Source organism: Cobetia sp. LC6, from assembly GCF_030264805.1.
In the GTDB taxonomy this organism is placed as follows: Bacteria; Pseudomonadota; Gammaproteobacteria; order Pseudomonadales; family Halomonadaceae; genus Cobetia.
In genome coordinates this window covers 57,145-114,815 of sequence record NZ_JASSPL010000008.1, presented here as the reverse complement: position 1 = coordinate 114,815, position 57,671 = coordinate 57,145, and the positions used below count along the sequence as shown (strand labels likewise).

The window sequence follows — 57,671 nt, the reverse complement described above, 5'->3', positions numbered from 1 at the left end:
TGATCATCATCGCCGGGCTGCCCGCGGCGCTGGTCGGCATCTTCTTCACCGGCTCGCTGCTGATCGAGGTGATCTTCTCCCTCGACGGGCTGGGGCTGCTCGGCTTCGAGGCTGTCCTGCAGCGCGACTACCCGCTGATCTTCGGCACCCTGTATCTCTATACCCTGATCGGTCTGATCCTGAAGCTGGTTTCTGATCTGATGTATGTGTGGATCGACCCGCGCATCGACTTCGCGACACGGGAGGCCTGACATGCGTCACGAGACAACAGTTCACGAAACGTCGGCTCATGAAACGTCGGTTCATGAAACACAGCTTCACGAGACACCCGCTCAAGACGCAAACGACGGCAGTCAGCAGCCACTGCAACGTCCGCGCGCCTCACGCCTGTCGCCCATCACCCGACGGCGCATGGCGGCCTTTCGTGACAACCGTCGCGCCTGGTGGTCTCTGCTGATCTTCGGCGTGCTGTTCGTGCTCTCACTGGGGGCCGAGCTGATCGCCAATGACCGCCCACTGCTGGTCGAGTATCAGGGCGAGACCTACCTGCCGATGCTGCACGAGTATCCGGAGACCACCTTCGGCGGCTTCCTGCCCACCGCCACCGACTATCGCGACCCCTATGTGATCGAGGCCATCGAGGCGCAGGGCTTCATGCTCAACACCCTGATTCCCTACTCCTACGACACCCTGGATCTGAATCTGGGCTCTCCGGCGCCGTCGGCCCCCAATGGCCGTCATTGGCTGGGCACCGATGATCAGGGCCGTGACGTGCTGGCGCGCGTCATCTATGGCTTCCGGCTGTCGGTAATCTTCGCGCTGGTACTGACGGCGGGCTCGCTGGTGCTGGGGGTGGTGATCGGTGGCCTGCAGGGTTACTTCGGCGGCAAGGTCGACCTGATCGGTCAGCGTCTGATCGAGGTATGGTCCGGCCTGCCGGTGCTGTTTCTGTTGATCATTCTCGCCAGCATCGTCGAGCCGAACCTGTGGTGGTTGACCGGTATCATGATGCTGTTCTCGTGGCTGGGCATCGTCGATATCGTGCGCGCCGAATTCCTGCGCGCACGCAATCTGGAATACGTGCGCGCCGCCCGAGCCATGGGCCTGCCTTCCCGCCTGATCATGTGGCGTCATGTGCTGCCCAACGCGATGGTCGCCACCCTGACCTTCATCCCCTTCCTGTTCACGGGGGCCATTACCACCCTGACCGCACTGGATTTCCTCGGCTTCGGCCTGCCGGCCGGTTCCCCCTCGCTGGGCGAGCTGGTCGCCCAGGGCAAGAACAACCTGCAGGCACCGTGGCTTGGCATGACCGCCTTCCTGAGCCTCGGCATCATGCTGACGCTATTGGTCTTCATCGGCGAAGGGCTACGCGATGCCTTCGACCCACGTCATATCAGTGCCCGGGAGCAGAACGCATGAGTCATCCCTCTTCGCCTGCGGACAATATCGGCACCGCTGCCAGCGTGCTGAGACTCGACGACCTCTGCATCCGCTTCGGCCAGACAGCCGTCGTCAAGCATCTCTGCCTTGAGGTCAGACGGGGAGAATGCCTGGCCATCGTCGGCGAGTCCGGATCGGGCAAGTCCGTCAGCCTGTTGGCGAGTCTCGGCCTGCTGCCGGGCCACGCCCATGTCACCGGGCAGCGCGAATTCACGCGGCCGGATGGCAAGACGCTGGATCTGGCCGCCCTGACGCCACGCCAATGGCAGCGGGTGCGTGGTGGTCAGATCGGCTTCGTATTCCAGGAGCCGATGACCTCGCTCAACCCATTGATGCGTGTCGGCGAACAGATCAGTGAAAGCCTGCGCCTCCAGCAGGGACTGCGCGGCAATGCCGCCCGCCAGCGCGTGTTGGAACTGCTCTGCCAGGTACAGCTGCCGCGTCCCGATGAGTTGATCGACGCCTGGCCGCACCAGCTCTCCGGCGGGCAACGCCAGCGCGTGATGATCGCCATGGCGATGGCCAATCAGCCACCGCTGTTGATCGCCGATGAACCGACCACGGCGCTGGATGTCACCGTGCAGCAGGAAATACTCCAGCTGCTGGACCGCCTGCGTCGCGATCAGGGCATGGCGATGGTCCTGATCAGCCATGACCTCAATCTGGTGCGCCGTCACGCTGATCGCGTGATCGTGATGCGCGACGGGGAGTGCATCGAGCAGGGGCGCGTCAACGAGGTATTCGTTTCGCCGCAGGCCGATTACACCCGCCAGCTGCTGGCCGCCGAACCCGAAGGACTCGCCAGCGACTTGAGTGCCGAAGACGCCGCGACACCGGTTCTCACCGCGCGCAAGCTGGAGGTGCGCTTCGCGCGCAGCAGGAAGCTTTTCCAGAAGCGCCCCGTGGACTTCGTCGCCGTTCATCCGCTGGATCTGACGCTGGCGCGCGGCGAGACGCTCGGCGTGGTCGGGGAATCGGGTTCCGGCAAGACCACACTCGCTCTGGCACTCTTGAAGTTGCAGGCCGCCAAGGGCGAGATCCGCCTCGAGAACGAACGCATCGATATGCTGGATCGCAATGCGCTGCGACTGCGTCGCCGTCAGATGCAGATCGTTTTCCAGGATCCATACGGCTCACTGTCGCCACGCATGCCGGTGGCGGACATCATCAGTGAAGGTCTGCGCTTTCATCACCCAACGCTCAGCGAGGACGAGGTTCACCAGCGGGTGGCGCAGGTGCTGGAGGAAGTCGAACTGCCCTCGGCGTGTGCCGATCGCTACCCCCACGAGTTCTCCGGCGGTCAACGTCAGCGGATTGCCCTGGCGCGCGCCCTGATCCTCGAGCCCAGACTGCTGGTGCTCGATGAACCTACCTCGGCACTGGACCGCAGCGTGCAGAAACAGCTGATTGCTCTGCTGCGTGAACTACAGACACGCCGAGGCCTGAGCTATCTGTTCATCAGTCATGACCTGGCAGTGGTTCGCGCGCTATCCCATCGGGTGATGGTGTTGCGTGAAGGACGTCTGGTGGAGACGGGCACGACGGCAGAAGTGCTCGGCAACCCTCGCGAAGACTATACGCGTGCCCTGATACAGGCCGCGGGTCTTGGCTGACACGCTCTGTCATGGCCTGACCAGAGCCGATTGGCCTGGCTGACCTGGGCTGCCCTGCTCTGCCATAGCATGCCGATCGCCCTGCTCGGGCAGCCACAGATGATGAGCTGGGCGTTGGCGTATTGCAGTCAGTGCACCCTTGCGTTGCAAGACGCACGTTTTGTCGATTGCAAATAATAAAGGTTCTCAATATGATCCAGTGAGATGCGGGCCGACCATCGAGAGACCGTGTAATGACTTCCCGCCCTCTCCCGAGCGGCCCCACGCACTGCCGTTCTGCGCGCACTGCATAACAACAGACCGATCAAGGGAACCATATGACTGCCTCTTTTCGTTTTGCCTCACGCAAGCCGTTGGCAGCTGCCATCGCATTGTCAGCCTCCATGTTCACCGGTGCCGCTCTGGCAGAGCATCATGGCGCCGCACATGACAAGGCGCTGACGGCCGAAGCTGTCGTCGCCCAGTACGCCAACGTCGCGCATGCCACCTACAGCGATGCCCTGGCCAGTGCCAATGCCCTGCGCGCCGCCAATGCCGCGCTGATCGAATCTCCGTCCGAAGAGACGCTTGCCGCGGCACGTGCCGCCTGGAAGCAGGCGCGCGTCGCCTACCAGCAGAGTGAAGTCTTCCGCTTCGGCAATGCCATCGTCGATGACTGGGAAGGTCAGCTGAACGCCTGGCCGCTGGATGAAGGGCTGATCGATTACGTCGAAGGCGACGGCTATCAGGCCGAGCTGGGCAACCCGGGTGCCAGCGCCAACATCATCGCCAGCGACAGCGTGCAGATCGGTGCCGACAAGATCGACACCACCGAGATCACCCCGGAGCTGCTGGCGTCCCTCAACGAGCTGGGCGGTTTCGAGGCCAACGTGGCCAGCGGCTACCATGCCATCGAATTCCTGCTCTGGGGTCAGGACATGCACGGCTTTGAGGCCGGTGCCGGCGAGCGCCCGGCGACCGACTTCGCCAAGGGCGATGCCTGCACCGCCGACAACTGTGACCGTCGCGGCGCCTACCTGCTGGCCGCCAACGACCTGCTGATCAGCGACCTGGAATACATGGTCGGCCAGTGGGCACAGGGTGAGAAGGACAACTACCGCGCGGAACTGACCTCGCTGCCGGCCGGTGAAGGCCTCGAGAAGATGCTGTTCGGCATGGGCTCCCTGTCACTGGGTGAGCTGGCTGGTGAGCGCATGAAGGTCGCGCTGGAAGCCAACTCCTATGAAGACGAGCATGACTGCTTCTCCGACAACACTCACTACTCGCACTTCTACAATGCCAAGGGCATCCAGAACGTCTACGAAGGCAAGTACGTGACCCTGGACGGTCGCACCTTCGAAGGCCCGTCACTGCATGCACTCGTCGCCCAGAATGACCCGGAACTGGCCGAGAAGATGCACGAGGCACTGGACACCACCATGGGCCAGCTGCAGGTGATGGTCGACACGGCAGAAGCCGACGCCGGAATGAAGTTTGACCAGATGATCGCCCCGGGCAATGCCGAAGGCGCCGAGATCATCAATGCCAGCATTCAGGATCTGGTCGCCCAGACCCGCCTGATCGAAGAAATTGCCGGCACCGTCGGTATCGATGGCCTGGAAGCCGATACGGCAGACCACGAATTCTGATCAACTGCTCCACATTGCCAAGCGTGAATTGGCTGAAGACCCCAAGCTGCCTCGCCTCGCGCTGATATCCTCGCCCGAACCTCTCTCACGACAGGTTCGGGCGTTGATGGTTCTTGCGCCAGCTTTTCATGCGCGTCTGCCGATAGAGTCCTGAGAGAAAGCTCTTCGAGCAGCCTGACCGCGCAAGCCGAGAAAACCCTGTATGCCAATATTGCACCACGACATGAAGCTGCGTCCCTCCCTGACCCGCTCCCTGCCGCTTGCCATCGCCCTGGCGTGTCTGCCTGCTCAGTCAGCATCGGCAGATCAAGCCAAGCCCACGGCAGATTCCGCGATGACAGTGATGAGCTATCTGTCTTCCCTGCCCTTGCAGGACACCGACAGAAGCGGCGGTGAAGGCAGCGTACGCAAGCACGACACCAACGCCTATTCGCTGCCGGCCAAGAACCTGAGCTTCGATCAGCGCCTGTCCTTCAGTGTCGGCAACAGCTTCTTCAAGAGCCCCTGGGTGATCGCGCCCGCCAGCACCACCGCGCGCGATGGCCTTGGCCCGCTGTTCAACACCAACGCCTGCCAGAACTGCCACGTCAAGGATGGTCGCGGCAGCCTGCCGGCCGAAGGCGATCCCTCGGTGGGCCTTTTCCTGCGTCTGGGGCTGCCGGACAGTCACGAGGACAGCTGGAGCGATGAGGAGCGCGAATTCCGGCGTATCGCCGGGGTGATGCCGCATCCTGTCTATGGCACCCAGCTGCAGAATGCCGCCGTGCCCGGCATCGAGCGCGAAGGCCGCATGCAGGTGGATTACGAGGACGTGACGGTGACCCTGGCGGACGGGGAAGTGATCGCGTTGCGCAAGCCGCGCTATTCCATCGTCGAACCCGGCTTCGGTGACCCGGGCGCCATCGCGCTCTCCCCACGTCTCGCCCCCGGCATGGTGGGGCTGGGGCTGCTCGAGGCGGTCAGCGACGAGACCTTGCTCGAGTGGGCCGACCCGCAGGATGCGGATGGCGACGGCATCAGCGGGCGCGCCAATACTGTCTGGTCACTCGCCGAGCAACGCGAGGTCATGGGGCGTTTCGGCTGGAAGGCCGGCCAGCCCGATGTGCGACAGCAGAGCGCCAAGGCCTTCGCCGGCGACATGGGGCTGACCTCCAATCTGGTCAGCTCCACCGACTGCACCCCGCGTCAGAAGTGCGAGACATTGCCCGATGGGGGGGAGATCGAGGTCGACGACAACGTGATGGACAACGTGGCCTTCTACTCGCGCAATCTGGCCGTGCCCACCCGACGTGATATCGATGACCCGACGGTGCGCCAAGGCGAGCAACTGTTCCGCGAGCTTGAATGCGCCAGCTGCCACCGCCCACGCCTGACCACCCGGTCCGGCGGCGTGGCAGAGCAACTGGCCGAGCAGACGATCTGGCCCTACAGCGACATGCTGCTGCATGACATGGGCGAAGGACTGGCGGATGATCGCCGCGAATTCGAGGCCAGCGGTCAGGAGTGGCGCACACCGCCCCTGTGGGGCATCGGCCTGGCTCAGACGGTCAACCCTGCCACGGGCTTCTTGCATGATGGCCGTGCACGTACCCTGCTCGAGGCCGTGCTCTGGCATGGCGGCGAAGCCCAGCCAAGCCGCGACGCCGTCGTGGCCCTGCCGATTGACCAGCGTGAAGCCCTGTTGCGCTTCCTCGAGACTCTCTGACAAGGAATACCCGTTCATGTCCCGCGACACCTTCACCCATGCCGCAACCCCGATGAAACCTGCCCAGCGCAAGACCTCGCCCCTGGCCCTGATGGCCTGTGGCATGACATTGATGGGCGTCACACTATTCGCGACGAGCACACTGGCGGCGACGGACTCCATTGCCGCCGACACGGACGTCCCCGGCGCAGGCACCAGCGCAGAGGCCGTCAGCCAGTTTGCCGCTGACACGCTGAGCGAGGCACACCAGCAACTTGCCAGCCGCCTGCAACAGCTCGCGCAGCATACTCAGGCGTTCTGCTCCGCCAAGGGCGACACCACCCTCGAGACCCTCAAGCAGGACTGGCGCAGCGCCATGCTGGGGCTGAATCAGGTCAACTGGGTGGAAATGGGCCCGATCCTGCAGAACTCCCGTCAATGGCAGCTGTATTTCTGGCCGGACAAGAAGGATCTGGTCGCGCGCAAGACCCGTGCCCTGCTCGCCGGTGATGCCCCGATCACGGTCGAGAGTCTTGCGGAGCAATCCATCGTCATGCAGGGCCTGGGCAGCGTGGAGTATCAGCTGTTCGATGCCCGCTATGCCAACTCGCCTCTGACTGCCGACTCGCGTCGTTGCGAGTTGATGACAGCCAACACTGCCTACGCCGCCAATACCGGCAAGACGCTGCATGATGAGTGGCAGCAGTTCGCGCCGCAGCTGGCTGAAGGCACTGGTGCCTTCAGCGATCCGCGTGACGCCGTGCTTTCCCTGGTACGCGCGATGACCGTCCAGCTTGAGGCCATCAAGGACCGCAAGCTTCGTCGCCCGATCGGGCTCGACAACGGTGGCACGGCCAATCCCTATGCGGCTGAGTCCTGGCGTGGCGGAATGGGGCTTGCCAACATCGGGGCGACGCTTGCGATGATGGAGACGCTCTGGCTCGGCAATGACGAGGTCGCAGGCATTCATGGCTATCTGAATCAGCAGGTCGATCCGCGCATGGTGGCCTCCACCACCGGCGACTTTGCCGACGCGCGTGACGCCTTCGCGACTCTGCCGACGGATCTGGCCGCCCTGTTGCGCGATGATCCGCGCAATGGCGAACTGCAACAGGCCATGATCCATATCGAGACCCTGCAGGCTGGCTTCGCTGACACGCTCAACCCGGCTCTCGGGCTCTCTCTGGGCTTCAACAGTACCGATGGTGATTGATTCCGGAGTGCAGCACGTGATCAAGACAGGACACAGCATGCTGGATACCCATGCTGCGCAGGCGCGTCAGCGCCGTCGGCTGATCAAGGCGTTGGCCTGCACGCCACTGATGAGCCTGCCCAGCGGCGTGGCCGTGGCGGGCGGCAACAATGCCGCCAGCGCCCAGGGGCGGAAGCCACTCGGGGTAGCCATCTCGGCATGTGATGATGACACGGGGCAGCACTTTGCCAGCTGCACCAGCTATCAGGGAGTGGAGCGCTGGCGCCAGCCGATACGCCAGCGCGCCCACGGTGCCACTCGTCACCCTTACAAGCCGTGGGCATTGATCTTCTCACGGCGTCCAGGGACGGAAATCAACATCTTCCACCTGGATAGCGGTGAGCGGATCGCACGCATAGAGGCCGCACCAGACCGCCACTTCTATGGGCACGGCGTGTTCAGCCCGGACGGTGGTCTGCTCTACACCACCGAGAATGCCATCGCGCCCGGAGAAGGCCGCATCGGCATCTACGACGTGAATCGCGACTTCACGCGAATCGGCGAGTTCGCCAGTGGCGGGATCGGCCCGCACGAGATTCGCCTGCACCCGGATGGTCAGCAGCTGATCATCGCCAATGGCGGAATTCTCACGCGCCCGGAGACCGGTCGCGTGAAGCTCAATCTGGACACGATGCAGCCCAACCTGACGTTGCTGGACCGCGTATCTGGCGAGATTCGCTGGCAAGGCGAACCCTCCCATCACCAGCTGTCATTGCGCCACCTGGACGTCAGCCGCGAGGGCGTAATCGTCGCGGGCTATCAGTACCAGGGCCCCGCGGCGGACCACCACCCGCTGGTGGTGGTGAAGCACCCCAGCAGTGACCTCTTGCAGGAGCTGCCGTTGCCACAGGAATACGTCCCGCAGTTCAAGCAGTACATCGCGAGCATCGCCATCGCCCCTGAGGGCCACCTGGCCGTGGCGACCGCCCCACGCGGCAATCTGATCACGCTTTGGAGCCTCGAGACCGGCGAGCTTGAGACGACACTGGACTTCGCTGACTGTGCCGGGGTGCTGGCGGTGCCGGCGACGCAGGAGACCCCCGCAGGATTCGTGGTCAGCAATGGACGCGGGGAATGGCTGTTGATCGATGAGGATGGCCTGCCGGCACTGGGGCCGGTGCACCTGGCCAATACCCACTGGGACAATCATCTGGCGTTGATGTAGGACGTTACCGGGGACAACAGCACCCCATGGCGGGAAGGAAGGTGATACCCGGCCAGACACGACAACGCCCCGTAGGCTGCTGCCTGCGGGGCGTTGTCGTTCAAAAGGACTGACGCAAGGACGCAAGGAATCAGAAGCGATAGCTCAGACTGCCGATGATGCTGCGGGATTCCCCGTAGTAGCACCAGTAGCTGCAGCTGGCGACATATTCCTTGTCGGCGAGGTTGCTGACATTGATCTGAGCGCTCAGCTCGCGCGTGAAGTCATACCCCACCATCGCATCGAACAGCAGATAGTCCGACACGGTGGTATCCCCATCCACCGATTCACCGACATAACGGGCCCCCGCACCCAGACGCAGCCCATCCAGGGCGCCACTCTCGAAGGCGTAATCCAGCCAGCTGGAAGCCTGGTGGCGCGGTATCAGCGGCGCACGCACATCGTCTTCCAGGCGTGCATCGGTATAGGTATAGGCCGAGGTCAGCTTGAGGTGGTCCGTCAGGTAACCGACCATTTCCAGCTCGAAGCCACGCGACTGACGCTCGCCCTCCTGCACCTGTACACCGCCGGTGGTGACCAGCGTATTGTCTTCGGTGAGGTCAAAGACAGCCGCCGTCACGTAGCCATCCCAGCCGGCGGGCTGATACTTGGCGCCCAGCTCCCACTGGCGACCTTCGCGAGGCTCGTAGAGAGAGCCACCATCATCGGTCGCACTGATCGGCTCGAAGGATTCGGTATAGCTCAGATAGGGATTGAGGCCGAAGTCACTCAGGTACATCACCCCACCTGACCAGCTGATCTCGTCATCATCGGAGCGCTCACGAACCCCTGTTGTCCGATTGACGTTCTCGGTCTCGGCCTGGTCGTAGCGAACCCCGGCCAGCAATACCCACTTGTCGTCGATGCGCAGCTGATCCTGCACATAGAGGCCGATCTGTTCCTTGTCGATATCGCGCCGCGTGATCTGGTCATCGCTCAAGGCGGTGTAATTGCCATATTGCGGGTCAAACAGATCGATTGGATCGCCGAAGGCATAGTCATCCGCTTCCTTGCCCGACAGGCTCAGATTCTGATAATCCACGCCCAGCAACAAGGTGTTCTCGGTGCGCTCGCCATACCACTTGCCGATGGCACGGTTGTCGACGGTATAGCTGTCGATGGTGCCCTCGCGGTACAGAAGCCCGCGCTGGCCTTCTCGCGCCGAGGACTGGTAGAGGATGTAGCTGCTGATCAGGTCGAGATCCAGCTGGCTATAACGGAAATCCTGCTCCAGCGCCCAGGTGTCGTTCAGCTGGTGGCGCAGCTCATAGCCCAGGGAGGTCTGGGTACGCTCATCCTTGTCATACCCCGGCTCGCTGTAGTTGGTCTGCGGGTCCACCTTGCCGAACGGCGTATCGTCCACGGTGCCATAGGCCAGCTTGAAGGCATTGGTGGGCACGCCATCATCCTTCTGGAGGCTGGCGAGCAGCGTCAGCTGGGTGGCATCCGAGATGTCCCAGGTCAGGCTCGGCGCGAAGTAGTAGCGCTCGTTCTCGGTGTGATCGAGATCACCATCACGTTCGCGGTACAACCCAACCAGACGATAGCGAACGTCACCGTCATCACTCAGATACCCACTGGTATCCAGCCCTGTCTGGCGCAGACCGCGATTGCCGACCTGAATCTGAATCTCGCTCTGCGGCTCATCGGTGGGGCGCTTGCTGATGGCGTTGATCAATCCGCCGGGAGGCGCCTCCCCGTAAAGGATGGAAGAAGGCCCCTTGAACAGATCGACGCGCTCCAGCCCCCAGGTCTCCGGCAACCACTGATAGAAGCCTTCACGGTAGATGCGCAGGCCATCCTGATAGGTGGATTGATCAAAGCCTCGCACCTTGAACCAGTCGGTATTGTTGTCCGACCCATAATGGCCAGACAGGACGCCGGCACGGTAACGGAAGGTTTCATCGAGCTGCTGGACGTTGCGCGTGTCGAGCTCTTCGCGATTGACCGTCGAGACCGGACGCGGCGTCTCCACGAGCGGCGCATCGACTTTCAGTGCCGTGCCAACCACGACCATGGTGTCACCGGTCTCGTCGGCCAGCACGCTGGCGGAGTGTGACAGGAGCCCTGCCGCGATGCAGAGCCGTATGGCATGCGACAGAGGGGCGAGTGCCGGCCGGACAGTTATCTGCCGTGATGTTGGATATCTGGACATGTCGTGTTCCCTTGCAACGATTGTTGTGTGGTCAACTCCCGTCTCGTGGCGTCTCTTGCTGGCACGCTGATGTCGAATACGGAATGGAATCAGGATGATTCGTATTTCACCTTCATTGATCATGATGACCCGCCATTGCATGGAGATCCTGCCTGCAAGCTCGAGAATGGCACGTCTGACCGACTGCAACACTCCGAGGAGCGGTTCACTTTGCAGCTGGGCATCATCCCTGACGAATCACATGAGACCGCCTCCGGGGCTCACGTCCTGCCACTGCCTGTCTAGTGATATCGGAGAAATGGGCGGCCTTGGGATCCCGCGGCTGCCCCCACCGCCAGCCCGGACAGGTTGTTTCAGGCTTCATCCAGGCGCGCGACGGCATCCTGACTGATGCGATCACGCTGATCCCCGGACAACTCCTGCAGCTTGCCGGCGCGCATCTCGAACAATCTGTCTGCCTGCTCGAAATAATGATCATCGTGACTGATGGCGAAGACCGTCTTGCCCATCTCGCGCAGACGCGGCAACAGATCACGATAGAAGATACGACGGAACTGCGGGTCCTGGTCCGCCGCCCATTCATCCAGCAGCAGGATGTCACGACACTCGGCCACGGCCATCAACAGCGCCAGTCGCTTGCGCTGCCCTTGAGACAGCTCCGTATTGACGATGCGATTTCCGTCCAGCATCAGCTTCTCTCGCATCTGCAGATAGTCCATCCACTGTGCGATGAGTGCCGGGTCCGCCGGCTCGCCGGTCGGGCCCAGCAGATGATCGAACTGATGAAAATCGGTGAAGACCGCCGAGAACTGCTGACGCCAGCCTTCACGCTCATGCGCCTGAATCGGGTGCCCATCGCGCAGAAGTGAGCCTGAGGTCGGCTGATAGAGACCGGTCAAGAGCTTGGCCAGAGTCGACTTGCCACTGCCGTTACCGCCGATCAGAAACACCAGCTCACCGCGCCTGAGGGTGAGATCCAGCGGACCGACCGAGAAGGCCTGTTGATTGTCCTGCTCTGCGCTCCGCTCGATATCTTCGTGACTGCCATAGCGAAAGCAGACATTGTGCAAACTCAAAGTCTGCCAATCAGAACCGGCCGACGTGCCTGTGGCGGACTCATGACCCTGCGGAAGTGCATCTTGAGGAGACGCGAAATCGGCGTTGACCGGTGCCAATGCCAGCTTGCGCAGCTTGGCGAAGGCCACATCCGCCCCCAGCAGAGTCGGCAATGCGCCTACTGCCTGTATCAAGGGGGTGCGCAGGAAGAGAAGCGTCAGCGAAAAGGTCGCGGCGACCTCACCACTGGCCCATCCCAGGCCATTGGCCAGATAGAAGACGATGCCGATGGCACCCAGCATCATGATGTTGGAGAAGTTGACGGCACTCAGGTGGTAGGTATCGGCGCGCACGACGTGGTGACGATACTCGCGAGCATTGACATTGTAGCGGGTGTCGAAATAGTCACGCGCACGGGGTCGATTGAGCGCCAGCTCCTTGCGTCCATCGATGACAGCCTCGTAGTCGGCGTAAAGACGACTCTCAGCTTCCCGCACCTCGGCCAGGTGGCGATAGACTCGCGTAACCAGCCAGCTGCCCCCCATGATGGTGAAGGTCACCCAGATGGCAGTGACCAGCATCATGCCGGGGGATAGCCAGCCAAGATAGAACACGGCCCCCAGGGTCAGCACGATGCCCTGCACCAGTTCCGGCAGGCGCACGAACCCCAGGGTGATGTTGCGGATGTCACTGGACAGACTCGCCAGCAGATTGGCACTGCCCAGCTGCTCGAGCCGTTCGATATCGGTATCGAGAATCTGCTTGACCAGACGCCCGCGCAGTCCGTGCACGAAATGATGCCCCAGCGTCGTCAACGCCAGCTGCGCCCCCAGCGTGATCGCCAGCAACAGCAGAATCAGCCCAAGAAACTCCGGAAGCACCCCGACATGGGCCGCAAGCTCTTCATCAAGGGGGACGATGGCAGAATGCGCGATGAGTCGCTGGTTGATATAGGCAATGACACCGATACCCAATCCCGCGCTCGCAAGACTGAGAAGCATCACGCCAACAAAGGACCAGCGATAATGGGCAAGAACCACTTTCAGTAACGTCACACCTGCTCCCGGGCACCATGGCGATCAGACCGCCATCACATGACAACTGCGCAGGCCTGATGGCTGCACCGAGAGAGGATCTTACGGCGAACATATATTAATGCAAGAAATAATGAGAAAGATTATCACTACGTAAAAAGTGTCACCACAGCGTCATCTGACGATCCAGCAGGCGATCGAAATCATCCCCCACGAACGGCAGGATACCATCAGCGACGGGCTTGAGCTGGCGACTCAGGTAATGCTCGACATCGATGGACGAGCGCAGATATTCGACGGGTTCCGGGCCGGAGGTGGTCATCACATAGCGAATCCAGCCGCCACGCTGGTAGCGTAACGGCAGGCCCCGCCGTCGGTTCTCGTCATCCGCCAGGCGCGCCGCACGTACATGGGGCGGCACGTTGCGCTGATAATCGTCGAGTTTGCGTCGCAGTCGCTTGCGATAGATCAAGGCCTCGATATCCGTGGTGTCCGCCGCGCCATGGGCATGGCGTTGCAGGTAATCCTGCACGTAGCCTTTCAGATACTCCTGATAGGGACTGCCTTCGAAGATGCGACGATAGAGCCCCTGCTGGAAGGCCTTGGCCAGCGGCGTCCAGTCGGAGCGCACCGACTCCAGTCCCTTGAACACCAGCTCGCCATCCTGCCCTTCCTCGGCCTGTCTGATACCCGCATAACGCTTCTTGCTACCCTCCTCGGCCCCGCGAATGGTCGGCATCACGAAACGCTGATAATGGGTCTCGAACTGAAGTTCCAATGCACTCGCGAGATTCAGCGTCTCCTTGAGATGCTGTCGCCACCAGTCCGTGACATGGGCTGCCAGTTCGCGGCCGATCTCAGCGGCTTTCTCCTCGTCATGCGCCCTGCCAAGCCACACGAAGGTGGAATCGGTGTCGCCATAGATGACGGTGTAGCCGCGCGCCTCGATCAATTCCACCGTCTGCTGGATGATCTGATGGCCACGCCGTGTGATCGAGGACGCCAACCGTGGGTCGAAGAAACGACAGCCGCGTGACCCCAGCACGCCATAGAAGGCATTCATGATGATCTTGAGTGCCTGGGCCAGCGGCGCATCGCCCGCCGCACGTGCAACGTCCCGCGCCTGCCAGATATCCGCGACGATGGCCGGCAGGCAATGCCGGTCCCGCGAGAACTGCGCGCCGAGAAAGCCGGGGACGGAATCTTCAGAGGTCACGTTCGACTCACGCAGACCTTCGATCAGCCCAAGCGGGTCGATCAGAAACGTCCGGATGATGGAGGGGTACAGGCTCTTGAAATCCAGCACCAGCACCGAGTCATAGAGGCCGGGCCGGGAATCCATCACGAAGCCGCCGGGACTGTCCTCCCCCACCACATCTCCCAGATTGGGCGCGACCTTGCCGAGGCGATGCAGGCGCGGCAGGTACAGGTGGGTAAAGGCAGCCACCGAACCACCGCTGCGATCGGCCTCAAGCCCGGTGACACTGGCCCGTGCGAGCAGAAACTCCATCAGTCGCGTCTTCGCGAAGATGCGCGTGACCAGCTCGCAATCCTTGAGGTTGTAGCGCGCCAGAGACGGTTTGTCCTCGGCGAACATGCGCAGTATCTCGTCCAGCCGACCATAGGGGTCCTCGATGGCCTTGCCTTCCTGCAACAGCTCACGCGAGACGTTCTCGAGGCTGAACGACTCGAAATGCCAGAAGGCTGACTTGAGCGCCTCGATTCCGTCCACCACCCAGCGCCCGGCGATCCCGGCAAAGAAGTGCTCGGCCTGGCGAGGATGAGAGCGCCACTGCATCACGCTGGCGTCACGCCCCAGTCGCAGCGGCAGGCCTTCGGCCTCTGACAGCCGCACCAGCATGCGCAGATCGAACTGGATGACGTTCCAGCCGATGATGACATCAGGATCATGCCTTGCGACCCAGTCCAGCAGGCATTGCAGCAACTCACGCCGACTGACGCGGTACTCCAGCGAGAAATAGCGGCTGGCGCTTTCCTCGCCATTGGGGGGGCCCAGCATGTACACCTGACGCTGACCGCAACCCTCGAGTGCGATGGAATACAGATTGCCCCGCGCATCAGTCTCGATATCCAGCGATGCCCATCGCAGTGGTGGCCGATAGCCCTCCAGCGGAGCCAGCCGTGCATTCCTCACGCTGCCATCAGGCTGGCGCTCGCCGCGTGCCGTGACGCCTGCCGTGATGAAACGCTCCATCAGGTAGCGGTCCGTCGGGCGAATATCCGCTTCGTAGACGTCGACGCCAATCGCCTTCAAACGACGCGCCAGCTGACCCAGGGTGCGATATTCACGGCAGTAGAGCCCCACTACCGGGCGATGGTGGAAGTCTTCCAATGCCAGCGGACGCAGCTCGGCGCCGGCCTCAAAATTCACCAGTGTCTGAGCCAGCACCTGCTGTTCGGCGGGCAGGAAAGCGACGACTTCCTGCGGTGCACATTCGACACGTACGGCGCCTTCGTCGCTGCGGATCCAGAAGCTGATCACCACCCCCTCGGGCGTGTCCCGCCAATGACGTGTCAGCACGAAGCCATGAAGTTCAACAGGAGCGTGGCGGGAATCTTCGGATGCGGCCTCTGGCACTGCATTACCTTTACGTTGAATATACGAATGCCGGGCAGGATGAGAGCAAGACGCGCCTGCATCCTCATACGATAATATGAATTCTGTATCGTACAACATCCGGCGTGAAGCCTGAGCTTGACGACGGAAATACCGAGCTTTCCCGGCGACAGGATGGATGTCTGCGGCAAGGAATGCCTCTCCCGAGATAGCGGCACCCATAAGGAGCCTGCGTCATGCAACGCTTTGAGATGATTCAAACCCTGCTGGGCCAGATGCTGGGCCAGATCGACGACATCATCTTGCTTGCAGATGATCAGCGCCACATCACCTACCTGAATGACAGCGCAGTGAAGGCATTCGGCTACCCGCGTGAAGCGTTGATCGGCAAGCAGACACGTGTGCTGTATGCCTCCAGTGATGAATTCGAGCGCCAGGGGCAGAGACGCTTTCGTGTCGATGCCCAGCCCGCCAAGGAAGGCCGGGTCATCCGCTACCGACGCCAGGATGGTACCTACTTCTATGGGGAGACGCTCGGCGGCCCCATCAAGGACCCCACCAGCGACAACATCTTCATGTTCGGGCTGATCCGCGATGTTTCACGCCGTGTGACGGCGGAACACACCCTGCACAGCCTGCACGCCATCACCTCATCACGTGAACTCAACTTCAATGCGCGCATCGATGAGCTGCTGAAACTGGGCTGTGCCCATTTCGGCCTGCCAATCGGTATCTTCAGCCGCATCCAGGGCGGCGAATACGTCGTCCAGCGCGCCTGCCACCCGGAAGACCTGCTGGAACCGGGGCTGAGCTTCTCGCTCAGCGATACCTATTGCGATCACGTCTACAAGGCCGACAGCGTCCAGGCGTTTCACCATGTCGCCAGCAGCGAGATACGCAATCATCCCTGCTACGCCAATTTCAATCTTGAAGCCTATATCGGGGCGCCAGTGATCGTGGATGGCGAGCGTTATGGGACCTTCAATTTCTCGAGCCCGGACCCGGTCGACCCCTTTACCCCACAGGATATCGAACTGGTGCGCCTGATTGCGCTCTGGGCAGGACATGAGGTCGCACGCGCCAATGACTTCACAGCCTTGCAAGAAGCGCATCAGGCACTCGAGAAGATCGCGATCACTGACCCGTTGACCGGCCTCTACAACCGGCGTCATGCCCAGCAGATACTGGATGAGCGCATCGCGGCTCTGGCCACCGCCGAGGTTGATCACCCCCTATGCGTGGCACTGCTGGATTTCGACCATTTCAAGAAGATCAATGACAATCATGGCCATGACGCCGGTGATCTTGCATTGCAGCAATTGAGCGTTCTCGCCGATGAGCTCCTGCTGCCCGGCGATACCCTTGCCAGATGGGGTGGCGAGGAATTCCTGGCGATTCTGCCTGACTCGCTGCTCTGCGACTCAGCCACTCGCATCAACCTCCTTCGACAACGCATGAAGGACAGTGTCGTGGAGTACGAGGGCCAACGTCTGCCCCTGTCGTTGAGCATCGGGATGACCTGCCTGGAACCCGATGACAGCGCCACACGTGAGCAGTTGGTCGCCCGCGCCGATGAAGCCATGTACGCGGCCAAGAAGGCGGGGAGAAACTGCCTCAAGATGCTGTAACTTACCGAATTGACCTTGCATCGTCCGTCCTGTCTGCCCTGATCAGGGTCGCCAAGCAGGACGGACATTCTTGCCGGGGCCCTCGCCTCACGCCATCGCCTCCTCGCGCTCAGTTAGCGAACACGCTAAGGTCAGGCCCAACCCCTTCTGTCGATCCACCCGACACCGTCGTTGCCTATCCTCATGTCTTCACACGATTCCAGCGCTGTCCCACCCGGTGCGTCCTACGCCTTCGGCCTACCGGAAGACGGCGTGTTGTCTGACCAGCCCACCAGCATTGCGCCATTGACCGCCACTCTTGCCTCGCCTGCCCCCACTGACCGTCACCAACTCGGAATCTTCCTGCTGCCGGGCTTCGCGATGGTTGCGCTCTTCTCGATGATCGAGCCACTGCGCATCGCCAATCGACTGCGCGGAACACGCCTATATCAGTGGACACTCGCAAGCCAGGATGGCGCGCCGGTCAAGGCCTCCAACGGCATGGTACTGCCGGTGGATACTGCACGTGATGAGCTCACCGCAGTGGACAAACTGGTGGTGTGCACCAGCTTTGCCCCGGAAGCCTATCTGGAAGACCGCACCTTGCGCTGGCTGCAGGAGCGCTCCCAAAGCGGCTGCCAGCTCGGCGGCGTGGATACCGGCTGCTTCGTGCTGGCGCGTGCCGGCCTGCTCACCGGCAAGACGGTGACGCTGCACTGGGAGAGCCTGCCGGAATTCAGCCAGCGCTTCGATGAGGTGGACGCCGTGGAGTCACTGTATGAAATCAGTGACGATGGCTTCTTCTGCGCCGGCGGAAGCGCCCCGCTGGACATGAGCCTGGAGCTGATTCGCCGCCAGCATGGTCAGACGCTCTATCAGGCAGTACGCGAACAGCTGATTCTCGATCAGGGTCGCCTGCCGGCCAGCCGCCAGCGCGGCATCAGTCAGCAGACGGCCGATCTGGCTGACCCGCTGCTCAGGCGTGCGATCACGCGCATGGAGAACACCCTGGAGGCCCCGCTCAGCATCGAGGCACTCGCCGAAGAGCTCGGCCTCTCATGGCGCCAGCTGGAACGCCGCTTCCAGCAAGGGCTCGGCTGCACGCCTCGCGCCTATCATGGGGAGCGTCGCCTGCTGCATGCACGCAGCCTGCTTCACGATACCCGCCATGGCGTCACCGATATCGCCCTGGCCTGCGGTTTCACCTCGCATTCGAGTTTCACCCGCGCCTTTCGCCGTCGCTTCGGCATTACCCCGACCCAGGCACGCCGCCAGCCACCACGTCCTCTGGGGTGATCCACACCCGATACCCGCAACGTGATGTCGAATTGGGCACAGTCGGTGTCGAATTGGGCACAGTAGCGAGCGCCATGGGCTGCCATTCTGTCGGGGAATCGCTCACCTGACAGAAGGAAGGACTCTCCATGGCGCTCCCGATCACACCCGATTACGACAGCTGGCCAATTGACGAGACTCTCGTGAAGGTCGTTCACGAAGCACGCTATCTGAGCGTGACCTGGAGCGATGGCCGCGTCAGCCGTTTTCATAGTGTCTGGTTGCGCGAGAACGCCGCGGACGATACCACCGTCAATCCGGCGACGCGCGAACGCATCCTGGACCTCTCCCAGATTCCCGCCTGGCCGGAAATCGCCGAGGCCAGCATCGATGAGGACGGCGCACTCAGCGTGCTGTTCACGCCCGAAGACCGCCGCCTGCGCTTCCACCCGGGCTTCCTGCGCGCCAATGACTATGACAACCAGGACGCGCTGCCGCCGGAACTGCCGCCGCTGACGCTCTGGCACGGTGAGCAGCTGGAACAGCCGCCGACCATCGATGCCGCCCGCCTGGCCGAGGCCGACCATGGCAGCGCGCAGGAGGCGGAAATTCTGTATCCCACCCTGCACGAACTGCTCGGCAAGGGGCTGGTGCGCCTGCGCAACCTGCCGACGGAAGAAGGCGCCATCGAAAAGGTCGCCGAACGCATCGGCTCGATCCGCACCACCAACTTCGGCCACCTCTTCAATGTCCGCGCGATCCAGAACCCGGATTCCAACGCCTATACCTCCATCGCCTTGCCGCCGCATGTGGACCTGCCGACCCGGGAATATCAGCCGGGCCTGCAGTGCCTCTACTGTCTCGAGAACACCGTGGAAGGCGGCATGGCGGTGATGATGGACGGCTTCGCCATCGCGGCGGCGCTGAAGGAAGAACACCCCGAGGCCTACGAGACACTCACCACGGTGCACTGGCGCTACGCCAATACCTCGCGCAATACCGATCATGTCTGGTATTCGCCGATGATCGTGCTGGGTCAGGCAGGAGAACTGCTGGAGGTGCGGATCGCCAACTTCCTGCGCGGGCCGATGATGGCACCGTTCGAGCAGACCGAGACCGCCTATGAGGCACTGATGACGCTGCAGCGCATGTTGCGTGAGCCGCGCTTCGCCATGCGTTTCACCTATGCCCCCGGCGACATGGTCATCTTCGACAATCGCCGCCTGCTGCACGCCCGCGATGCCTTCGAGGGCGACAGCGGCAGCCGCTGGTTGCAGGGCTGCTACCTGGAACGTGACGAGGTGCGCTCGCGCTATCGCATGCTCAAGCGTGCCGAACGCGCCGAGCGGGTCGAGGAAGCCACCCAGGCGGTGTGATTCGGCACGGCATGCCTCTGCTCGCGCATTGGCTCACACATAAGCTCACGCCGATGGCCGGCATGAGAATGAGAACGTGCGGGGGAATCAGGGCGTGCGTGGCGTGATGACGAGCGTGAAGCCGGGGTCCTGCGGGATCAGGGGCGGCAGACAACGCACCTCATGACCAGGCAACTGGCGGGCAAGACATCGGGTCAGCGTCGCAGGTTCAAAGGCGCTGACCCATGCCGGCCTATCAGGCTTCTCGCCCCGCCAGTGGACGGCATGCATGCCCCATTCCGGCTCCAGCATGTGACGTGACAGGGTCTGCCAGGCCAGTTGATGACGACCGCTGCCCGACACGATGCGCGTGGACAATGGCAGACGCTCGACATCAAAGGCATCGATCACGATTCGCAGGCGTGGATGACGAAGAATCGCCTCGACGAGTCTCGCGAGTTGCTCGCCCTGCTGCCAGTTGGCACTGATGCGACAGCTGATCGCCACGCAGGGTGCGGGCGTTTCTGCCAGCACATCGAGAATGTCGCCGTGCACCACCTCGTCAAGCTGAGGCCAGTGCCGCCGCGCTTCCTCCACCATGTACTGCGAATACTCCACGAATCGCACGTCATGTTGGCGTGACAGAATCGCGGCGACCTCGGCAAAGCCTGCCATCAGGACTGGCTGCCCCTGATCATCGGGCAACAGGCGCGCCAGGCGCCGGGCAATGCGCTCTAGTGGATAGCCCTCACGATAGATGGCGTTCCAGTCGACGCTGCCTGAATAGAGATCCTCATCGCGTGAGACTGCCAAGGTGTCACCTGCAAGCGTGGCCATGAAAGGGTCGCCATCGTAACAGAGGTCGGCTCTGGCATTGCACGCCGGTCAAGCATGCCATGTTGTTTGCGGCTGGCCGTGTATGTCACTTCCGATGACTTCCGATGACCCCGGCCTCAATGTTGATGCCCTGCATCATGTGATGAGTGAGGATGATCCTCAGCCCGGCCACTGTTCTTCGGCTCATGGTTCTCTTTCGGCTCATGGCTGCCCTTCCGCTCATGGCTGTCTTGTAAATCAGCAGGCCCATCAGCTTCCTTGGCGTGATGTGGTTGGCGGGTGTCATCGTCATGATGCGATGACGATGATTGTGCAGTCTCCCCTCCGCCATGTTGATGACCATCACTTGCTGCCACAAGAGCCGTATAACGCGCAGCACTCATGCCCGGTAGCTCTTGCATGAAAGCGACCATCTGCCAGATATATTCATCCTGCATGCTCTTGCCCCATGCCGGCATTCCGCTGGCTTTTATCCCATGCTTGATGACCCAGAAGTGCTCTTCAGGCTCACCAGGCATATCCGAAGTCACAAAATTCGGTGGACTGGGGTAAAGCCCCTTGCTGAGCTCTGTCTCTTGCATGCCTGGCGCGAGATGGCAGGAGGCACACATCGATGCATAATTGCCGGCCCCCGCCACTTTCATGGCTTCATCATCGAGGGGTGGCGCGGCGATATCACTCGCGTGGCTCTCGATCGAACGTTCACGCGCCGTTTCAAGAATTCCATAGACCCATGCCCCATGCGGATCATCTGCCGCGACACTGACGACGCCGGAGTAAATGACTCCGGCCCCTGCTGCCAGAAGCACCATGAATGCCAGACACATCCCCAACAATAATTTCTTCATGTCGCCCCCCTTTAGACGGCAAGAATAGTCAATGACAAGGCTGTCAACCAAAGCGAAAAAAGGCCGACGAATGCCGGCCATCAACACGATCCAGAGTGACGCCTTATTTACAACACAACACAAAATCAATGGATAATTTTCAAATATCGCTCAGCAATTTACATTAAACCTATCATTGATCATCTTTCGCCATAACCATCTCTTATTCAAAAGCAACATTTAGAGAATAGCTACGTCCATTTTCGTCAGCCGAACCACTTATTGAATTGCCTGCGACCTCCAATTGGTAATAGCCTTCTTGGACATCCTGCTCCAGTGAAAAATGCCCATTATCATCAGAGGCTGTCGCGACGACATTTCCTTGTGGGTCTCGTAGCACAGCAGTCATCAGGTTGTTCTTACTCGAATCAGCTGCAAAATGTCGACTGCTGATCTTTAGAACTGCATCATGTTCAACGGCTATTTGGAAACGCAATGGCTTTCCAGCCACAAGTCCATATGTCTCTGAAACTCCAGCCGAAAGAGTCGGAAGACGGCTATGCTCATCATTGGCCTGCGTCACAGCGGTAAAAAAAGTCATGGTAGCAGCAAGTAACAGCGTTGATGTTTTCATGAAAATCATCTCTTTATGGGTTCACTTATCATGATGGCAACACAACCTGAAAACATCCTGAAAATGGGATAGATTATCATCACATTGTACAAACCATAAGACATAGTCTCCCAATCAAAAGGCCATTCTGCATATTCATGTAAAACATGATCACGCAACTACACCACCGCTATTCAATTGAAAAATGTCACTGCCATCCTGACTCCTCTAGAACATCATACGCACACCGACCACGACAGCCGTATCCTCCACATCCTCACCTTCTTCACGCTGCATATCGGCTGTTTCGCCATACTCTCTCTGCCAGTACATGCCGACATAAGGCGCTACCCGCCGAGTTATCTCATAGCGTGCACGCAAGCCGATTCGTACTGAATTGAGGCCCGTCCCAATCCCTTGCTGCCTGGACTCATTGGCAGCGAAGACCATTTCACTGCGTGGCTGTAGATACCAGCGCTGGGTCAGGCGCACATCATGTTCAAGCTCCAGGCTGGCAGTCACGATACCTTCCTCTCGGTACTGCACTGCGGCATCCGTCTCGATCCGGTAGGGGGCGGTCCCCTGAAAGCCGAAGACCCCATATACGCCTTCATCATGATCATCGTTGAACACACCACCCTGATAGCCAGCTCCAACCTGGAACTCCCAGAAATCGGCAACCAGGCGACTGTAGAGAAGCTCAAGGGATTCAAACTCGGCTTCTTCACCATCGCCTTGGACATTCTCCCCTTCTGACTTGAGATAGACGCGGTGGGTATCTCCGCCATACCAGGCCTGAAAATCCCACACCAGGGAGTCCTCTCCCTTGTCCGGAAGGCTATATTCCAGGCGATCGAAAACTGCGCTCCACTGGAGATGTTCGGCCATGGGCGATGGCCATGACGCCGGGGCATCATATCCATCCTGGGCAAATGCCTGGGAGGCACCAGCACTGGAGAATAGACATACCGTCACGCAGGCAAGACGAAATGAATGCTGACTGATTGACATGATGACTCCTCAGGAAACCTTTACGACACGGAACATACCTGCATCCATGTGGTACAGAAGATGACAATGGAAAGCCCAGCTACCTTCTGCATCGGCAGTGATCAACGCTGAGACGCGCTCACCGGGTTTGACATTCAAGGTGTGCTTGCGAGGGATCAGGTCACCGTGGCCATTCTCGAGCTCCATCCACATCCCATGTAAATGAATGGGATGCTCCATCATGGTGTCATTGATCAAGATGAGACGGAGGCGCTCATCTTTATGAAAATGAATAGGGCCATTGACTTCACTGAACTTCTTGCCATCGAAGGACCACATATAACGTTCCATATTGCCGGTCAGATGCAACTCCATCTCGCGCATGGGGCCACGTCTATCCGGCCATGGTGAATAGGCTTTGAGATCCTGATAGACCAGTACACGACGCAGCGATTGGTCCAGACCGATTCCCGCCTGGTCATAACGAGCCCCTTGCTGAGCAGCGCCTGCCATCAACATGCCGCCCTGGGCTGCATCGGCTTGCAGGCCAGTCATCTTCGAATGGTCCATGCCTGCCATCTGCGAATGATCCATACCTGCCATCTGCGAGTGGTCCATGCCCGCCATCTGCGAATGGTCCATGCCTGCCATCTGCGAATGGTCCATGCCTGCCATCTGCGAATGATCCATGCCTGCCATCTGCGAGTGCTCCATTCCAGCATGAGCGCCCATGGCCTCCATTCCGCGATCAGCGATCTGCCGTCGTTCAGGTACGGGCGCCTCCATTCCGGGGCGGGGTGCCAACGTGGCTCGCGCGTAGCCACTGCGGTCCATGGCTTCGGCGAAGATGGTGTACGCCTTGTCATCTTCCGGTGTCACCAGCACATCGTAGGCTTCCGCCACGGCAATACGGAACTCATCCACTTCTACCGGTTGCACTGGCTGACCATCTGCCGCTACCACGGTCATCTTCAAGCCGGGAATACGTAAATCGAAGTAGCTCATTGCCGAGCCATTGACGACACGCAGACGCACTGTTTCTCCACGCTTGAATAGCGCGCTCCAGTTTTCTTCTGGTGAATGACCATTGAGAAGATACGTATAGGTACTGCCGGTGACATCGGCAATATCCCGTGAACTCATGCGCATTTCTGCCCACATGCTGCGCGACTCGATCGTGTCCACCCAACCACCCCGTCGTACATCCGCAAAGAAATCAGCGACGGTGCGCTCCTGGTAGTTGTAGTAGCCTTCCATGGTCTTGAGATTGCGAAATACGGACTTGGGGTCTTCGAATGTCCAGTCAGTCAGCAGCAGGACATGCTCACGATCATAGGTGAAGGCTTCGGAGGTTGCGGAGTCGATGATCAATGGCCCTGCGTGGCCTTCCTGCTCCTGGAGGCCTGAATGACTGTGATACCAGTAGGTGCCGCTCTGAGTGACAGGAAAACGGTAGGTAAAGGTTTCGCCCGGTGCGATTCCCGCGAAGCTGATACCCGGCACGCCGTCCATTTCCGGGGGAAGTATGATGCCATGCCAGTGGATGGAGGTTGGCTCATCGAGCAGGTTTGTCACCTTGATGACAGCATCCTGCCCCTCCTTCAAGCGCACCATGGGCCCGGGACTACTGCCATTGATGCTGATGGGACGAGCGAATTGCCCGGCAATGTCGATGTCTTCACGTCGAATGACAAGAGAGATCTCGGGCCCATGCTCAACCCCTAGGGAGTAACCTGATGTGCGCCCCCAGGGATTGGCCCAGGCGGGTGCCACGCCTGACACCATTGCGCCCAGCCCCAGGGCAGAACCTCCCTTGAGCAACTGACGACGTGATACAGAAAATTCAGACGGTTTTGGTGCCATGGCCGTTGCTGCTCCCGGGTCATGAATGAAGAGTCATGACATGGATGAAGCCACGGCAAGCTGAAACGAACCTGAATGGAGTGCCTATTTGCGTGTGGGCAGATGCACCTCGGCTCTCAATCCCCCTGCGGCTCCTGTTGAGTAGCTCACGCAACCAGCGTAATGCTTGACGAGATGGGCAAGAATGGAGAGCCCCAACCCGTAACCCGGGTGAGTTTCGTCCTGCCGCCACCCACGCTCGCCAAGATGGGCCAACTGTGCCTGCGGCACCCCCGGACCATCATCCTCGACGCAGAGCACGATCTGGTCACTCTCTATCGTCAATCGGCATTGCACCTGATTGACAGACCACTTGCCCGCATTATCCAGCAATATGCCGAGCATTTCGGTGAAATCCTGTGTCTCGACATTCACCCAGCTATCCGCATGCTCATTAGATACGCCCAGACACTCCAGCAAGAAGGTACGCTGCGGATAGATCCCCTGGAACATCTCGATCAAGCGCTGGGCCTCTTCAACCGGGCGTGTTGTCTGACCGGCGCGCGGGCCAGCAATGCGGGCTCGCCTGAGTTCTGTCTCCAGCTGGGAATGGATCGTTTCTACACGTTGCAGCATCTTGCCACGACGTACCTCATTGATCGGTCGCTTGCCACGCAGCACCTGTGTCAGCGCCGTCAGAGGTGTCTTGAGCGCATGGGACAGATTCGCCACAGACTCTCGTGAACGAGACAACCGACGATCAAACTCGTCCAGCAGGGTGTTGAGCTGTGATACCAGCGCATCAAGCTCGGAAGGGGCCTCAAGCACAATCCGCTTTCGGTGCCCGGACTGGAGTTCACTCAATTGATGGCGCAGGACACTCAACGGCTTGAGCCCCCGCCTTACCGCCAGCAGATTGAGTGATATCAGAATCCCCCACAACAGGATGGCGCTGGCGGCGATCCACCAATGGACTCGGGTCAAGCCCTGCTCCACTGGCGAGAAATTCTCGACAATCAGCAATTGCACCGCGTCCCCGCGGATATCGAAGACGTGCCGATAGACCAACAGTGGCTGTTGCTGAAACTGATGCATGAACAACGCATCCCCCTTGCCCTCAAGCAAAGGGAGCATCTGCGTCGGCAAGTCAGGCAACGAAGTACTGACCTTCTCCCCGACTCGCAACACATAGAAATGATGAAAGCTCAGAGACTCCTCACGAGCAGCCGCCATGAGCTGGGCAACAGGCCGCTCATCCTTCTTGAGCAAGGTGACGATATGCGATGCCTCATCCTTGAGACGCTCGCCAAGAAAGTCCTTCGCCAGCTCGTGGAGAAAGAAGCCATGCAGATACCAGGCAAACAGCACCACCGCGAGAGATGCTCCTCCCAGGCGGGTCAGCAGGCGAAAACGAAGGCTACGACGATCGATGTGAAACAAGCAGATACCCCTGTCCGCGACGGGTCTGTATCAAGTCCTTGCCCAGGCGGCGGCGAAGGCGAGCGATATAGACTTCTACCAGATTGGGCGCCGCGGCGTCCTGCTCCAGGGCATATAGCTGATCCAGCAACTGTGCCTTGGAGTGCACTCTGTCTGGATGATGCATGAGGTAGCGCAACAGGCGGAATTCGGTGGCCGTCAAGCTTGCCCACTGCTCTCCATCGCAGCACACACGCTGCGCCTCTTCATCCAGCTGGATTCCGCTCACCTGAAGATACCCATGACTTGCCCCTTGGCGACGCCGAAGGAGCGCGTGAAGACGTGCCAGCAACTCTGCTTCATGAAATGGCTTGGTAAGGTAATCATCTGCCCCGCTGCGCAAACCGACGACCTTGTCTTCCCACGTGTCACGGGCCGTGAGAATCAGTATTGGAATATCCACCTGACCTTGACGCCAGCGCTTGAGCAAATCCAACCCGGAGCCATCCGGTAGTCCCAGATCCAGAATGGCCAGCGCGTACTGCTCGGTTGCCATGAAGGCCTGCGCATCATTCAAGTTCGAGGAGACATCCAACCGATAACCATTGTCCTCAAGCAGCTCGGCCAGGCTTTCCGCCAGCAGGTCATCATCTTCAAGCAACAACAGCTTCATGCCAGCTTTCTCCTGATCCACAAAATACCCACTGAACACTGCGGCATATGGCAAAACCAACATGTCATGGTAAGCCTCACCACCCTATGGGGGAAAGCTGATCACTGGCTGAAAAGACAGCAATACACAATCTCACCACCACGCGAAGCCGCTCGAATCTCCCATGTGCTATTCAGCCACGCACGCTTGGCTGGATAGCGCCTCTTGGTCACGGTAGCCTTGCACGCCTGTCAGGCAGGTCATGCGTCATGTCGGCTGCCTGACCCCCTATCCATCTTTATTGGCTATCTCCACAGGATGCCCGCAATGCTCGCCAGTCCCGCCGATTTTCCCTACCTCGCAAACCTGCTTGATGGCCTCGCGCAGTATTTCCCACTCTCGTTGCCTATCGTCTGCGCGTTGCTGCTGCTTGCCCTGCTGACATCAGCCATGTCCGCTGCCGTCGGGGTTGGCGGCGGCACCCTGCTGATCATGTTCATGGCGCAGTTGATGCCTGCCGCTGCCCTGATTCCGGTGCATGGCATGGTGCAGCTGGGTTCCAACAGCGGGCGCATGGCGATGACGTGGCGCCATATCGACATGCGCCGTCTGCTGGCCTTTCTGCCCGGTGTGGCGCTGGGTGCGCTGGTCGCGGCCTGGGTGTTGATCCGCTTGCCTGAAGGGGTGCTGGAGCTTTCCATTGCGCTGTTCGTGCTGTTCACCTGCTGGGGGCCGGCACTGCCCAAGCGGGCTTTGAGCCGCACAGGCACCTTGATCGCCGGCGCCGTCACGACTTTCCTTTCAAGTCTGATCGGTGCCAGCGGCCCACTGGTCGCGAGCTTCATCAAGCAAGGCGGCGGCGAGCGTCACACCAAGGTGGCGACCTTCGCGGCCTGCATGGTCGCGCAACACCTGACCAAGGCGTTCATCTTCGGTATGGCCGGCTTCGTCTTCCAGGAGTGGTTGCCCCTGATCGTGTTGATGATCGGCGCGGGCCTGATCGGCACCCGCCTCGGACTGCGCTTTCTGGATCGCGTCTCCAACCGGCACTTCGATGGCCTGTTCAAATGGGCGCTGTCGTTGCTGGCGCTCAGGCTTGCCTGGCTGGGTAGCGCTTCTCTGATCAGTCATTGATCCGCCGGCCAGCCACGCCCTGATCCGCTTCTCACGCACGGCTCATCTGGCGGTCGCGCTGATGATCACAGCATGTGTCCCTGTCCTGTCGACAGGGATGCCCCGGGTGTCACACTGAGCTGGCTCTTTGCCTACCTCGCCCATCATGACGCGTCAGCATTACCTACCATCAAAAGCGCCCCGCTCAGGCATCAGGCTGAGCGGGGCGCCGCTTGTCATGCGTCAACTACAGATCAGAGAGATCAGAACGGGTACTGGCGGGGCTCGACCTGCAGGCTGACCCACTGGTCGGTGGTGAATTCCTCAAGCACCCAGTCGCCATTGAAGCGCCCAAGGCCGGAGTTCTTCTCACCACCGAAGGGTGCGCGAGGATCATCATTCACCGGCATGTCATTGACGTGCACCATGCCAGCCTCGACCTGGCGCGCGAAGCGCTCGCCGCGTGCGATATCCGTGGTGAAGACGGAAGCCGAAAGGCCATATTCGGTGCCATTGGCAAGCTCCAGCGCGTGCGCTTCGTCACGGGCCTTCTGGATGCCGACCAGCGGCCCGAAGATCTCGTTGCGGGCCAGACTCATGTCATTGGTGACCTCGGTGAACACATGCGGCGGCACCAGTTGATCCTGAGTCTCGCCCTCAAGCATCACCTGCGCGCCCTCGCCCTTGGCCGTCTCGATCATCTCGAGCAGTCCATCACGCTGCTTGGCATTGATGATCGGCCCGATGACAGTATCGTCCTGTGCGGGATCGCCGACCTTGAGTGAGCGGGCACGCGCCACGAAGCGATCGACGAAGGCATCATGGACCGACTCATCGACGATGATGCGGTTGATGGCCATGCAGATCTGCCCCTGATGGAGGAACTTGCCGACCAGAGCGGCGTCCACCGCCTGCTCGATATCCGCATCATCAAGCACCACGAAGGGACTGTTACCCCCCAGTTCCAGGGCAACGTGCTTGAGGTGATCACCACCGACGGCGCGCTTGCCGATGCCCTTGCCCACCTGGGTGGAACCGGTGAAGGAGATCAGCCGCGGCACTTCGTGATCCACGAAGGCATCGCCGATCTCGCTACCGGCACCGACCACCACGCTCAAGACGCCAGCAGGCAGGCCCGCCTCCTCGAACAATCTGGCCAGCAGCAGGCCACCCGTCAGCGGCGTGTCACTTGCCGGCTTGATGACGACGCTGTTGCCGAGCGCCAGTGCCGGCGCCAGGGATCGCTGGGTCAGATGCAGCGGGAAATTCCACGGGCTGATGATACCGATGACACCCAGCGGCTTGCGGAAGACACGGCTCTCCTTGCCAGGCACCTGAGCCTCCATCGTCATTCCGGCCACGCGGTTGGCCATCGCGGCAGATTCCATGGTGATCGCGCGGGCCGCGGCCAGCTCCGCCTGGGCCTTGATGCGGGTACTGCCTGACTCACGAATCAACCAGCCGAGTAACTCCTCGTGTCGCTCGTCCATCAGCTCCACCACCCTGTGCATCACGCCAGCGCGCTCACTTGCCGGTGTCATGGCCCAGTCAGGCTGGACATCGCGCGCCTTGCGATAGCTGGCGTCGAGATCCTCGGCATTGGCCATGGAAATCGATAGCAACGAGCTTTGATCGAAGGGGTCCATCACCTCAAGCGTCTTGCCGGCGCGTCCGGCACGCCATTCTCCAGCGAGAGGTAGCTGCTCCAGGTTCTGGTAATCGCGAGGCATGAGTCTCTCCGTGCTGTGGGTATACAAGAGACATGGCGATAGTGTGGCAAAACCCAACCATTGCAACTCAGCTATGCCAGAATGGCACCGCTAGCTGAGAACCACTCCCTGCCCGAACCGAATGAGAGTCAAAGGATGAGCCCTGAAGACCTGCAGAAACTGACGACCCGCCAGATGCCCTATGGCAAGTACGCCGGACGCCTGATTGCCGACCTGCCTGGGGATTATCTGGGCTGGTTTGCGCGCAAGGGGTTTCCGCAGGGCGAGATCGGTCGCCTGCTCGCGCTGATGCACGAGATTGATCACAACGGGTTGAATGCACTGCTGGAGCCGCTGCGGCGGCGCTGAGGGACTGAGGCGCTGAGGGAGTGAAATACATAAGAGCTGCACAAGCCGCAGCGTCGCTGACATACCAGCGAGCGGGAATCACGACAGGCGGCCGCTGGCCTCAAGTTGATCGAACATGTCGTACAGCGTCGTCTCGAGGGGCCGGTAGATCAGGCCCAGCTGCTCGCGGCTGCGGGTATTGTCGAAGACGAAGGGATGGCCCACGTTGCGCGCGACGACCTTGCGGGTCACGGCCTTGTTGGCCAGCGGACCCGCCAGCCACACCAGCCATTTGGGCAGCTGGCGAATGGGAATCGCATACTGCGGGCCGGCGTGACGGTGCAAGGCCCGCCCCAGCTCAATGAAGCTTGAGGAATGCCCGGCGACCAGATGACGCCCATTGGCCGTAGGCAGAAATCCCGCCGCCAGATGTGCCTCGGCCACATCACGTACATCCACCACGCCCATGCCGTAATCCGGCGCGCCTATCCTGAGCGTGCCATCACATAGCTGCGTCATCAGGCTGAAGGATTCACCGTGCGTGTCATCGCTGATCGCGGGGCCAAGCACCAGCGAGGGATTGATCACCACTAGCCGCCAGCGCGACTGCTGCTCGGCAATCTGCCAGGCGACCTGTTCCGCCAGCGTCTTGGAATGGGAATAGGCCTGATATGTCAGCGATGCTGTAGTGTTCCAGACACTCTCGTCGAAACAGCCGCGCGGGGTGTCTTGCGCATCGGCATTGTCGCTGTAGATGGCGGCACAGCTGCTGGTCAGCACCACCCGTCCGACACTGGCCTGACGATTGGCCTCTTCCAGCACGTTGCGCGTGCCCTCCACTGCCGGACGCACCAGGTCGCGCTCGGGGTCCAGGACACTGACCACGAAGGGCGAGGCAGTATGAAAGACTACCCCACAGCCTGCCATCGCCTGAGCGTAGGAGCCCTGTTCGAGCAGATCACTGGCGAAGACACGCAGCTCCCCCGGCAAGCGCTCGGCCAGCGCCATGAGCGCCGCCAGACGTTCGCTATTGCCGGGATCGCGCACGGCGGCATGCACCGTCAGGCCCGCTTCCAGCAAGTGACGAACCAGCTGCCCCGCCACATAGCCGGTTGCGCCGGTCACCAGTACCGGGCGCGATCGCTCCAGCCCTGCCAACAAGGCTTGCGTAGACGCATTGAGCGGCATGGACGGACTCCCGGAATGCAGTAATTGGCGATCTGACGGCACAGTGTGCGCGGCAATGGCGTCAGGCAGACAGCTTGACGAACCAGGTCCACAGGCCGCCCAGAATCAGCGACTCGGCGGCGAAGCGGAACAGATGGCGCATCTCGATGCCATCCAGCATCAGCCCCATCAGACGGGCTGTCATGATGCCGGCGATACCTGCCACCGCGAGCGTCACCAGCACCGGCAACACACCCAGGCCGATCGGCGGATACATCAGCAGATACCCCACCGCGATGACCCAGCCCCAACGAATGCGCCGCGAGATCGCCGCGCCGGTCTCCTTCGGTACGGTCTGCGGGGTGTCGTTCGGCCCCTTGAAGCGGTTGACCAGCTCCGGCACTGCCGCCAGCAGTACTCCTGCTGTCAGCACGAAGCCGCCCAGAATCTGCAATACCATCATCATCGTGCCATCTTCCCTTGTCCGGTAATCAATGGCGCACATGCTACCAATACTGCCGGGCAAATGCCTGACCGGAATGCACGCCTCGGCAAACATTCCCGCCTGGCCAAGGGCGTGAAGCTCGCCTTCCTCCCTTGCAGCCCCCCGGCATCGTCTCGTGCAGCTTCCCATCCGCGGCACGCTGATCTATCATCGCATCATCGTCATTTCGACAAGTCTCGACATATGGACAGTTTAAATGAATGACTCCGACAGCCTGCCCGACCCGCAGGCCACACTGGACACCTTCGCGGCGCTGTCCCAGGCCACGCGTCTGGATACGTTTCGGCTGCTGGTCCGCCATGAGCCGCAAGGACTCCCCGCCGGCGAGATCGCACGTCGTCTCGAGGTGCCGCACAACACGCTCTCGACCCATCTGGGCGTATTGAGCCGCGCGGGGCTGATCCACTCCCGGCGCGAAGGCCGTTCGCTGATCTACCGCGCCAACCTCGAGCACATGCTTGCCACCGTGCAGTTTCTGGTACGTGACTGCTGCGCGGGCTCCTCGGTGGTCTGCGACCCACTGCTGGCCTCGCTTACCGTGCCCGACTGCAGCGCCTCTTCCACTCCCTGTGCTTCCCAAGAGCCTGGCAATGATGACTGATTCCGCCCGTTCTTCCGGCAAGATCACGATGTATCACAACCCGGCCTGCGGTACGTCACGCAATGTGCTGGCCATGCTCAAGGCCTCCGGCGAGACACCGGAGGTGATCGAGTATCTGGTCACGCCGCCCACGCGCGAGACGCTGGAATCGCTGATTGTCGCCATGGGGGGCGGACCGCGCCCGCTTCTGCGCCGCAAGGGCACGCCCTATGACGAGCTCAACCTGGATGACCCGGCCTTGAGCGATGCCGAGCTGATCGACGCCATGATGGCCCACCCGATCCTGATCAATCGCCCCATCGTGGTGACCCCCACGGCCACGCGTCTGTGCCGCCCGTCGGAGGCGGTGCTGGAACTGCTGGACAACCCGGTCGCGCAATACACCAAGGAAGACGGCGACGTCGTCCACGCCCCCAGGACCTGAATCATGAACGCACACACTCCCGACACGTCTCACCTGCCGACAGGCGACACCATGACCAATGAACTCATGACCGATGAACTCATGACCGACGAGATGAAAGCGGCACTGGCCGACCTGCCCAATATCGATGCCGAGCACTGGCGACCGCTGGAGATCGACCGCCTGGTCGGGCCGGATGCCCCGCGTCACGCGCCGCGCATACTGGTGCTGTACGGCTCCCTGCGTGAGCGTTCCTTCTCGCGCTTCGCCGCCGAGGAAGCGGCGCGCCTGCTGCGTGCCTTCGGTGCCGAGGTGCGCCTTTACTCGCCGTCTGGCCTGCCATTGCCGGATGACTGCGAGGCCGATCACCCCAAGGTGCAGGAGCTGCGCGAGCTGGCTCAGTGGTCCGAAGGCATGCTGTGGGCGAGCCCGGAACGTCACGGCGCGATGACCTCGATCATGAAGGCGCAGATCGACTGGATTCCCCTGTCACTGGGCGGCGTGCGCCCCACCCAGGGCAAGACGCTGGCCGTCCTGCAGGTCAGTGGCGGTAGCCAGAGCTTCAACAGTGTCAACCAGATGCGCATTCTGGGCCGCTGGATGCGCATGTTGACCATCCCCAACCAGTCATCCGTGCCCAAGGCCTTCAATGAATTCGATGAAAACGGCCGCATGCGCCTGTCGCCGCTGTATCTGCGCATCGTCGATGTCTGTGAAGAGCTGATGAAGTTCACCTGGATGAATCGCGAGCGCAGCGCCTATCTGACCGAGCGCTACTCGGAGCGTGTCGAGAGCGCCGAAGAGGTCTCCCGTCGCGTCAATCAGAGCACGATCTGACGCAGCCTGTGGCCGCACACGCGGCTTCTCACTGACTCTTCACCCTCAACAAGGAGACCTCATGCTTGCCTTGGCAATCTTCGCCATCACGCTGGCACTGGTGATCTGGCAGCCACGTGGGCTGGGCATCGGCACCAGCGCCCTCGGCGGCGCCGTGGTCGCGCTGGCCTGCGGCGTGGTCAATCTGCCGGATGTGCTGGTGGTTTGGGATATCGTCTGGGACGCCACCTTCACCTTCGTGGCGCTGATCATCATCTCGCTGATCCTCGATGAGGCGGGCTTCTTCAGCTGGGCCGCACTGCATGTCGCACGCTGGGGCGGCGGCAACGGACGCAAGCTGTTTCCGCTCATCGTGCTGCTGGGCGCGGTGATCGCGGCCTTCTTCGCCAATGATGGTGCCGCCCTGCTGCTGACGCCGATCGTGATCGCGATTCTGGTGCGCCTGGAATTCTCGGCGGCGGCCTCGCTGGCCTTCATCATCGCCACCGGCTTCGTGGCCGACTCCACCAGCCTGCCGCTGGTGATCTCCAATCTGGTCAACATCGTCAGCGCCAACTACTTCGACATCTCCTTCACGCATTACGCCGCCGTGATGGTGCCGGTCGATCTGATCGCGCTGGCCGCCACGTTGATCGTGCTATGGCTGATGTTCCGCAAGGAGCTGCCCTCGCACTACGCGATGGAGAAGCTCGAGGCACCGTCAAGCGCCATCAAGGACCCCCAGGTATTCCGCGCGGCCTTCCCGCTGCTGGGGGTGCTGCTGGTGTCCTACTTCATGACCGCGCCGCTGGGCATTCCGCTCGCCGTCGTCACCGGCAGCGCCGCGCTGATTCTGCTGGCCATCGCCGGGCGCTGGCTGGGCAGCGGTGATGCCGTGATCGAACTCGGCCCGGTACTGCGCGGCGCGCCGTGGCAGATCGTGCTGTTCTCGGTGGGCATGTATCTGGTGGTCTACGGGCTGGGCAATGCCGGCCTGACCGATCACGCCAGCGACATCCTCGCCTGGCTTGCCAGTCAGGGCGAGCTGGTCGCCACCCTCGGCACCGGCGTGCTGGCCGCCGTCACCGCATCGGTGATGAACAACATGCCTGCCACGCTGATCGGTGCGCTGGCCATCGACCACCTCAGTGCGCAGCAGGTCAGCGACGCGACACGTGAGCTTATGGTCTACGCCAACGTGATCGGCAATGACCTGGGGCCCAAGTTCACCCCGATCGGCAGTCTCGCCACACTGCTGTGGCTGCATGTGCTCGATCAGAAAGGCCACCACATCAGCTGGGGGCAATATATGCGGGTCGGTCTGATCCTGACACCGCCGGTGCTGATCGCCACCCTGCTCGGCCTGTGGGCATGGCTTGGTGTGCTCAACGGCTGATCAGACCTGCTGTCAGCCAAGAGACAAGCTCGGCCTGATAGCAACATTGGAGTCAGGAATGAAACAGGACTGGCGCTGGGAGCGATCCCTGCGCCAGTTCTGCTTCATCCTCCCGAAGCTTTCATCGGCCCTGAAGAGGTATTGAAGCACCTGACGTGGTTATCTGGCAGTGGACGTCGTCTTCGCTCGATTTCATTATCTGACAATGTCGCCATCGATCCTCAATGAGAGATCAGACCTGACAACCCCGGGAGTCCTGCCATGAGTGATGTACCTGCCGCCTATCAAGCCAGCAAGGGGTCGATTCTGGACGTCGATCGAGACTTCTACGACAGCCTCACCGAAGGCAAGGCTGAGCGCACCCTGGTCGCGACCCATACCGTACCGCTGCGCGATGGCCTGGCCTGGGAAGTGCCGGCGGGCCACGTGTTGCGCATCAAGATCACCGAGGGTTCACAGGTCGGCGATTTCAACATGTGGAACCTGCACAACCCGCGTGAGCGCATGTGGGCGTCTCGCACCCGCCAGCTGCAGCGCGCGCATGTCAGCACCTATGATCGCCTGTGGTCCACACTGCCCTACCTGCGCCCGATGGCGACCATCATCGATGACACCCTCGCCGACTATGGCGTCGATGCAGAAGGCGGTCGCGTGCATGACCTGCTGGGCACGCGCTGCGACCCTTACGTCAATCGCCTGCTGACCGGCGAGGACTTCGATCACCACTGCCACTCCAACCTGGTGCGCGCGGTGGAGCCCTGGGGGCTGACGGAATTCGATATCCACGACGTGCTCAACATCTTCCAGTGCACCGGCCTCAACAATGAAGACAAGTACTTCATGAAGGCCTGTCCTGCACGCAAGGGCGATTACCTGGAGTTCTTCGCCGAGACGGACCTGCTGTGTGCGATGTCCTGCTGCCCGGGCGGTGATCTGTCAGTGGATCTCTGGGGACCTGATGCACGCGACCCGCTCGAGACCTGCAACCCGCTCGGTGTCGAGATCTACCGGCTGGAAGGCGATGTGCTCGCAGGCTGGGAATCGCCCAGGGTTGCGGCTTACGCCGGCAATCACGGGCGCCAGCACCCCACCACCGATTGGGCCGCCATCAAGCGTGAGCGCTGCTGATGCAGCTTTTGATTCGCTGATCGACTTTATCGGGTACTGATGCAACAAAGCCCCCTGCCGAGACACTCGACAGGGGGCTTTGTCGTTCAGTGAACGGACATCGCCGTCTCACCCTAGGCTTGTCTGCTCATGCAGACGCCGATGTTCGGTATGCAGCGATGTCCACAACGGTGCCATGCGGGCAATCAGACGAGGATCAAACTGCTTGCCGGACTCCTCGGTGAACAATCCGACCAGACGCTTCAACGACCAACCCGGCTTGTAGGCACGTGGCGAGGCCAGAGCATCGAAGACATCCATCATCGCGGCCACCTGACAATGCAGTGGCAATGCTCCCCCGGCAGACCCGGCAGGATAGCCTTGGCCATTCCAGCCCTCGTGATGGGTGATCGCCACTTGGCTGGCCAGCGCTCTCAGGGGGCCGCGCAGAGTAAACAGCAGGCGCCCGCCATGACTCGCATGATCGCGCATCGTGACGCGCTCCTCATCACTGAGTGCGCGCGGGGCATTCAGAAGCTCCGTCGAGATACCGACCTTGCCGATATCATGCAGCAAGGCCGCACTATGCAGGTCATGCAGTGGCACTTTGCGCTGAGCGGGCCTCAACAGTCTTGCGTAGAGAAATATCGTCAGTCCCGCTACCCGCCAGGAATGCGCCAGAGTATCGCCATGATGACGTTGAAGGAGGCGCGCCAGGGCCAGAACTCCGGGTTCGAGCGACTTCGCGCCAGGAGGCGGCTTTGAGAGGTAATCCGGCAAGGCGACATCACCGGCGGGCGCGACTCTCGTTGTGCACAGGGCATTTTCCATGGGTGCTCCCTGTTCAGTCTGCCTATCACGGTCGTGAGTCATCAGAGGGTTCATGATCGATGCGCGAGCTGGGGTCGCATCAGCCCGAACCAACGAACGCCTGTTTCACGGTCTGTTCTGGATTTGTGTTTCACATCCATCTTGCAAGCTCTGGCCTTCATATTCGTTTTGAAGACCAGCTCTTCCAAGCCCCTGCACTGGTTGAAGAGCACTGGTTAAAGAGCACTTGATAAAAAAGCACTTGATAAAAAAGCACTTGGTGAATATTAGGCGATAATAATGATGTGTCTCAATATTTCTTTCATCAAATCCTTGCCTCAACCGTATTGGAGCATGACGCACACAGCGCTCAGAGACGCGCGTATATCATTTCGAGAACCATTCCAACAGGTGATCAATCAAACGTACGGTACGTAGCGGACGATGGCGTTCACGATGGTAGATCAATGACAACGGCACGGCCGCCGGCTGCCAATCCTGCAGGATCTCCTTGAGCTCACCGCTTTCGATTGCATCATCACAGTAAAGTCTGGGCACGCGAATGATACCGTTGCCGGTCAAGGCACCACTGACCAGCACATGCCCGTTGCGACACTGCAACTGAGCACTGATATCTACCTGTGTCTCGTTTTGCGGGTCCTGTCTGGAGCGAAAGCTCCATCGTGCGACCGAGCCCACCAGGCAGCGGTGATCCATCAGCTCGCTAGGCGTGTCTGGTGCGCCATGGCGGGCGAGATAATCGGGACTGGCCACCACCACGTAGGGCAATGTCATCAGCGGACGCGCGATGAAATCGGCATCCTCGAGTGCGCCCATGCGCAGGGCGATATCGAAGTCATCGCGAATCAGATTCACGCGATGACTGCTGAAATCCAGCTCGATCTCGACCTCCGGCCAGGCCTGCATGAAGGCGTGAACGGCTGGCCCCAGCAGACGTTCGCCTATTGGGCCCCCGACACTGTTGAGCCGAATCCGACCGCGCATGGCGTTACGTTCCTCACGCACCAGCGTTACGATCTGTGCCATTTCCCCCAGCGCACTACGACATTGCGCGTGGAGAAGATGACCGCCCTCGGTGAGCCGCAACGAACGAGTGGAACGTTGCATCAGCGACACGCCCAGTGCCTGTTCAAGCGCAGTCACCTGTTTGGAGACCTGCGAACGGGATACGCCCAGCTGCTCAGCGGCGCGGGTGAAGCTGCCGTGTTCCGCCGTCATGACGAAGGCACGGATATCGGCCAGAGGAAGCGACTCGAGCATGGGGCTCTCCAGGCAGGTGTGATGTCGAGAGGAAACATTGAGGCAAGTACGCCAGGACACTCAATCGAAGACACTCGATCCAAGACATGCGATCGAAGACAGACGGTGACAGAGCGTCATGCCAGCAGTGTACCAGCCGCATCGACGGCTTCCGTCACAAGGTCTCCCCGACGACAGATGGCGCGCGGGGATCGTGAGCGGTAAACAACACATGAAAAAGGGGCGCTGATGAGCGCCCCTTTTAATTACCAGATCATTATTGTCACATCACCAGTCCATGACCAGATCACCCGACTTCCGAAACTGGCTTATATCGTCCGTCTTGCCTGTCTGGATGCCGTGACTGTCTATATATCGTGACTATCCTGGCATCTAACCGCCCCTGGCGAGTCAACCTGCCAGAGGGAGCCGCATTACCAGCCTACGCTGGCTGACAGGGTGATTTCCATCGGGTCACCCACCAGCACGCGGGTATCGCCGCCGCTACCGTAGTAGTAGGCAGTATCGAACAGGTTCTTCGCATTCAGCTTGAATTCGGTGTCCGGGCCGAAGAAGTCATGACGCCAACCGACAAAGGCATCTGCCACGGTGTAGGCATCCATCGAGAAGCTGTTGTCGTCATCGCCTTCACGCTCACCGACATAGCGCACACCACCGCCGACACGCCACTCGCCATAGGACGGATCGATCGCCAGGTCATGTGCCAGATAGAGGCTGGCCGCGTTGAGCGCCGCATTCGGTAGACGATTGCCCTCGGTGCCTTCGGTATCCTCCAGCACTTCGGTATCGGTGTAGGCATAGCTGAACAGCAAGGAAGTGCGATCCGTCAGGGCTCCTTCGAGGCTGAATTCCAGGCCCTGCGAGCCGGCTTCCCCGATGGTGCGAGTCACACCATTGTCAGTGACTGCGACGTTTTTCTTGCGGATCTGGTAGAGCGCCACGGAGGTTGCCAGACGCGGATTCCACTGACGCTTGTAGCCGATCTCGTAGCCCTTGCCGAGCTCTGGGTCGAGGCTCTCGCCGCTGTCACTGTCGCTGCCGTTCGGCACGAAGGATTCGCTGTAACTGATATAGGCGGAGCTGGCATCGTCGATGCGATACAGCAGATTCGCGGAGGGCAGGAACAGGTCGTCGCTGTAATCGGGGTCAGACACGAAGTCCTCGCCCTGCCCGCTCTGCTGATCAAACCAGGTGTAGCGCCCGCCAAGCCCCAGAATCCACTTGTCGGTCAGGTACCAGCGGTCGCTGACATAGACCCCGATGGCCTGGGTCTCGTCGAGACGATTGCTGCGCGAGGTATTGATGTCGTCGGAGGTCACCTGGGCCAGCTGGCCGTGGTTCACATCGGTGACGGTGGAAACCGTGACGGAATCGCCGAAATAGCGCTCATCCAGATAGTCGCGCGTGGTCTCGTAATCAGCACCGATGACCAGCTGGTGACGCTGCCCCGCGATCTCGACATCGCCCATGGCGTCCAGCGCAGTGTAGTGCTCGCTGCGATCATAGCCCTGGTTCTCTTCGGCGCGCACGGTCACATCACCGCTGTCGCTGACATTGGTGACATTGGCGCGTGCATCGCTGTACTGGCGACGCGTCCAGCCGTAGGTCAGCTTCATGTCCCAGTTGTCGGTGACTTCCTGCTTCCACCAGGCATTGACGGACTCGTCATGGCCATAGACACGGTTCCAGGATTCATCGAAACGCGTGCCACGCGTGACGTTGGCAGCGCTGCCGTTGTAGAAGACGGTGCCACGATCGATATCCAGCTCGTAGTCCTGATACTCGTAGCTGATCTGGGCGCTGCTGTGCTCGCCTTCCCAACGCAGTGACGGGGCGATGGTGGTGCGGCGGTCATTGCCGTACTCGCGCCAGGAGTCTTCATCCTCATGCGACAGGATGAAGCGATAGGCCAGGCCGGTATCCTCGATGGGGCCGGTGGTGTCCAGGGTGGTATTGCCACCGCCGAAGGAGCTGACTTCGCCACTGAGCTCGGTGTGCGCCTCGTACTGGGGACGCTTGGTGACCATGTTGATCACGCCGCCCGGATTCTGCTGGCCCTGGAAGAGCGATGACGGCCCCTTGAGCACCTCGACGCGGTCCACGGTCGCCGTGGTGTAGGTACGGCGCGGCTGACGGATGCCGTCGATCAGCATCGAGCCATCGCTGTTGCTACCGAAGCCTCGCTTGACGAAGCCGTCTTCGGTGCCCCCCAGGGTGTTGCCCAGTTGGATACCCGCGACCGGCTGCAATGCCTCTTCCAGATCGTCCAGGTTGAAATCATGCATGACCTGCTGGGTCACGACATTGATGGTGCGCGCCTGCTCGAGGAAGTCCACCGACTGCTTGTTGGCCAGGCTCGAGGCCTCGGCGCGGTAGCTGCCCGGCGCCACTTCGCCTTCACGCTCTCCGGTCACCACGATCACCGAATTCGCGACTGGCGACTCGCCTGAGATGGCGCCCTCTGCCGCCAACGAAGTGCCCGGCAATGCCATCAGACTGAAGATCAGGCAGGAGAAATGCCCCTTGTTCGTGCTTGCAGCGCTATCCCGAGAATGATTTGGCACCTGAAAACCCTTTGTACGCGATGCGACAGCGTCCTGCTGAACCACACCTTTCATCTGCCCAGTGAGCAGAAAGTGGCCATGACTGACGCCCCCCGCGCCAGCAAATGAGTCGCGAATGCTAATCTTTATCAAATGCTATCGCAACGAAAAGTGCGTGATTTTTCCGCGAATTGACCTGAGGTTTGCCTTATTTAACGCTCAGAAAACCCCTATTTGCGTAATTCTACTGACATCGAAGCGTCACACACGCAATGCGCGACGTCAGGCCATGGGAGAAATGACACAAGACTCGGAAAGGCTGCATTGACACAGGGAGAATGGGCGCTCTACCCTGCAAAGGTAGAACAAACATTCTCCCTCGTTGATTCGACCATGGCACCGACATGATTCAGCACGATATCGCCGCCCGCCTGGAGACACTCTTCAGCCAGCGCGGCTTCGCAGAACCGAGTGTTGCCGAGCTCAAGGCAGCGTCAGACGTCAGTCTGCGCACCCTCTATCGCCACTTCCCCTCCAAGGAGAGCATGGTGATCGGTGCGCTTCAGCATCGCCATGAGCGCTACATGGCCTTCCTCGACGAGGGAGTGCCCGAGGATGGCGCTGCTGCGCTCAGCCACCTTTACCAGCGGCTGGGCCACTGGATGGCGTTCGAGGCACCCAACGGCTGCATGTCGGTCAATGCCCTGGCGGCCTTTCCCGACAACCCACAGGTGCGCGAGGCCGTCGATCGCCACAAGCACGAGATTCTCGAATGGCTGGGCCAACGCAGCCGCCGCACAGACCTCGCCACCGAGCTGTTCCTGATCCATGAAGGGGCCTCCTCCGCCTGGCTGGTGATGGGCGAGAAGGCTATCGAGGCCGCACGCTCCACGACACTCACGCTACTAGGAGCCCCACGCAAATGAGCTCTCTCCCCACAAGCAAAGCCAGTATGCACGGCGTCTACCTGACCGGCCATGGCGGCCCGGAAGTCCTGGAAGTGCGTGATGACATCCCTCGCCCGGCGCCCGGCCCGCGTGACGTGTTGGTGCGAGTCGGCGCGGCAGGCGTCAACAATACCGACGTCAATACACGTCTGGCCTGGTATTCCAAGGGAGAAGGTGACGCGGAAGATGCCAGCTGGTCTGGGCAACCGATCCATTTCCCACGTATTCAGGGCGCGGATATCTGCGGCGAGATCGTCGCGGTCGGCTCAGATGTCAGCAATGCGCGTATCGGCGAGCGTGTCCTGATCGAACCCTGCCTGCAGGAGCACGATGGCCAGAACCTCGCCTCCGCGTGGTACATCGGCGCTGAGTGCGATGGTGGCTTCGCCGAATACACCAAGGTAGCGGCGCGCCATGCTCACCACGTGGAGAGCTCGCTCAGCGATGTGGAGCTCGCCTCCTTCCCCTGCTCCTACTCCACCGCCGAGAATCTGCTGACCCGCACCCAGCTTGCCAAGGGCGAGCGCGTGTTGATTACCGGTGCTTCAGGAGGCGTCGGCTCCGCGGCAGTCCAGCTGGCCAAGGCACGTGGCGCCCACGTCATTGCCGTTACCAGTACGGCCAAGGCGGATGCCCTGCGCGACATCGGCGCCGATGAGATCGTGCTTCGCGATCAGACACTGGCGGATGTGGTTGAAGGCAACAGTGTCGAGGTGGTCATTGATCTGGTGGGTGGCCCGCAATGGCCAGAGCTGCTGGATATTCTCGGGCACAAGGGACGCTATGCGGTAGCCGGTGCCATCGGCGGTGAAATGGTGGAACTTGATCTGCGCACGTTATACCTGAAGGATCTGAGCTTCTTCGGCTGTACCGTGCTGGAACCGGAAGTCTTCCCCAACCTCGTGCGCCATATCGAGCAAGGCAACATCAAGCCGCTGGTCGCTGACACCTTCGCACTGGCCGACATAGCCACCGCTCAGGAGGTCTTTCAGCAGAAAGGTCACGTGGGCAAGGTCGTGCTCAAGGTCCGTCAGGACTGAGAGCCCCTGCCTGCGTGACTGGCCACAACGCAAGAGGGCTACCCGATGGGTAGCCCTTCTTGTGACTGAACGCTCATTGCTCGACAGTCATTGCGCGATGGTCACTGCCAGACGATCTCTGTCTAACGATCTCTGTCTACCGATCGGGTGGCGATAATCAGTCGCTACGCTTGTCTTCGGTGTTGGATTCGAAGTCACTCGCCGAGTGGCGTTCGATCAGCTGCTCCTGCGGCTCCCCCCAGAAGCGATTGACCATGCGACCCCGCTTGACCGCCGGGCGCTCGGCAATCGACTTGGCCCAACGCTGAACGTGGGTGTAGTCCTGCACGGAAAGGAACTCGGCGGCGTCATAGAGCTTGCCTTCGGCCAGGGCGCCATACCAGGCGTAGATGGCGATATCCGCGATGCTATATTCATCGCCCGCGATGTAGGCGTTGTCGGCCAGCTGTCGATCCAACACATCCAATTGACGCTTGGTTTCCATCGCGAAGCGGTTGATCGGGTACTCGAGCTTCTCCGGCGCGTAGGCATAGAAGTGGCCAAAACCACCGCCCAGGTACGGCGCGGACCCCATCTGCCAGAACAGCCAGTTCATGACTTCGACACGTTTGGCGGGGTCCTTGGGGATCAGAGCGCCAAACTTCTCGGCCAGATGCAGCAGGATGGAGCCGGATTCGAACACGCGAATCGGCGTCTCACCGCTCCTGTCCACCAGCGCGGGGATCTTGGAATTGGGATTGATCGCGACAAAACCACTGCCGAACTGATCGCCCTCGCCGATATGGATCGGCCAGGCATCGTATTCGGCACCGCTATGTCCGAGCGCCAGCAGCTCCTCGAGCATGATGGTGACCTTCACGCCATTGGGTGTCGCCATGGAGTAGAGCTGGAAGGGATGCTCGCCGACCGGCAGCTCCTTGTCATGCGTCGGGCCCGCGATCGGCCGATTGGTACTGGCGAACTTGCCGCCACTCTCGCTTTCCCATGTCCAGACCTTGGGTGGCTGATAACTGTCGCTCATACCCTTGACTCCTTGGCATCCAGTTGAAGCTTCAAGACTTCGATGGCGTCAGACACGCCGGTGTTGCGCCGCTCTGACCTGGTAGGCAAGTTATGAAGGTCAGACGCGCGTGACACAAGGGGATGAAATGACAAGTTTTAATTGCTAGTATGCCACCAGTTTTTGGGGAGTAGCCCGCTCTCGTCCCCCAACGAGAGTCTCGGATGTCAACATAGTCGGCAAGCATTGCCGTGGCACCGAGGACCCACCTATCCGATCATGCCCGTGATCCGTCAGGACGAGGTTCGGCGAGACCAATGACAGTCAGACGCTTCCGGCCGGTGGTGTCTTGCTGTTATTGACTCGCAACCGGCCTGGAACATCCTGACAAATGCCACTGCTACCGACATTTCTGCTCGCCTTTTCCATGTCCTGCGACGCCTTTGCAGCCGCCTTGTGCAAGGGTGCTGCCATACGTCGCCCCTCATTGAAAGACGCCCTGCGTATCGGTCTCATCTTTGGGGTCATAGAAGCCATCACGCCGGTAATCGGCTGGCTGATCGGTCGCTCACTTGCCGTTTACGTCGAACAGTGGGACCACTGGATCGCTTTCGCCTTGCTGCTGGTGCTCGGCCTGCACATGATTCATGAGGGACTCTCCAAGGATGAGGAAGACGAGGACTGCACCACGCCGCAGTCGTTGCCCCGCCTGATGCTGACCGGCCTTTCTACCAGTATCGATGCCATGGCCGTGGGCGCCGGGCTTGCCTTTGCGGGCGTGAACATCGTGACTACTGCGCTGGCGATCGGCACCGCCACCTTCGTAATGGCCACCACCGGCGTGATGCTGGGCGGTGTGCTGGGCAAGATGGTCGGCAAGCGCGCGGAAATCATCGGTGGTCTGGTGCTGATCGGCATCGGCACGACCATCCTGCTGGATCACACAGGCCATCTGGGCTGATCTTCTACTGAAGAGCGCCCTGAACGGCCCCGTGTCGTCCCCTGGCGCTGGACGCACCGTCGTGTTGCGCCAATGGCCCCCTTGAAAACCCTGACAATGGCGTCATTCAAGGGGTGACACATGGCGTATCCTGTCGCTGGTCATTCAAGGCGCTTGATCTCCAGACACGTGATATCCGCCGCTTGATCAGCGGAGACATGAAAGCCGACGCCGTGATCTTCCAAAGGGAGCCAGATTGCATGTATACACGCAAGCTTCATCCAGGCAGTGAATTCCCGGCCATCCAGGTCAAACGCAGCGACGGTGAGGCACTGACCCTCGGCAGGCCCCAGGGCGAGCATGACTGGCAGCTGGTCGTGGTCTATCGCGGCAAACATTGCCCGATCTGCACCAAGTTTCTCAACAAACTGGAGAGCTATCGCGAGCGCTTCAATGCCCAGGGCGTCGATCTGGTCGCCGTATCTGCCGATGATGAGCAGCAGCTCTCGCAGCATCGCGAGTCGCTGGAGGTCAACTTCCCGCTTGCATATGGACTGACCCTTGAACAGATGCAATCGCTGGGGCTGTTCATCTCGACGCCGCGCAGCGCAAAGGAAACCGATCACGACTTCCCGGAACCTGCCTTCTTCGTCGTCAATGGCGAAGGCAAGATCCAGATTCAGGAGATCGCCAACGCGCCCTTCGTGCGGCCTGATCTGGATACCCTCATCGGGGGCATCGAGTTCATCCGCAAGCCGGATAACGACTACCCGATACGCGGCACCCGCGATTACGACTGAATCCTTCAGGGTTCACGCCGTCACACAGACGCCCCGCAGCCTCGTGCTGCGGGGCGTCTGTGTATCTGGGCCTATTCTTGACACCTGGCCTTCACCTCACCCGCCTTGCGCTTTTGGCCTCTTTACATGACGCCGCTGATAAGCGCTGAACACAGGCCACGAAAAAACCACGAAAAAAATATGATCCCGTGACATCCAGACGAGAAAGGCCAGCGTTATGAACAGTGCAAGGGAGACAACGACACACCTGCAACCGCTAGCTGAACCTTATCTGTCTACGGAGTCGTCAAGATGAAAACAATCGCCTGTATCTCTGGTATTTTCGCTGCCCTCGCATTGAGCCCGCTGGCTCAAGCCATGGAGGTTCCCGAGAGCGTCACGGTGCCAAAAGGCCATGAAGTCGCCATGAAAACCGTTGGTGTCGGCAAGATCAAATGGGCCTGCGAAGCCAAGGACGACGGCACCATGGACTGGGTCTTCAAGGGCCCGGATGCCGCGCTGAATGATGCCGATGGCAAGCAGGTCGGCAAATACTATGGTCCGCCCGCCACCTGGGAATCCATGGATGGCTCCAGGATCACCGGCACACAGCTGGCGGTAGAGCCCAATGGAAAGGGCAACATTCCGCTGCAGCTTGTCGAGGCCAACCCGGCCCAGGGTGAAGGACATATGCAAGGCGTTACCTATGTTCAGCGCCTCAATACCCAGGGCGGTGCCGCACCTGACATGACCTGCGATGAAGCCCACAAGGACAAGGTCGAAATCGTGATGTACCAGGCCGATTACCTGTTCTATAAGGCGATGTAATCTCTCGCCTTGAATAAAAGGGATTCACCACTCGATGTCGTGTGACAAAGCGCATTGACACAGGGAAGGTGCGATCATGAAAAGCCCCGACAGGCAGTTGCATGTCGGGGCTTTGTCGTCATCAGTCCCGACAAGGGAATGCTGATTCAGCATAAAGCTCAAGCAGCAATATGCAGGCAATAACAGAAGAGATCAGGGAGGCCATCACGCAGACAGCCCGCCTCACATTTCGGTGCCAAAACCGTGGGATTTTTCCCTGATCCGTGAACCGATCTCTGATCCGATAAGCTGCCGTCAGACCAGCGCGAGCATCGTATAGGGCGCTTCACAGGAATGGCGCTCGTCGCGTTCATCCACACTGCCCAGCTCATGGTTGCGATCATTGTCATAGACCACGAACAACCGTTCGCGATCCAGTACCGCAAGCCCTTCCGCCTTGTGCTCGAACTCCAGCACCCCACCATCCTCATGCGTCACCAGCGTCGGGGGCTTGCCCGCGTGGAAGTCCGCCAGCGACAGCACCCACAGATACCCCCCGATCACTTCTTCACTGCCTTGCTCGGTCTCGAAGCTGGTCACCAGATAGAGTCGTGCGTGATAGGGATCATATTCCAGGCTCGAAAGACCACACTCGTGATCCACGCCCTCATACTCGGCGGGGTCAAAGGCATAGACGTCGTGCAGGTCCTCGATGAACTCGATATTGTCGCTGTCGGTCATCGCATAGCGCGCTCCGATGACGCGTCGCACGTACGCGAAGTCATCATGCGAATTGCCTTGTTCGCGCACCCCGAACAGGATCAGCCCATCGCCCTTGTCACTCGGGACGACCGCCAGGCCTTCAATCTTGTAGTACGGCTGGCCAATGGCCGTGTCCAGCTTCTGACGAAACTCCAGTGAGCCCTCGACTCCGTCACGCGGGTCCGGGTCAACCACCTGCACCTTGTCCGGCTCGCCCAGCGGCCAGATCAACAGGTGGTTGTAGGCATTCAGGGCATGGCTCTCGCTGTCGATGCGATCAAACCCGGTGGTTGCCAACATGTGACGGCCATCAGTGGTCAGCGCGAAGTCTTCATATTTGACCGCCTGACGGATCAACGGCGTGGTCAGATACTCAAGCTGGCTGTCATCCGGTCCGCGGGAATCCAGTGGCAAGGAAAAGACGGCTGAACGCCCCTCCCCCGGAATCGGCTTGTCACTCGCCATCAGCAGTCGCTCGCCATCATAGGCCACGGCAGAAATCTCGGCGTTCACCAGCTTGCCATCCTCATCCTTCAAGCCTGCCGGAAAACAATGGATCGTACCCTGTTGCGTGATACGTACCTTGGCCATGCACAGCTCCTTGTAATGAGACGTCATGACATTGGGACAGGCCATGTGGGATTGAGTTCGGGCTAGCCACTTGAAGGTCTTGAGCCACGATCATCATCAGTGCAGTACGTTGCGAATGAAGCGCAGCATCCCGGTGCCCGCGTTGTGGTAGCGGTAGGCCTGGTCACTGGGATAAACATGAAAATCCCCAGCGTGAATGACGATTTCCTCATGTCCAAGGGTGAGGGTCAGCTCTCCCTGGGTGACGACCAGCATCTCGTGCCAGCCGGCATCATCCGGCGCGGAGTCATAGTGCTCGCCGGGGGCAAGAGTCCAGTCCCATAACTCGACTTCCTGGGTCGCCGGTTTGCTGGCCAGCAACACGGCGCGGCTTTCGGGTGCCTGCCCGACCCACGCCACCTCATTGATGCGTGCCGAATCTTCGCTTTCCGGGGGCTGTACCAGCGCGTAGAAGAGCACCCCGAGCGCCTCGGCGAGCTTGTCGAGCGTCCCGAGGCTGACATTGACGTCGCCCTTCTCGATGTTCACCAGCATGCGGCGACTGATCTCGGCCTGGTCCGCGAGTGCCTGCTGGCTCAGCTCGGCGGCCAGACGCAGACGGCGAACATTGGCCGCGACATGGACCAGAACATCGGGTCGATCTTTACTGTTGTGCAATATAGTGCGCATCCGTACAATCCCGCTGACGATGAGGGAAGCCGGCATATGACTGGCCTCAAGCTCCCTCCCCTTGCTACCTCAATGTCCCTGAATCATGCCGCATGTGTTCTTGACTGACCATGCCCGTCATCCACTGGATCGCTCAAGGAGACCCCCATGTCCGTTGCTGTCGCAGCCTCCTCTTCTCGTCTGTGGCCCGTCGCCATGTTGCTGGTCGCCATGTGCTCGATCCAGAGCGGTGCTTCGCTGGCCACTTCGTTGTTTCCCATGATCGGCGCGGCGGGCGCGACGGCGATTCGTCTGATCATCGCATCGATTCTGCTGCTGGCCATTCTGCGTCCGTGGCGCAAGCCGGTGACACGCAAGGCCTGGAAGTCCATCACCCTCTACGGCGTTGCACTGGGTGTGATGAACCTGCTGTTCTATCAGGCCCTCAAGACAGTACCGCTGGGCATCGCCGTGGCTCTGGAATTCACCGGCCCGCTGGCCGTGGCGTTACTGAGCTCGCGCCGCTGGCTTGACCTTGGCTGGGTGGCGCTGGCAATTACGGGACTGGTACTGCTGCTGTTGCTGGGTGAGGACACCGCGGCACCGATCGATCCCGTCGGTGCCGCCTTCGCACTCGGCGCCGGCGTTTGCTGGGCGCTGTATATCCTGTTCGGCCAGAAGGCCGGGGCAGGCAATGGCACCCAGAGCGCGGCGCTGGGCATCACGATCGCGGCGCTGGTCGTCGTGCCCGTCGGCCTGATGGAGGCCGGCAGCGCCATGTTCTCCCTCGATATCCTGCCGCTGGCACTGGCCGTCGCGGTGCTCTCGACCGCGCTGCCCTACACTCTCGAGATGGTGGCCTTGCCGCGCCTGCCGACTCATACCTTCGGCACCCTGATGAGCCTTGAGCCCGCCATCGGGGCGCTCTCCGGCCTGTTGTTCCTCGGTCAGGCGCTGGGCATCTTCCAGTGGCTAGCCATCGGCCTGGTCATCGCCGCTTCGGTAGGCACGACGCTGACCGGTCGCAGCAAGGAAGTCTTCGATGGCCCGGTGCCCGATTGAGGGCGACCCCGCCATCTGCTGCTGAATCGTTCAGGTGCACCTCTCACAGGACAGTGAATCAAGATGCAGCGTGGGATATCGTGTCTTTCTCTATCACGCTTTTCGAGACAGGAGACCGCCAGATGACTTCGCCACGTTCCGCGTCTTCCTCACCCTCCGCTGCGCGCTCCACCGCCCAGATGGTGGTGTGGTTCGGGCTGAGCTTCCTTACTGCCGCCATCGGCGCGCTGGCCTCGGTGGATGCGAAGACCTTCTATGCAAGCCTCACCCAGCCGGCATGGGCCCCGCCGGCGGGTGCCTTCGGGCCGGTGTGGACGGCGCTGTTCGTGATGATGGCGCTCGCCGCCTGGCGTGTCGCGCGCGATGGCTTGCATGCCAGAAATGGCTTCCGTCCGCGTCATCGACTGGCGCTCGGGCTGTTCGTGGTGCAGCTGATCGTCAACGGGCTGTGGAGCTGGTTGTTCTTCGCCTGGCACCTCGGACAGGCGGCGTTCATCGACGTACTGGTGCTGTGGGCGCTGATCGCCGTCACCCTGGTGGCGTTCTGGCGCATCAGTCGCCTGGCCGGGCTGTTGATGCTGCCCTATCTCGCGTGGGTGACGCTGGCCAGTGCGCTGACCTGGTCCGTCTGGCAAGCCAATCCCGCCCTGCTGGGCGGGTGAACCGTCAGCGACCGCCCTGACGGCAGATGAGCGGTCATCGCTCGGGCCCAACGCCAGAACATCCCCCGCAGACACCAAACGCCAACGCCCAGCCGAGACTCCTGCAGAGTCTCGGCTGGGCGTTGTCTTATGAAGCTTCGTCTTGCGGTTGCGATGATGCAGCGGTGCGGGCAGGTGAGCGATCAGAGCGCCTTCAAACGACCTTCCTCTACTACCAGCACGCGATCCGCGACCTTGCGCAGCAGTGCCGCATCATGACTGACCAGCACCAGCGCCGTGCCCTGCTCCCGCACCATCTTCACCATGCAGGCGATCACCTCCTGCTGGACCAGCGGGTCGAGGCGTGAGGTCGGCTCATCGGCGAACACGAAGCGCGGCTTGATCAGCATCAGACGCAACAGCGCAAAACGCTGCAGCTCGCCACCCGAGACCTGCCCCGGCAGACGCGAGAGCAATTCCGGCGCCAGGCTCAGTTGCTCCATCAGCTGCGGCAGCTGACTGTCGTCGAGACGATGGCGTGCGCTGAGATCCTTCAACAGCCGCCCCAGTGTCCGGCGTGACGGGAAGGTCGCCACGGGATCCTGATAGAGCTTCTGATACTCAAGGCGTTCGGCATGCTGGACCACGCGTCCGGAATGCGGCGGCAACAGGCCGAGCAGCGCATCGCCCAGCGATGACTTGCCACAGCCTGAAGCGCCTTGGATGCCGATGATCTCACCGCCCTTCACGCTGAGTTCCACGTCACGCAGCAGCGAGGTGTCCCCGCGCGCGATGGTCAGATTCTCGGCGCGGATGATGGGCTCGCCTGCCACCTTGCCATCACGGCTCGCACTGTCGGCTGTCGGCTTGAAGGCAGCCTCCGGCCAGGCCTGAGGCGCGGCATTCACCAGGCGTCGGGTATAGGCATGTGTCGGCGCGGCCAGCACGTCACGCGTCGCGCCCTGCTCAATCACCTGCCCCCTGCGTATCACCATCAGGCGGCCGCCGATCTGGTGCGCCAGCGCCATGTCATGGGTGATGACCATCAAGCCGGCACGCGGTGTCTCGGCCAGTGACTTGAGCAGCAGCTCGCCGATCTCGCTGACGCGGGCGGCGTCCAGCCCCTTGGTCGGCTCATCGGCGATCAACAGCGGCGCGCCGCCGGCGCGGGCGGCGGCAAAGGCCACACGTTGCGCCATGCCGCCGGACAGCTTGCCCGGCAGCTGCTCGCTGGCCGCGGCGACCCCCAGCTGCTCCAGATCACTGCGCGCGGCCGCGTGGGAGGCCTGCGCCGAACGCCCCGCGACTAGTCGATATGCCTCTCCGACCTGACGAATCACCTTCATCAGCGGGTCCAGCGCCAGCCAGGGCTCCTGGGGCAATACCGCCAGGCGGCGACCCCAGAGGGGGCGACGATTTTCCGGCGTATGCAGAGGATATTGCTCTCCATCCAGCCACAGACTGCCGGAGGCCACAAGCTCCGGGGGCAGCGTGCCCAGCAGTGCCTGAGCCAGCAGACTCTTGCCGGATCCCGTCTCACCGATCACCACCAGCGGCTCGCCCGCCTTGAGCGCAAGCGAGACAGGCGCCAGCAGCGCCGTCTGCGCACCTTGGACCCGCACGCTCACGTCCTCGGCGCTCAGCACCACTTCATCTGCCGTTCCCCCATCCCGCGTGTGAGAGGCAGGCGTGGTCATTGTCGCGACATTCATGGGCGCGCTCCTTCGAGGGTGTCTGCGGCGGTTGACGTTCTGGCCTTGCTGCCGGACATCAGCAACAGCCCCAGCAACAGCAGGAAGGTGACCAGCACCGGCGTCAGCAGCGCGAATGGCGCTTCACGCCAGTACGGCAACAGCTCGACCATCATGGTGCCCAGCTCCGGCGTGGGCTCCGGAATGCCGACGTGCACGAAGCCCAGCGCGGCAATCGCCATCAGGGCGTTGGCCATGCCGAAGGCCATCGCCGTCATCATCACGGGCGCCATTTCGGGCCACAGGTGATGACGAAAACGGTACCAGGCCCCGAAGCCCAGCAGACGGCTGGCCTCGACGCCGGGACTCGCCAGCACGCTGCGACCGGTGGCGCGGGCCAGGCGGAAGAACTCTACCCACAGCACCAGCGACAGGCCCAACCACAATGCCAGCGGCGTCGACGGCAGGATGACGCTGACCATCAGCACCAGCAGCAACCCCGGCAATGCCAGCAGGCTGTCTGCCACCAGGCTCAACAGGCGCTCGGCCCAGCCACCGCGTCCCGCGGCCAGCAGACCCAGCGAGATGCCTGAAAACGCGGCCAGAATCACCGCCCCTGCGGCAATGGAAAGCGATAGCCCTAGCGCCGCCACCAGACGGTGATACAGGGAGCGCCCGAGGTGGTCATAGCCCAGCGGGGCGCTGGTGATCACCCCACCGGCGTCAGAGGCACCGACGGCATCCGCGCCCTGCAGCGCACGATAGAGGTGCTGCTCCAGCGGGTCCCCCGGTATCACCAGATTGCCCAGCAGAGCCAGCAGCACCAGACTGGCGACCATCGCGGCCCCGATCACCCGGCGCAACGGCCAGTCAAGACGTGGACGACGCGCGGCTTCCACGCGCTGCGGCGCAAGCCCTTCCACCACCTGATTCATTTCACACCCCGTGGGTCCAGTTGGCGACCCAGCAGATCGACCAGCAGATTGATCAAGACAAAGCCGACGCCCAGCACCAGAGCGGTGCCCTGCACCATCGGCACATCGCGCGAGAAGATGGCGTGCACCAGCGCATGGCCGATGCCCGGCCAGCCGAAGATGCTCTCGATCACCACCACCCCTTCCACCAGGGTCACGAACTGCAGTCCCAGGTAGGTCACCAGCGGCAAGGCCACGTGGCGCAGGCCGTGACGCCAGAAGGTCTGGGCGTTGCTGAGGCCCTTCCAGCGCGCGAAATCATGGAAGGCCGTCTGGGTGACGGCAGCCATGGCATCGCGTGCCAGGCGTGCCGATACCGCTGCCAGCCCAAGCGCCAGCGTCATCGCCGGCAGAATGAAGTGCTGCGGCTCACCATGACCGGCGGCCGGCAGCAGGCCCATCTCCACGGAGATCAGCAGGATCAGCACCAGCGCCAGCAGGAACTGCGGCGTGGCGCGCAGCAGACTGCACACGGCCAGCAGGCTGCGATCGAGCCAGCCACCGGCACGCAGACCGGCCAGCAGCCCCAGCGGCGGGCCGATCAACAGCGAGATGCCCAGCGCCGCGCCGGCGAGCGACAGGGAGTTGCCCAGCTGATGACGAATCTCTACCCATACCGATTCCCCGGAAATCAGCGAGGTGCCAAGCTCCAGGCGCAGGATGTCGCCCAGCCAGTAAAGGAAGTGCAAGCCACCCTGTACCTCGAGGCCCAGTTCGGCGCGTACCGAGGCCGCAGCGGCCGCATCCAGCGCGTCATAACCATAGCGGCCGGCCGCGATACGCCAGGCGGCATCGCCGGGCAGACTCTGCATCATCAGATAGCTGGCGCCGCCGACCATCAGCACCACCATCAATAGCTGCAACAGACGTGAAGGGAGATTCATTGTGCCCACCGCAATTCTGAAAGGCCGAAACTACGCTCCCAGGGGTCTACCTGGGCGCTTTGCAGTCGATTGGAGATCGCCAGGTTCTGGTAGTACCAGGCGATGGGGATCACGGGTAATGCCTGCTGGATCACGCCGCTGCCCCGGGCACGCGGGTCCTCACCTTCGGGGGTGGGTCCGTAGCCCTCACGTGCCATGCGCTCAAGCTCTGCAGTGAAGTCTGCATCGAACCAACCCATCGCGCCCCAATCGCCACCGGGGGCCTCGGGGGTCCCTGCGTAATCGCTCAGGACGTTGCCGATGGGGTCCGGCACCATGGCCAGATTGCGCGCGAACAGCGCCATGTCGAGGCTGCCGTCGTGGTGGCCGGCCGGAATCGCCGAGAAGTTGGTGATGTCCAGCCGCGTCTGGATACCGATGGCGTGGAACTGGCGCTCCAGCACCGTGGCGACCAACGGCAGCTCCGGTCGGTCCGAGAAGGTGATCAGGCTGATCGCGAGGCGCTGACCGTCCTTTTGACGAACGCCATCCTCCGCGACCTTCCAGCCAGCGGCATCCAGCAGCGCGCGCGCTTCGGCGACGTCCTGATGCAGCTCGGGCAGCGCGGGGTCATGCCAGCCTTCCACCATCGGCGGGAATAGCTGACTGGCCCCGCGCGGGTAACGCAGCACCACCTGCGCGATGGCGGTGCGATCGATCGCCAGGCTCAATGCGCGCCGCACATCCGGGTCCTGGAAGGCCGGGTGATTGGCATTGACCTTAAGCAGCATCGTGCGCGGCGTCGCAGCCGCCGCCAATGTCACGCGCGGTGACTGGGAGAGACGCTGACGACTGGCGGGGTCCAGCCCATAGGTGAAGTCGGCATCTCCGCTCTCGGCGATCAATGCCCTGCCCTCGGCGCGGCTCACCGCCTGATAGCGCGCCTGGCGCACCTCTGGCTGCGGGCCCCAGTAGTCCTCGAAGGCGGTGACTTCAAGGCTCAAGGGTGGCGTCATGCGCAGCATGCGATAAGGGCCGGTACCGATGACCTGCTGGGCAGTACCTGACTCATCGAAGGACTTGGGTGCCAGAATCTGCTGGCGATAATCGGCCAGATAGGCGGGCAACGCGGCGAAGGGCTCGTCGAGGGCAATCACCAGCGTCTGGGCATCTTCGGCGACGATCCGCTCGATCGGCACCGACTTCAGGATGCCCGGCTTGGCACGTGCGATCTCGAGACTCTGACGCGCGACTTCGGCATCCAGACGGCTGCCATCATGGAACTGCACGCCGGAGCGCAGCGTGAAGCGCCACTCCAGGCCATCATCCGAGACCTCCCAATCGGTCGCCAACCCCGGCTGCAGCTCCCCCGTGGCGTCCACCTCGACCAGTGTCTCGACGACCTGCATGCGCTGGAAAAGGATACCGCTGAGCAGCGGGTCCGCCCCCTTGATATCGAAGGGTGCGACGATCTCCAGCCGCCGTGTGTCAGCCGCCGATGCCTGCGCCGCTGAGACATCTTGCGCATGGCTGGACTGCACCACGGCCAAGCTCAGCGCGACGCTGGCGACGGCCAGCTGGCTGCGATCGTGAAGGAAGGTTTGGTATTGCCGCCGAAGCCTTGAGAGCAAATTGACCATCGATATCGCGCGTCCCGAGCAAGAGCATGGATGCCGACGCGCAACCGGCGCCGGCCAACAAAAAACGCAATGTTATAGTGTAACTATTACGTTTTGGCAACTCTCGACTCCCCTTCTGCGCCTGGGCAAAGCTGGACAAGTACTTGAAAGGTACTTGAGAGGCACTTGAGAAGCGCTGGACAAGTACTGGACAGGCATTCACTTGTCAGCGGCAATCCAACATCCGATGATAGATGGCAAATTACATTAGTATGCGCTAACCGACTGGTCCGCTATCAGGGACGCATAGTCATCAGTCCGCGCATCTGTGCCCATACCTCAACAATAAGCGACAGGATCATGGATGATCTCAGCATTACCCCTATCAGCGATTCGGCTTGCAGCAGCTATCTGAGCGCCGCGGCTCGGCGACTATGCTGCGGCAACATGCTCGCGACTTACAAACGGCATGGCATGAGCTGGGACGAGGAGCTGTTCAGCGAGCGCTGGCGAGACAACGAGAACTACGCGATACGCATCAATGGCGAGTGGGTCGGCTTTATCAGCCTCAAGGCCCTGCCGGATATTCTGTATCTTCGCGATCTGCAACTGGTGCCACATTGGCAAGGTCGCGGCGTCGGCTCCGCCTGCCTGAACTGGTTGATCCAGCTGGCAACCGAACAGGAGTACGGCCAGTCGCTGGTGAAAGACCGCGCCTCCGAGCTATCCCCGAGCGCCCAGCCCTGCCCGCGCGCGCTGCGCCTGAGAGTCTTCTCCGACAGCCCGGCATTGGCGCTCTACCAGCGCCACGGCTTCACCCTGGTCAATGAGCAGTGCACTCCGACGCGCAGTGGCAGCATCATGGCGCTGGAAAGACCTCTCGCCTTCCAGACAGCGCCGACACTCGCCCCGCGGGGTGATCACGCGCTCCTGCCCCCGGTAGGCGATGCCCCTCTCGACACAATCATCGACGACCTTACCGAGGAAGACGCCTTGACGATCACCCCCAAGCGCAAGCGACAGTCTCCTCCGGCCGCGCGGAATATCGCGCATCATTAGGCGATTTCCCGTGCACGATTTCCGCCAGATACGACAATGCCCGGTCCTATGACCGGGCATTGTCGCTCAGGGTGCACTCACCATCATGGGTGAGATTTTACTGCGCTGATGGCTGATGGGCCCCTCCTCAGCGGGCGAGGAAATCCAGGATATAACGCACGGTATCCTGCGGCTTTTCATCCGTCACCCAGTGACCGGCATCCTTCACCCAGATCAGCTCGGCACCCGGAATGGCATCTGCCAGCATCGGGGCGTAATCCGGCTTCTGGAAGTTGTCCTTGTCGCCCCACAGCACCAGAGTCTTGATCTCGATATTCTTGAGCTCACCGGCGATGGCCTGGGTGTATTCCTTGTTGAGACGACGCATGTTGCGGAAGAAAGCCGCCTTGCCTTGCTCGCTGTTCCACTGGGACACATAGCGCTCGACCATCTCTTCGGTCGCCACCGCCGGTTCATGCACACCACTGGGCATGAAGCCGCGCATGGTGCTGATGAATTCCTCGACGCTGGTTGATTCCTCTACGCCCGGTTCCAGCAGCTGCTTGAACTCCGGAATCGGCCAGGAATCGAAGCACACGCTGTCGATCAGTACCTGACGGCGAACACGCTCGGGATGATTGACGGCCATCAGCTGACCAATACCCCCACCGATATCATGCGAGACGACATCCGCACTCGCCACACCCAGTGAATCCATCAGCTTGATGAAGATGCGTGTCTGGGCATTGATGGAAACGTCAGCATCCACCGGCATGTCCGACTCGCCATAGTTGAGCATGTCCGGGGCGATGACACGATAATGCCTGGCCAATTCCGGCATCACATCACGCCACATCAGCTTGTTGGTCGGAATGCCGTGGATCAACAACAGCGGCTGACCTTCACCCATTTCCTTGTAGGCAATGCGGTGACCTTCGATCATCGCATAACGGGTTTCCAGGGCTTCCATTGTCACGTTGTCGTGGCTCATTGCTGACCTCTTCGCTTGATGAATACTCAATCACGGCCTGGCGAGACAGTGCTATGTCGCGGTGTTGCCGTGAACGTGGGACCACCTTACGGATTGCTGAGCGATCACTCAAGTATGATTTTGATTGATTGCTCAAAATACGCTTTAATGGCCTCATCAAATTCAAGGGAAACGCCCATGGCCCGTGTCATCAACCGCAGCCTGCTCGATCTTCGCCGCCTGACCATCAACCTGGTGACCTACCCCGAAGGCCACAGTGTGATGCGCCACAACGACCCGATGGGCAGCGGCAGCTACTACAAGCTCAATATCGTGCTCAAGAAGCCCCGCCGGGGCGGTGTCTTCGAGACCGATGGCAGCCTCTTTCGTATCGCGGATCGCGTGGTACTGTTTCGCCCCGATCTTCACGAACACA

50 protein-coding genes (2 of these 50 only partly in view) are annotated in these 57,671 nt (G+C 61.1%); 26 read left to right on the top strand and 24 right to left on the bottom strand.

All coding sequences use genetic code 11. From position 1 onward, the window contains the following. The 7 genes from QQF40_RS11085 to QQF40_RS11055 form a co-directional block, all read left to right on the top strand. Positions 1-251 carry the final stretch of a microcin C ABC transporter permease YejB gene (locus QQF40_RS11085; protein ID WP_213114706.1) on the top strand. Its footprint begins 844 nt before the window's first position, so the window shows 251 of its 1,095 coding nt (coding positions 845-1,095); its start codon lies off the left edge, out of view; its stop codon occupies positions 249-251. 112 nt (positions 252-363) lie between these two features. Next, positions 364-1,422 carry an ABC transporter permease gene (locus tag QQF40_RS11080; protein ID WP_285461406.1) on the top strand — a complete coding sequence of 353 codons (1,059 nt, stop codon included), beginning with the start codon at positions 364-366 and terminating at the stop codon, positions 1,420-1,422. Continuing rightward, positions 1,419-3,056 (top strand): ABC transporter ATP-binding protein, encoded by a 1,638-nt coding sequence (locus QQF40_RS11075; RefSeq protein ID WP_285461356.1) that lies wholly within the window; start codon positions 1,419-1,421, stop codon positions 3,054-3,056. Before QQF40_RS11080 ends, QQF40_RS11075 begins: the two co-directional genes overlap by 4 nt. Before the next feature lie 317 nt (positions 3,057-3,373). After that, complete coding sequence (locus tag QQF40_RS11070; protein ID WP_285461355.1) at positions 3,374-4,684, top strand: imelysin family protein; 1,311 nt, start codon at positions 3,374-3,376, stop codon at positions 4,682-4,684. A 202-nt stretch (positions 4,685-4,886) separates the two neighbouring features. Continuing rightward, on the top strand, positions 4,887-6,389 hold the full coding sequence (locus QQF40_RS11065; RefSeq protein ID WP_285461354.1) for a di-heme oxidoreductase family protein: 1,503 nt from the start codon (positions 4,887-4,889) through the stop codon (positions 6,387-6,389). A 16-nt stretch (positions 6,390-6,405) separates the two neighbouring features. Continuing rightward, complete coding sequence (locus QQF40_RS11060) at positions 6,406-7,581, top strand: imelysin family protein (protein ID WP_285461353.1); 1,176 nt, start codon at positions 6,406-6,408, stop codon at positions 7,579-7,581. Positions 7,582-7,618: 37 nt separating this feature from the next. After that, positions 7,619-8,785: a DUF1513 domain-containing protein gene (locus QQF40_RS11055; RefSeq protein ID WP_285461351.1), complete on the top strand. Its 1,167-nt coding sequence runs from the start codon at positions 7,619-7,621 to the stop codon at positions 8,783-8,785. Positions 8,786-8,915: 130 nt separating this feature from the next. On the opposite strand, the gene QQF40_RS11050 is transcribed toward QQF40_RS11055, so the two are convergent. The 3 genes from QQF40_RS11050 to QQF40_RS11040 all read right to left on the bottom strand — a co-directional run bounded on the left by QQF40_RS11050 (position 8,916) and on the right by QQF40_RS11040 (position 15,668). Beyond that, complete coding sequence (locus tag QQF40_RS11050; protein ID WP_285461350.1) at positions 8,916-10,979, bottom strand: TonB-dependent siderophore receptor; 2,064 nt, start codon at positions 10,977-10,979, stop codon at positions 8,916-8,918. Positions 10,980-11,332: 353 nt separating this feature from the next. Next, complete coding sequence (locus QQF40_RS11045) at positions 11,333-13,090, bottom strand: multidrug ABC transporter permease/ATP-binding protein (RefSeq protein ID WP_285461349.1); 1,758 nt, start codon at positions 13,088-13,090, stop codon at positions 11,333-11,335. A gap of 142 nt (positions 13,091-13,232) precedes the next feature. Then, positions 13,233-15,668, bottom strand: a complete 2,436-nt coding sequence (locus tag QQF40_RS11040) for a DNA polymerase II (RefSeq protein WP_285461348.1) — start codon at positions 15,666-15,668, stop codon at positions 13,233-13,235. Positions 15,669-15,883: 215 nt separating this feature from the next. Here QQF40_RS11040 and QQF40_RS11035 point away from each other — a divergent pair, with 215 nt between their 5' ends. The 3 genes from QQF40_RS11035 to QQF40_RS11025 all read left to right on the top strand — a co-directional run bounded on the left by QQF40_RS11035 (position 15,884) and on the right by QQF40_RS11025 (position 19,905). Next, on the top strand, positions 15,884-17,275 hold the full coding sequence (locus QQF40_RS11035; protein WP_285461347.1) for a bifunctional diguanylate cyclase/phosphodiesterase: 1,392 nt from the start codon (positions 15,884-15,886) through the stop codon (positions 17,273-17,275). 183 nt (positions 17,276-17,458) lie between these two features. Continuing rightward, a complete protein-coding gene (locus QQF40_RS11030) occupies positions 17,459-18,550 on the top strand; it encodes a GlxA family transcriptional regulator (RefSeq protein ID WP_285461346.1) in 1,092 nt (363 codons plus the stop codon). A gap of 128 nt (positions 18,551-18,678) precedes the next feature. Continuing rightward, positions 18,679-19,905: a TauD/TfdA family dioxygenase gene (locus tag QQF40_RS11025; RefSeq protein WP_285461344.1), complete on the top strand. Its 1,227-nt coding sequence runs from the start codon at positions 18,679-18,681 to the stop codon at positions 19,903-19,905. An 87-nt stretch (positions 19,906-19,992) separates the two neighbouring features. Here the strand turns inward: QQF40_RS11025 and QQF40_RS11020 are convergent, their stop codons facing one another. The 7 genes from QQF40_RS11020 to QQF40_RS10990 all read right to left on the bottom strand — a co-directional run bounded on the left by QQF40_RS11020 (position 19,993) and on the right by QQF40_RS10990 (position 27,085). Further along, entirely contained in the window at positions 19,993-20,721 is a 729-nt protein-coding gene (locus tag QQF40_RS11020) for a class I SAM-dependent methyltransferase (protein WP_285461343.1), read from the bottom strand. Positions 20,722-20,837: 116 nt separating this feature from the next. Next, positions 20,838-21,569: a c-type cytochrome gene (locus tag QQF40_RS11015; RefSeq protein WP_285461342.1), complete on the bottom strand. Its 732-nt coding sequence runs from the start codon at positions 21,567-21,569 to the stop codon at positions 20,838-20,840. 202 nt (positions 21,570-21,771) lie between these two features. Then, entirely contained in the window at positions 21,772-22,182 is a 411-nt protein-coding gene (locus QQF40_RS11010; protein WP_153635667.1) for a hypothetical protein, read from the bottom strand. Between the two features lie 207 nt (positions 22,183-22,389). Next, on the bottom strand, positions 22,390-23,172 hold the full coding sequence (locus QQF40_RS11005; protein ID WP_084589316.1) for a copper resistance protein B: 783 nt from the start codon (positions 23,170-23,172) through the stop codon (positions 22,390-22,392). 9 nt (positions 23,173-23,181) lie between these two features. After that, positions 23,182-25,014: a copper resistance system multicopper oxidase gene (locus tag QQF40_RS11000; protein ID WP_285461341.1), complete on the bottom strand. Its 1,833-nt coding sequence runs from the start codon at positions 25,012-25,014 to the stop codon at positions 23,182-23,184. Between the two features lie 84 nt (positions 25,015-25,098). Further along, on the bottom strand, positions 25,099-26,433 hold the full coding sequence (locus tag QQF40_RS10995; RefSeq protein ID WP_285461340.1) for an ATP-binding protein: 1,335 nt from the start codon (positions 26,431-26,433) through the stop codon (positions 25,099-25,101). Then, positions 26,411-27,085, bottom strand: coding sequence for a response regulator (locus QQF40_RS10990; RefSeq protein WP_131431957.1), 675 nt, complete (start codon positions 27,083-27,085; stop codon positions 26,411-26,413). The genes QQF40_RS10995 and QQF40_RS10990 overlap by 23 nt, the downstream gene beginning before the upstream one ends. A 306-nt stretch (positions 27,086-27,391) precedes the next feature. On the opposite strand from QQF40_RS10990, the gene QQF40_RS10985 reads away from it, so the two are divergent. Then, entirely contained in the window at positions 27,392-28,198 is an 807-nt protein-coding gene (locus QQF40_RS10985; RefSeq protein WP_285461339.1) for a sulfite exporter TauE/SafE family protein, read from the top strand. A 242-nt stretch (positions 28,199-28,440) separates the two neighbouring features. Here QQF40_RS10985 and QQF40_RS10980 read toward each other — a convergent pair whose 3' ends face one another. After that, on the bottom strand, positions 28,441-29,907 hold the full coding sequence (locus QQF40_RS10980) for an aldehyde dehydrogenase family protein (protein WP_285461338.1): 1,467 nt from the start codon (positions 29,905-29,907) through the stop codon (positions 28,441-28,443). 135 nt (positions 29,908-30,042) lie between these two features. Between QQF40_RS10980 and QQF40_RS10975 the strand changes: the two genes are divergently transcribed. Beyond that, positions 30,043-30,255, top strand: coding sequence for a DUF3820 family protein (locus tag QQF40_RS10975; protein ID WP_052384432.1), 213 nt, complete (start codon positions 30,043-30,045; stop codon positions 30,253-30,255). Positions 30,256-30,333: 78 nt separating this feature from the next. On the opposite strand, the gene QQF40_RS10970 is transcribed toward QQF40_RS10975, so the two are convergent. Both QQF40_RS10970 and QQF40_RS10965 read right to left on the bottom strand, forming a co-directional pair. Further along, positions 30,334-31,422 (bottom strand): NAD-dependent epimerase/dehydratase family protein, encoded by a 1,089-nt coding sequence (locus QQF40_RS10970; RefSeq protein WP_285461337.1) that lies wholly within the window; start codon positions 31,420-31,422, stop codon positions 30,334-30,336. A gap of 61 nt (positions 31,423-31,483) precedes the next feature. Then, a complete protein-coding gene (locus tag QQF40_RS10965) occupies positions 31,484-31,867 on the bottom strand; it encodes a hypothetical protein (RefSeq protein ID WP_043332759.1) in 384 nt (127 codons plus the stop codon). Between the two features lie 235 nt (positions 31,868-32,102). On the opposite strand from QQF40_RS10965, the gene QQF40_RS10960 reads away from it, so the two are divergent. The 5 genes from QQF40_RS10960 (at position 32,103) to QQF40_RS10940 (ending at position 36,250) form a co-directional block, all read left to right on the top strand. Next, the gene (locus QQF40_RS10960) at positions 32,103-32,507 is read left to right on the top strand and encodes an ArsR/SmtB family transcription factor (protein WP_285461336.1); all 405 of its coding nucleotides are present in this window, start codon (positions 32,103-32,105) and stop codon (positions 32,505-32,507) included. Continuing rightward, positions 32,497-32,931, top strand: a complete 435-nt coding sequence (gene arsC, locus QQF40_RS10955) for an arsenate reductase (glutaredoxin) (RefSeq protein WP_285461335.1) — start codon at positions 32,497-32,499, stop codon at positions 32,929-32,931. The genes QQF40_RS10960 and arsC overlap by 11 nt, the downstream gene beginning before the upstream one ends. Before the next feature lie 93 nt (positions 32,932-33,024). Then, positions 33,025-33,747, top strand: a complete 723-nt coding sequence (gene arsH / locus QQF40_RS10950; RefSeq protein ID WP_502871433.1) for an arsenical resistance protein ArsH — start codon at positions 33,025-33,027, stop codon at positions 33,745-33,747. A gap of 61 nt (positions 33,748-33,808) precedes the next feature. Continuing rightward, complete coding sequence (locus QQF40_RS10945) at positions 33,809-35,122, top strand: arsenic transporter (RefSeq protein ID WP_285461334.1); 1,314 nt, start codon at positions 33,809-33,811, stop codon at positions 35,120-35,122. A gap of 261 nt (positions 35,123-35,383) precedes the next feature. Next, positions 35,384-36,250, top strand: coding sequence for an urea carboxylase-associated family protein (locus tag QQF40_RS10940; protein ID WP_285461333.1), 867 nt, complete (start codon positions 35,384-35,386; stop codon positions 36,248-36,250). Between the two features lie 108 nt (positions 36,251-36,358). Here QQF40_RS10940 and QQF40_RS10935 read toward each other — a convergent pair whose 3' ends face one another. The 3 genes from QQF40_RS10935 to QQF40_RS10925 form a co-directional block, all read right to left on the bottom strand. Continuing rightward, positions 36,359-37,060: an HD-GYP domain-containing protein gene (locus QQF40_RS10935; RefSeq protein ID WP_285461332.1), complete on the bottom strand. Its 702-nt coding sequence runs from the start codon at positions 37,058-37,060 to the stop codon at positions 36,359-36,361. Positions 37,061-37,426: 366 nt separating this feature from the next. Then, positions 37,427-38,320: a LysR family transcriptional regulator gene (locus QQF40_RS10930; protein ID WP_285461331.1), complete on the bottom strand. Its 894-nt coding sequence runs from the start codon at positions 38,318-38,320 to the stop codon at positions 37,427-37,429. 413 nt (positions 38,321-38,733) lie between these two features. Then, positions 38,734-40,884 (bottom strand): TonB-dependent siderophore receptor, encoded by a 2,151-nt coding sequence (locus tag QQF40_RS10925; protein WP_285461330.1) that lies wholly within the window; start codon positions 40,882-40,884, stop codon positions 38,734-38,736. 383 nt (positions 40,885-41,267) lie between these two features. Between QQF40_RS10925 and QQF40_RS10920 the strand changes: the two genes are divergently transcribed. Both QQF40_RS10920 and QQF40_RS10915 read left to right on the top strand, forming a co-directional pair. Continuing rightward, positions 41,268-41,789 carry a TetR/AcrR family transcriptional regulator gene (locus tag QQF40_RS10920; protein WP_175090242.1) on the top strand — a complete coding sequence of 174 codons (522 nt, stop codon included), beginning with the start codon at positions 41,268-41,270 and terminating at the stop codon, positions 41,787-41,789. Beyond that, positions 41,786-42,850: an alcohol dehydrogenase family protein gene (locus QQF40_RS10915; protein WP_175090243.1), complete on the top strand. Its 1,065-nt coding sequence runs from the start codon at positions 41,786-41,788 to the stop codon at positions 42,848-42,850. Before QQF40_RS10920 ends, QQF40_RS10915 begins: the two co-directional genes overlap by 4 nt. A gap of 157 nt (positions 42,851-43,007) precedes the next feature. Here QQF40_RS10915 and yghU read toward each other — a convergent pair whose 3' ends face one another. Further along, positions 43,008-43,871 (bottom strand): glutathione-dependent disulfide-bond oxidoreductase, encoded by an 864-nt coding sequence (gene yghU, locus QQF40_RS10910; RefSeq protein WP_285461329.1) that lies wholly within the window; start codon positions 43,869-43,871, stop codon positions 43,008-43,010. 466 nt (positions 43,872-44,337) lie between these two features. Between yghU and QQF40_RS10905 the strand changes: the two genes are divergently transcribed. The 3 genes from QQF40_RS10905 (at position 44,338) to QQF40_RS10895 (ending at position 46,397) form a co-directional block, all read left to right on the top strand. Further along, positions 44,338-44,811 carry a manganese efflux pump MntP gene (locus tag QQF40_RS10905; protein ID WP_502871431.1) on the top strand — a complete coding sequence of 158 codons (474 nt, stop codon included), beginning with the start codon at positions 44,338-44,340 and terminating at the stop codon, positions 44,809-44,811. 239 nt (positions 44,812-45,050) lie between these two features. Then, positions 45,051-45,590: a redoxin domain-containing protein gene (locus QQF40_RS10900; protein WP_285461327.1), complete on the top strand. Its 540-nt coding sequence runs from the start codon at positions 45,051-45,053 to the stop codon at positions 45,588-45,590. A 291-nt stretch (positions 45,591-45,881) separates the two neighbouring features. Then, a complete protein-coding gene (locus QQF40_RS10895; protein ID WP_285461326.1) occupies positions 45,882-46,397 on the top strand; it encodes a DUF3455 domain-containing protein in 516 nt (171 codons plus the stop codon). 294 nt (positions 46,398-46,691) lie between these two features. On the opposite strand, the gene QQF40_RS10890 is transcribed toward QQF40_RS10895, so the two are convergent. Further along, positions 46,692-47,729, bottom strand: a complete 1,038-nt coding sequence (locus QQF40_RS10890) for a hypothetical protein (protein ID WP_175090248.1) — start codon at positions 47,727-47,729, stop codon at positions 46,692-46,694. 96 nt (positions 47,730-47,825) lie between these two features. Further along, entirely contained in the window at positions 47,826-48,398 is a 573-nt protein-coding gene (locus QQF40_RS10885; protein WP_175090249.1) for a helix-turn-helix domain-containing protein, read from the bottom strand. A gap of 147 nt (positions 48,399-48,545) precedes the next feature. Between QQF40_RS10885 and rhtA the strand changes: the two genes are divergently transcribed. Together rhtA and QQF40_RS10875 are read left to right on the top strand one after the other, a co-directional pair. Then, entirely contained in the window at positions 48,546-49,439 is an 894-nt protein-coding gene (gene rhtA, locus QQF40_RS10880) for a threonine/homoserine exporter RhtA (protein ID WP_285461325.1), read from the top strand. Positions 49,440-49,561: 122 nt separating this feature from the next. Beyond that, positions 49,562-50,101, top strand: coding sequence for a TspO/MBR family protein (locus QQF40_RS10875; RefSeq protein WP_254627158.1), 540 nt, complete (start codon positions 49,562-49,564; stop codon positions 50,099-50,101). A 182-nt stretch (positions 50,102-50,283) separates the two neighbouring features. Here the strand turns inward: QQF40_RS10875 and QQF40_RS10870 are convergent, their stop codons facing one another. From QQF40_RS10870 to QQF40_RS10855, 4 genes are read right to left on the bottom strand one after another with little or no spacing between them, the layout of a single operon-like run. Beyond that, positions 50,284-51,792 carry an ABC transporter ATP-binding protein gene (locus QQF40_RS10870; protein ID WP_285461324.1) on the bottom strand — a complete coding sequence of 503 codons (1,509 nt, stop codon included), beginning with the start codon at positions 51,790-51,792 and terminating at the stop codon, positions 50,284-50,286. Then, entirely contained in the window at positions 51,789-52,706 is a 918-nt protein-coding gene (locus tag QQF40_RS10865; protein WP_285461323.1) for an ABC transporter permease, read from the bottom strand. Before QQF40_RS10865 ends, QQF40_RS10870 begins: the two co-directional genes overlap by 4 nt. After that, positions 52,703-53,629: an ABC transporter permease gene (locus QQF40_RS10860; protein ID WP_285461322.1), complete on the bottom strand. Its 927-nt coding sequence runs from the start codon at positions 53,627-53,629 to the stop codon at positions 52,703-52,705. Before QQF40_RS10860 ends, QQF40_RS10865 begins: the two co-directional genes overlap by 4 nt. Beyond that, positions 53,626-55,248, bottom strand: coding sequence for an ABC transporter substrate-binding protein (locus QQF40_RS10855; RefSeq protein ID WP_285461321.1), 1,623 nt, complete (start codon positions 55,246-55,248; stop codon positions 53,626-53,628). Before QQF40_RS10855 ends, QQF40_RS10860 begins: the two co-directional genes overlap by 4 nt. A 453-nt stretch (positions 55,249-55,701) precedes the next feature. Here QQF40_RS10855 and QQF40_RS10850 point away from each other — a divergent pair, with 453 nt between their 5' ends. Continuing rightward, positions 55,702-56,286 (top strand): GNAT family N-acetyltransferase, encoded by a 585-nt coding sequence (locus QQF40_RS10850; RefSeq protein WP_285461320.1) that lies wholly within the window; start codon positions 55,702-55,704, stop codon positions 56,284-56,286. A 127-nt stretch (positions 56,287-56,413) separates the two neighbouring features. On the opposite strand, the gene QQF40_RS10845 is transcribed toward QQF40_RS10850, so the two are convergent. Next, complete coding sequence (locus QQF40_RS10845) at positions 56,414-57,256, bottom strand: alpha/beta fold hydrolase (RefSeq protein WP_285461319.1); 843 nt, start codon at positions 57,254-57,256, stop codon at positions 56,414-56,416. Between the two features lie 177 nt (positions 57,257-57,433). Between QQF40_RS10845 and QQF40_RS10840 the strand changes: the two genes are divergently transcribed. Then, positions 57,434-57,671, top strand: the 5' portion of a protein-coding gene (locus QQF40_RS10840) for a hypothetical protein (protein WP_285461318.1). It continues 68 nt past the right edge of the window; the window shows 238 of its 306 coding nt (coding positions 1-238); it begins with the start codon at positions 57,434-57,436; its stop codon lies beyond the right edge, outside the window.

Excerpts from the sequence above, each read along its gene's own strand:
- QQF40_RS11000 (WP_285461341.1), bottom strand. The coding sequence starts at position 25,014 with ATGGCACCAAAACCGTCTGAATTTTCTGTATCACGTCGTCAGTTGCTC.
- QQF40_RS10975 (WP_052384432.1), top strand. The coding sequence starts at position 30,043 with ATGAGCCCTGAAGACCTGCAGAAACTGACGACCCGCCAGATGCCCTAT.
- QQF40_RS10900 (WP_285461327.1), top strand. The coding sequence starts at position 45,051 with ATGTATACACGCAAGCTTCATCCAGGCAGTGAATTCCCGGCCATCCAG.
- QQF40_RS10935 (WP_285461332.1), bottom strand. The coding sequence starts at position 37,060 with ATGGAAAATGCCCTGTGCACAACGAGAGTCGCGCCCGCCGGTGATGTC.
- arsC (WP_285461335.1), top strand. The coding sequence starts at position 32,497 with ATGATGACTGATTCCGCCCGTTCTTCCGGCAAGATCACGATGTATCAC.
- QQF40_RS10885 (WP_175090249.1), bottom strand. The coding sequence starts at position 48,398 with ATGCGCACTATATTGCACAACAGTAAAGATCGACCCGATGTTCTGGTC.
- QQF40_RS11020 (WP_285461343.1), bottom strand. The coding sequence starts at position 20,721 with ATGGCCACGCTTGCAGGTGACACCTTGGCAGTCTCACGCGATGAGGAT.
- QQF40_RS11015 (WP_285461342.1), bottom strand. The coding sequence starts at position 21,569 with ATGAAGAAATTATTGTTGGGGATGTGTCTGGCATTCATGGTGCTTCTG.
- QQF40_RS11010 (WP_153635667.1), bottom strand. The coding sequence starts at position 22,182 with ATGAAAACATCAACGCTGTTACTTGCTGCTACCATGACTTTTTTTACC.
- arsH (WP_502871433.1), top strand. The coding sequence starts at position 33,025 with ATGAAAGCGGCACTGGCCGACCTGCCCAATATCGATGCCGAGCACTGG.
- QQF40_RS10990 (WP_131431957.1), bottom strand. The coding sequence starts at position 27,085 with ATGAAGCTGTTGTTGCTTGAAGATGATGACCTGCTGGCGGAAAGCCTG.
- QQF40_RS11025 (WP_285461344.1), top strand. The coding sequence starts at position 18,679 with ATGGCGCTCCCGATCACACCCGATTACGACAGCTGGCCAATTGACGAG.
- QQF40_RS10940 (WP_285461333.1), top strand. The coding sequence starts at position 35,384 with ATGAGTGATGTACCTGCCGCCTATCAAGCCAGCAAGGGGTCGATTCTG.
- QQF40_RS10930 (WP_285461331.1), bottom strand. The coding sequence starts at position 38,320 with ATGCTCGAGTCGCTTCCTCTGGCCGATATCCGTGCCTTCGTCATGACG.
- QQF40_RS10860 (WP_285461322.1), bottom strand. The coding sequence starts at position 53,629 with ATGAATCTCCCTTCACGTCTGTTGCAGCTATTGATGGTGGTGCTGATG.
- QQF40_RS10985 (WP_285461339.1), top strand. The coding sequence starts at position 27,392 with ATGCTCGCCAGTCCCGCCGATTTTCCCTACCTCGCAAACCTGCTTGAT.
- QQF40_RS11070 (WP_285461355.1), top strand. The coding sequence starts at position 3,374 with ATGACTGCCTCTTTTCGTTTTGCCTCACGCAAGCCGTTGGCAGCTGCC.
- QQF40_RS11055 (WP_285461351.1), top strand. The coding sequence starts at position 7,619 with ATGCTGGATACCCATGCTGCGCAGGCGCGTCAGCGCCGTCGGCTGATC.
- QQF40_RS10980 (WP_285461338.1), bottom strand. The coding sequence starts at position 29,907 with ATGCCTCGCGATTACCAGAACCTGGAGCAGCTACCTCTCGCTGGAGAA.
- QQF40_RS10895 (WP_285461326.1), top strand. The coding sequence starts at position 45,882 with ATGAAAACAATCGCCTGTATCTCTGGTATTTTCGCTGCCCTCGCATTG.
- rhtA (WP_285461325.1), top strand. The coding sequence starts at position 48,546 with ATGTCCGTTGCTGTCGCAGCCTCCTCTTCTCGTCTGTGGCCCGTCGCC.
- QQF40_RS10920 (WP_175090242.1), top strand. The coding sequence starts at position 41,268 with ATGATTCAGCACGATATCGCCGCCCGCCTGGAGACACTCTTCAGCCAG.
- QQF40_RS10875 (WP_254627158.1), top strand. The coding sequence starts at position 49,562 with ATGACTTCGCCACGTTCCGCGTCTTCCTCACCCTCCGCTGCGCGCTCC.
- QQF40_RS10850 (WP_285461320.1), top strand. The coding sequence starts at position 55,702 with ATGAGCTGGGACGAGGAGCTGTTCAGCGAGCGCTGGCGAGACAACGAG.
- QQF40_RS10865 (WP_285461323.1), bottom strand. The coding sequence starts at position 52,706 with ATGAATCAGGTGGTGGAAGGGCTTGCGCCGCAGCGCGTGGAAGCCGCG.
- QQF40_RS11030 (WP_285461346.1), top strand. The coding sequence starts at position 17,459 with ATGTCTTCACACGATTCCAGCGCTGTCCCACCCGGTGCGTCCTACGCC.
- QQF40_RS11005 (WP_084589316.1), bottom strand. The coding sequence starts at position 23,172 with ATGTCAATCAGTCAGCATTCATTTCGTCTTGCCTGCGTGACGGTATGT.
- QQF40_RS10965 (WP_043332759.1), bottom strand. The coding sequence starts at position 31,867 with ATGATGATGGTATTGCAGATTCTGGGCGGCTTCGTGCTGACAGCAGGA.
- QQF40_RS11035 (WP_285461347.1), top strand. The coding sequence starts at position 15,884 with ATGCAACGCTTTGAGATGATTCAAACCCTGCTGGGCCAGATGCTGGGC.
- QQF40_RS10855 (WP_285461321.1), bottom strand. The coding sequence starts at position 55,248 with ATGGTCAATTTGCTCTCAAGGCTTCGGCGGCAATACCAAACCTTCCTT.
- QQF40_RS11060 (WP_285461353.1), top strand. The coding sequence starts at position 6,406 with ATGTCCCGCGACACCTTCACCCATGCCGCAACCCCGATGAAACCTGCC.
- QQF40_RS10960 (WP_285461336.1), top strand. The coding sequence starts at position 32,103 with ATGAATGACTCCGACAGCCTGCCCGACCCGCAGGCCACACTGGACACC.
- QQF40_RS10890 (WP_175090248.1), bottom strand. The coding sequence starts at position 47,729 with ATGGCCAAGGTACGTATCACGCAACAGGGTACGATCCATTGTTTTCCG.
- yghU (WP_285461329.1), bottom strand. The coding sequence starts at position 43,871 with ATGAGCGACAGTTATCAGCCACCCAAGGTCTGGACATGGGAAAGCGAG.
- QQF40_RS11075 (WP_285461356.1), top strand. The coding sequence starts at position 1,419 with ATGAGTCATCCCTCTTCGCCTGCGGACAATATCGGCACCGCTGCCAGC.
- QQF40_RS10970 (WP_285461337.1), bottom strand. The coding sequence starts at position 31,422 with ATGCCGCTCAATGCGTCTACGCAAGCCTTGTTGGCAGGGCTGGAGCGA.
- QQF40_RS10845 (WP_285461319.1), bottom strand. The coding sequence starts at position 57,256 with ATGAGCCACGACAACGTGACAATGGAAGCCCTGGAAACCCGTTATGCG.
- QQF40_RS10945 (WP_285461334.1), top strand. The coding sequence starts at position 33,809 with ATGCTTGCCTTGGCAATCTTCGCCATCACGCTGGCACTGGTGATCTGG.
- QQF40_RS11065 (WP_285461354.1), top strand. The coding sequence starts at position 4,887 with ATGCCAATATTGCACCACGACATGAAGCTGCGTCCCTCCCTGACCCGC.
- QQF40_RS10870 (WP_285461324.1), bottom strand. The coding sequence starts at position 51,792 with ATGAATGTCGCGACAATGACCACGCCTGCCTCTCACACGCGGGATGGG.
- QQF40_RS10915 (WP_175090243.1), top strand. The coding sequence starts at position 41,786 with ATGAGCTCTCTCCCCACAAGCAAAGCCAGTATGCACGGCGTCTACCTG.
- QQF40_RS11050 (WP_285461350.1), bottom strand. The coding sequence starts at position 10,979 with ATGTCCAGATATCCAACATCACGGCAGATAACTGTCCGGCCGGCACTC.